The 57,671-nt window shown below is 61.2% G+C and carries 50 protein-coding genes, 2 tRNA genes and 1 other RNA gene (1 of these 53 running past the window's edge); 18 read left to right on the plus strand and 35 right to left on the minus strand.

Going from position 1 to position 57,671, the window contains the following annotated elements; translation table 11 throughout:
- Positions 1 to 824, plus strand: an 824-nt coding sequence (locus VF285_RS06130; RefSeq protein WP_346951741.1) for a hypothetical protein, incomplete at its 5' end; no start/stop codon positions are given.
- On the opposite strand, the gene modB is transcribed toward VF285_RS06130, so the two are convergent.
- Both modB and modA read right to left on the minus strand, forming a co-directional pair.
- On the minus strand, positions 798 to 1,481 hold the full coding sequence (gene modB / locus VF285_RS06135) for a molybdate ABC transporter permease subunit (protein ID WP_346951742.1): 684 nt from the start codon (positions 1,479 to 1,481) through the stop codon (positions 798 to 800). The two genes, VF285_RS06130 and modB, sit on opposite strands and share 27 nt — an antisense overlap.
- A gap of 53 nt (positions 1,482 to 1,534) precedes the next feature.
- Positions 1,535 to 2,284 (minus strand): molybdate ABC transporter substrate-binding protein, encoded by a 750-nt coding sequence (gene modA / locus VF285_RS06140; RefSeq protein WP_346951743.1) that lies wholly within the window; start codon positions 2,282 to 2,284, stop codon positions 1,535 to 1,537.
- A 283-nt stretch (positions 2,285 to 2,567) separates the two neighbouring features.
- Here modA and VF285_RS06145 point away from each other — a divergent pair, with 283 nt between their 5' ends.
- Positions 2,568 to 3,683, plus strand: a complete 1,116-nt coding sequence (locus VF285_RS06145) for a mandelate racemase/muconate lactonizing enzyme family protein (protein WP_346951744.1) — start codon at positions 2,568 to 2,570, stop codon at positions 3,681 to 3,683.
- 50 nt (positions 3,684 to 3,733) lie between these two features.
- Here VF285_RS06145 and VF285_RS06150 read toward each other — a convergent pair.
- Positions 3,734 to 3,810: transfer RNA gene (locus tag VF285_RS06150), tRNA-Arg, on the minus strand.
- Between the two features lie 83 nt (positions 3,811 to 3,893).
- Here VF285_RS06150 and VF285_RS06155 point away from each other — a divergent pair.
- From VF285_RS06155 to VF285_RS06165, 3 genes are all read left to right on the plus strand, one after another.
- The gene (locus VF285_RS06155; protein WP_346951745.1) at positions 3,894 to 5,060 is read left to right on the plus strand and encodes a phospholipase A; all 1,167 of its coding nucleotides are present in this window, start codon (positions 3,894 to 3,896) and stop codon (positions 5,058 to 5,060) included.
- A gap of 16 nt (positions 5,061 to 5,076) precedes the next feature.
- On the plus strand, positions 5,077 to 6,975 hold the full coding sequence (locus VF285_RS06160; RefSeq protein WP_346951746.1) for an LTA synthase family protein: 1,899 nt from the start codon (positions 5,077 to 5,079) through the stop codon (positions 6,973 to 6,975).
- A gap of 100 nt (positions 6,976 to 7,075) precedes the next feature.
- Positions 7,076 to 7,152, plus strand: a tRNA-Pro gene (locus tag VF285_RS06165).
- Between the two features lie 67 nt (positions 7,153 to 7,219).
- On the opposite strand, the gene VF285_RS06170 is transcribed toward VF285_RS06165, so the two are convergent.
- Complete coding sequence (locus VF285_RS06170; RefSeq protein ID WP_346951747.1) at positions 7,220 to 7,975, minus strand: IclR family transcriptional regulator; 756 nt, start codon at positions 7,973 to 7,975, stop codon at positions 7,220 to 7,222.
- Positions 7,976 to 8,222: 247 nt separating this feature from the next.
- Here VF285_RS06170 and sauS point away from each other — a divergent pair, with 247 nt between their 5' ends.
- From sauS to bfr, 6 genes are all read left to right on the plus strand, one after another.
- On the plus strand, positions 8,223 to 9,662 hold the full coding sequence (gene sauS / locus VF285_RS06175) for an acylating sulfoacetaldehyde dehydrogenase (RefSeq protein WP_346951748.1): 1,440 nt from the start codon (positions 8,223 to 8,225) through the stop codon (positions 9,660 to 9,662).
- A gap of 12 nt (positions 9,663 to 9,674) precedes the next feature.
- Positions 9,675 to 10,802, plus strand: coding sequence for a succinate--CoA ligase subunit beta (locus VF285_RS06180; protein WP_346951749.1), 1,128 nt, complete (start codon positions 9,675 to 9,677; stop codon positions 10,800 to 10,802).
- Positions 10,799 to 11,677, plus strand: coding sequence for a succinate--CoA ligase subunit alpha (locus VF285_RS06185; RefSeq protein WP_346951750.1), 879 nt, complete (start codon positions 10,799 to 10,801; stop codon positions 11,675 to 11,677). Before VF285_RS06180 ends, VF285_RS06185 begins: the two co-directional genes overlap by 4 nt.
- Positions 11,678 to 11,738: 61 nt before the next feature.
- A complete protein-coding gene (locus VF285_RS06190) occupies positions 11,739 to 13,061 on the plus strand; it encodes an MFS transporter (protein ID WP_346951751.1) in 1,323 nt (440 codons plus the stop codon).
- Between the two features lie 99 nt (positions 13,062 to 13,160).
- On the plus strand, positions 13,161 to 13,415 hold the full coding sequence (locus tag VF285_RS06195; RefSeq protein ID WP_346951752.1) for a (2Fe-2S)-binding protein: 255 nt from the start codon (positions 13,161 to 13,163) through the stop codon (positions 13,413 to 13,415).
- Positions 13,416 to 13,514: 99 nt separating this feature from the next.
- A complete protein-coding gene (bfr, locus tag VF285_RS06200) occupies positions 13,515 to 13,979 on the plus strand; it encodes a bacterioferritin (protein WP_346951753.1) in 465 nt (154 codons plus the stop codon).
- Positions 13,980 to 14,011: 32 nt separating this feature from the next.
- Here bfr and VF285_RS06205 read toward each other — a convergent pair whose 3' ends face one another.
- Positions 14,012 to 15,058 (minus strand): tellurite resistance/C4-dicarboxylate transporter family protein, encoded by a 1,047-nt coding sequence (locus tag VF285_RS06205; RefSeq protein WP_346951754.1) that lies wholly within the window; start codon positions 15,056 to 15,058, stop codon positions 14,012 to 14,014.
- A 105-nt stretch (positions 15,059 to 15,163) separates the two neighbouring features.
- Between VF285_RS06205 and VF285_RS06210 the strand changes: the two genes are divergently transcribed.
- Entirely contained in the window at positions 15,164 to 15,574 is a 411-nt protein-coding gene (locus VF285_RS06210) for a DoxX family protein (RefSeq protein ID WP_346951755.1), read from the plus strand.
- 3 nt (positions 15,575 to 15,577) lie between these two features.
- Here the strand turns inward: VF285_RS06210 and pstB are convergent, their stop codons facing one another.
- The 5 genes from pstB to VF285_RS06235 form a co-directional block, all read right to left on the minus strand.
- The gene (gene pstB, locus VF285_RS06215) at positions 15,578 to 16,360 is read right to left on the minus strand and encodes a phosphate ABC transporter ATP-binding protein PstB (RefSeq protein ID WP_346951756.1); all 783 of its coding nucleotides are present in this window, start codon (positions 16,358 to 16,360) and stop codon (positions 15,578 to 15,580) included.
- A gap of 18 nt (positions 16,361 to 16,378) precedes the next feature.
- On the minus strand, positions 16,379 to 17,239 hold the full coding sequence (gene pstA / locus VF285_RS06220) for a phosphate ABC transporter permease PstA (RefSeq protein ID WP_346951757.1): 861 nt from the start codon (positions 17,237 to 17,239) through the stop codon (positions 16,379 to 16,381).
- A 6-nt stretch (positions 17,240 to 17,245) separates the two neighbouring features.
- A complete protein-coding gene (gene pstC / locus VF285_RS06225; RefSeq protein WP_346951758.1) occupies positions 17,246 to 18,184 on the minus strand; it encodes a phosphate ABC transporter permease subunit PstC in 939 nt (312 codons plus the stop codon).
- A gap of 130 nt (positions 18,185 to 18,314) precedes the next feature.
- A complete protein-coding gene (gene pstS / locus VF285_RS06230) occupies positions 18,315 to 19,364 on the minus strand; it encodes a phosphate ABC transporter substrate-binding protein PstS (protein ID WP_346951759.1) in 1,050 nt (349 codons plus the stop codon).
- Between the two features lie 137 nt (positions 19,365 to 19,501).
- Positions 19,502 to 20,992 carry a Ppx/GppA phosphatase family protein gene (locus tag VF285_RS06235; protein WP_346951760.1) on the minus strand — a complete coding sequence of 497 codons (1,491 nt, stop codon included), beginning with the start codon at positions 20,990 to 20,992 and terminating at the stop codon, positions 19,502 to 19,504.
- Between the two features lie 69 nt (positions 20,993 to 21,061).
- Between VF285_RS06235 and ppk1 the strand changes: the two genes are divergently transcribed.
- Positions 21,062 to 23,131, plus strand: coding sequence for a polyphosphate kinase 1 (gene ppk1 / locus VF285_RS06240; RefSeq protein WP_346951761.1), 2,070 nt, complete (start codon positions 21,062 to 21,064; stop codon positions 23,129 to 23,131).
- A 210-nt stretch (positions 23,132 to 23,341) separates the two neighbouring features.
- Here ppk1 and VF285_RS06245 read toward each other — a convergent pair whose 3' ends face one another.
- The 5 genes from VF285_RS06245 to VF285_RS06265 form a co-directional block, all read right to left on the minus strand.
- The gene (locus tag VF285_RS06245) at positions 23,342 to 24,127 is read right to left on the minus strand and encodes a GNAT family N-acetyltransferase (RefSeq protein WP_346951762.1); all 786 of its coding nucleotides are present in this window, start codon (positions 24,125 to 24,127) and stop codon (positions 23,342 to 23,344) included.
- Positions 24,128 to 24,180: 53 nt separating this feature from the next.
- Positions 24,181 to 25,524 (minus strand): phosphoglucosamine mutase, encoded by a 1,344-nt coding sequence (glmM, locus tag VF285_RS06250; protein ID WP_346951763.1) that lies wholly within the window; start codon positions 25,522 to 25,524, stop codon positions 24,181 to 24,183.
- The gene (gene folP, locus VF285_RS06255) at positions 25,521 to 26,360 is read right to left on the minus strand and encodes a dihydropteroate synthase (protein WP_346951764.1); all 840 of its coding nucleotides are present in this window, start codon (positions 26,358 to 26,360) and stop codon (positions 25,521 to 25,523) included. Before folP ends, glmM begins: the two co-directional genes overlap by 4 nt.
- Before the next feature lie 13 nt (positions 26,361 to 26,373).
- On the minus strand, positions 26,374 to 28,281 hold the full coding sequence (gene ftsH, locus VF285_RS06260; RefSeq protein ID WP_346951765.1) for an ATP-dependent zinc metalloprotease FtsH: 1,908 nt from the start codon (positions 28,279 to 28,281) through the stop codon (positions 26,374 to 26,376).
- Positions 28,282 to 28,410: 129 nt separating this feature from the next.
- On the minus strand, positions 28,411 to 29,055 hold the full coding sequence (locus VF285_RS06265) for an RlmE family RNA methyltransferase (protein WP_346951766.1): 645 nt from the start codon (positions 29,053 to 29,055) through the stop codon (positions 28,411 to 28,413).
- A gap of 17 nt (positions 29,056 to 29,072) precedes the next feature.
- On the opposite strand from VF285_RS06265, the gene VF285_RS06270 reads away from it, so the two are divergent.
- Positions 29,073 to 29,681, plus strand: coding sequence for a YhbY family RNA-binding protein (locus VF285_RS06270; RefSeq protein ID WP_346951767.1), 609 nt, complete (start codon positions 29,073 to 29,075; stop codon positions 29,679 to 29,681).
- Here VF285_RS06270 and greA read toward each other — a convergent pair.
- From greA to carA, 5 genes are all read right to left on the minus strand, one after another.
- Entirely contained in the window at positions 29,668 to 30,144 is a 477-nt protein-coding gene (gene greA, locus VF285_RS06275) for a transcription elongation factor GreA (protein WP_346951768.1), read from the minus strand. The two genes, VF285_RS06270 and greA, sit on opposite strands and share 14 nt — an antisense overlap.
- 249 nt (positions 30,145 to 30,393) lie before the next feature.
- Positions 30,394 to 31,710 (minus strand): solute carrier family 23 protein, encoded by a 1,317-nt coding sequence (locus tag VF285_RS06280; RefSeq protein ID WP_346951769.1) that lies wholly within the window; start codon positions 31,708 to 31,710, stop codon positions 30,394 to 30,396.
- 147 nt (positions 31,711 to 31,857) lie between these two features.
- Complete coding sequence (locus VF285_RS06285) at positions 31,858 to 32,703, minus strand: SDR family oxidoreductase (RefSeq protein WP_346951770.1); 846 nt, start codon at positions 32,701 to 32,703, stop codon at positions 31,858 to 31,860.
- A 6-nt stretch (positions 32,704 to 32,709) separates the two neighbouring features.
- On the minus strand, positions 32,710 to 35,952 hold the full coding sequence (gene carB, locus VF285_RS06290) for a carbamoyl-phosphate synthase large subunit (protein ID WP_346951771.1): 3,243 nt from the start codon (positions 35,950 to 35,952) through the stop codon (positions 32,710 to 32,712).
- Positions 35,953 to 35,970: 18 nt separating this feature from the next.
- Entirely contained in the window at positions 35,971 to 37,140 is a 1,170-nt protein-coding gene (carA, locus tag VF285_RS06295; protein ID WP_414648081.1) for a glutamine-hydrolyzing carbamoyl-phosphate synthase small subunit, read from the minus strand.
- Between the two features lie 186 nt (positions 37,141 to 37,326).
- On the opposite strand from carA, the gene tal reads away from it, so the two are divergent.
- Complete coding sequence (gene tal / locus VF285_RS06300) at positions 37,327 to 38,271, plus strand: transaldolase (RefSeq protein ID WP_346951773.1); 945 nt, start codon at positions 37,327 to 37,329, stop codon at positions 38,269 to 38,271.
- 22 nt (positions 38,272 to 38,293) lie between these two features.
- Here the strand turns inward: tal and VF285_RS06305 are convergent, their stop codons facing one another.
- From VF285_RS06305 to ffs, 7 genes are all read right to left on the minus strand, one after another.
- Positions 38,294 to 39,079: an ABC transporter permease gene (locus tag VF285_RS06305; RefSeq protein ID WP_346951774.1), complete on the minus strand. Its 786-nt coding sequence runs from the start codon at positions 39,077 to 39,079 to the stop codon at positions 38,294 to 38,296.
- Positions 39,072 to 39,887, minus strand: a complete 816-nt coding sequence (locus tag VF285_RS06310) for an ABC transporter ATP-binding protein (RefSeq protein WP_346951775.1) — start codon at positions 39,885 to 39,887, stop codon at positions 39,072 to 39,074. Before VF285_RS06310 ends, VF285_RS06305 begins: the two co-directional genes overlap by 8 nt.
- The gene (locus tag VF285_RS06315; RefSeq protein WP_346951776.1) at positions 39,880 to 40,929 is read right to left on the minus strand and encodes an ABC transporter substrate-binding protein; all 1,050 of its coding nucleotides are present in this window, start codon (positions 40,927 to 40,929) and stop codon (positions 39,880 to 39,882) included. The genes VF285_RS06310 and VF285_RS06315 overlap by 8 nt, the downstream gene beginning before the upstream one ends.
- A gap of 81 nt (positions 40,930 to 41,010) precedes the next feature.
- Positions 41,011 to 41,625: a recombination mediator RecR gene (gene recR / locus VF285_RS06320; RefSeq protein WP_346951777.1), complete on the minus strand. Its 615-nt coding sequence runs from the start codon at positions 41,623 to 41,625 to the stop codon at positions 41,011 to 41,013.
- 5 nt (positions 41,626 to 41,630) lie between these two features.
- The gene (locus VF285_RS06325) at positions 41,631 to 41,957 is read right to left on the minus strand and encodes a YbaB/EbfC family nucleoid-associated protein (RefSeq protein ID WP_346951778.1); all 327 of its coding nucleotides are present in this window, start codon (positions 41,955 to 41,957) and stop codon (positions 41,631 to 41,633) included.
- 60 nt (positions 41,958 to 42,017) lie between these two features.
- Entirely contained in the window at positions 42,018 to 43,946 is a 1,929-nt protein-coding gene (gene dnaX / locus VF285_RS06330) for a DNA polymerase III subunit gamma/tau (RefSeq protein ID WP_346951779.1), read from the minus strand.
- A 37-nt stretch (positions 43,947 to 43,983) separates the two neighbouring features.
- Positions 43,984 to 44,081: signal recognition particle sRNA small type (gene ffs / locus VF285_RS06335), an RNA gene on the minus strand.
- 145 nt (positions 44,082 to 44,226) lie between these two features.
- Between ffs and VF285_RS06340 the strand changes: the two genes are divergently transcribed.
- On the plus strand, positions 44,227 to 45,759 hold the full coding sequence (locus tag VF285_RS06340; RefSeq protein ID WP_346951780.1) for an MDR family MFS transporter: 1,533 nt from the start codon (positions 44,227 to 44,229) through the stop codon (positions 45,757 to 45,759).
- Positions 45,760 to 45,829: 70 nt separating this feature from the next.
- Here VF285_RS06340 and VF285_RS06345 read toward each other — a convergent pair whose 3' ends face one another.
- The 3 genes from VF285_RS06345 to tkt all read right to left on the minus strand — a co-directional run bounded on the left by VF285_RS06345 (position 45,830) and on the right by tkt (position 50,190).
- Complete coding sequence (locus VF285_RS06345) at positions 45,830 to 47,014, minus strand: phosphoglycerate kinase (RefSeq protein ID WP_346951781.1); 1,185 nt, start codon at positions 47,012 to 47,014, stop codon at positions 45,830 to 45,832.
- A gap of 105 nt (positions 47,015 to 47,119) precedes the next feature.
- On the minus strand, positions 47,120 to 48,130 hold the full coding sequence (gene gap / locus VF285_RS06350; protein WP_346951782.1) for a type I glyceraldehyde-3-phosphate dehydrogenase: 1,011 nt from the start codon (positions 48,128 to 48,130) through the stop codon (positions 47,120 to 47,122).
- A gap of 14 nt (positions 48,131 to 48,144) precedes the next feature.
- Complete coding sequence (gene tkt, locus VF285_RS06355) at positions 48,145 to 50,190, minus strand: transketolase (RefSeq protein WP_346951783.1); 2,046 nt, start codon at positions 50,188 to 50,190, stop codon at positions 48,145 to 48,147.
- Positions 50,191 to 50,284: 94 nt separating this feature from the next.
- Here tkt and VF285_RS06360 point away from each other — a divergent pair, with 94 nt between their 5' ends.
- Complete coding sequence (locus VF285_RS06360) at positions 50,285 to 51,007, plus strand: 16S rRNA (uracil(1498)-N(3))-methyltransferase (RefSeq protein ID WP_346951784.1); 723 nt, start codon at positions 50,285 to 50,287, stop codon at positions 51,005 to 51,007.
- An 8-nt stretch (positions 51,008 to 51,015) separates the two neighbouring features.
- Here VF285_RS06360 and VF285_RS06365 read toward each other — a convergent pair whose 3' ends face one another.
- The 4 genes from VF285_RS06365 to VF285_RS06380 all read right to left on the minus strand — a co-directional run bounded on the left by VF285_RS06365 (position 51,016) and on the right by VF285_RS06380 (position 55,973).
- A complete protein-coding gene (locus VF285_RS06365) occupies positions 51,016 to 51,486 on the minus strand; it encodes a barstar family protein (protein ID WP_414648085.1) in 471 nt (156 codons plus the stop codon).
- Entirely contained in the window at positions 51,474 to 52,685 is a 1,212-nt protein-coding gene (locus VF285_RS06370; protein WP_346951786.1) for a patatin-like phospholipase family protein, read from the minus strand. The genes VF285_RS06365 and VF285_RS06370 overlap by 13 nt, the downstream gene beginning before the upstream one ends.
- Positions 52,660 to 54,954 (minus strand): NADP-dependent malic enzyme, encoded by a 2,295-nt coding sequence (locus VF285_RS06375; RefSeq protein ID WP_346951787.1) that lies wholly within the window; start codon positions 54,952 to 54,954, stop codon positions 52,660 to 52,662. Before VF285_RS06375 ends, VF285_RS06370 begins: the two co-directional genes overlap by 26 nt.
- A gap of 119 nt (positions 54,955 to 55,073) precedes the next feature.
- Positions 55,074 to 55,973, minus strand: a complete 900-nt coding sequence (locus VF285_RS06380) for a hypothetical protein (RefSeq protein ID WP_346951788.1) — start codon at positions 55,971 to 55,973, stop codon at positions 55,074 to 55,076.
- Positions 55,974 to 56,038: 65 nt separating this feature from the next.
- Between VF285_RS06380 and VF285_RS06385 the strand changes: the two genes are divergently transcribed.
- On the plus strand, positions 56,039 to 57,238 hold the full coding sequence (locus tag VF285_RS06385) for a pyridoxal phosphate-dependent aminotransferase (RefSeq protein WP_346951789.1): 1,200 nt from the start codon (positions 56,039 to 56,041) through the stop codon (positions 57,236 to 57,238).
- A 24-nt stretch (positions 57,239 to 57,262) separates the two neighbouring features.
- Here VF285_RS06385 and VF285_RS06390 read toward each other — a convergent pair whose 3' ends face one another.
- Positions 57,263 to 57,671: the end of a lytic transglycosylase domain-containing protein gene (locus VF285_RS06390; protein WP_346951790.1), read on the minus strand. The gene runs 467 nt beyond the window's last position; only the last 409 of its 876 coding nucleotides appear in the window; its start codon lies beyond the right edge, outside the window — the gene reads right to left on this strand; its stop codon occupies positions 57,263 to 57,265.

The following is a 57,671-nucleotide window of genomic DNA, read 5'->3' on the forward strand; positions in this document are numbered from 1 at the left end:
ACCTGGACCCGGCGGCCTGGATCTGCACGGGGATCAGGCGCCGGGCCATGCCTGAAACACCGGGCGCCCTGCGCTGGCTCCAGGGCAACCTGGACGACCCCGACAGATTGGCGAATACGCTGGCCCAGGTGCCGGGCATCACCCACGTTCTGTACGCACCGGCGCCGACCGCACGGTCACCCGAAGCCTACGCCAGTGCCTACCCGCAGGGCCTGCAGTCCCTGCTCGGTGCACTCTCTGCGCCCCAACAGCTGCAACGCCTGGTGCTGGTGGATTCCACGGCCGTCTGGCGGAGCTCCGCCGACTGGGTGGACGAACAAACCCCCACAGACCCCGAAGACTTTCGCGGGCAGCTGATGCTCGAGGCTGAAGCAATTTTGCGGTCACAACTGCCCAGTGCCCGCTTCCCACAGGCCAGCGGCATCGCCCTTCGGCTCTCAGGCCTGTATGGCCCGGAGCGCCTGCGGCTGATCGATGGCCTACGTACGAGACGAATCACAGCCCCCGACGGCCCAGGCCATTGGGCCAACCGCATCCACATCGATGACGCTGCAAAAGCCTGCGCCCACCTGCTCGAGGTCGATGCTCCTCTGGCCTGCTACATCGGAACGGACGACACCCCCCTGCCTACGGCAGATCTGTACGATGCTCTGGCATCAATGACCGGTGCTGCATTGCCGGCGCGGACCCTGCGTCCCGCCGACGGCAAGCGCCTGCGGAACCGTCGCCTGCGCGACAGCGGCTGGGTGCCTCAGTGGCCCGATACCCTGGTAGGCTACGCCCACAGCCTGAACGCATCAGAAGCTTCTGAACACCCGATGTGACTGCCCTCGTCGCAGCAGCCAAGCCACCAGACAAAGCACCGCCACACACACGGCGGACGTGACCCCCACCAGCACGTTGGCCATTGCATCATCGCCCGACTGCACGGCTTCGAAGATGGCAATAGAGAGCGTTTCGGTGCGCCCCGGGATGCTGCCCGCCACCATCAGCGTCGCACCGAACTCACCCAGTGCCCGGGCAAACGCAAGCAACACACCTGCCATGATGCCGCGTGCGGCCAGTGGAAGGCTGATAAGCAAAAAAACGGACAGCCTCCCGGCTCCCAACACGGCCGCTGCCTGCTCCAGCCGATGGTCCACTTCCAGGAAGGACGCTCGTGAAGCCTTCAGCACCATCGGAAACGCCACCACGGAAGCAGCCACCGCCGCCCCCTGCCAGGTAAAGACCAGCTCCACACCATGCGCCTGCAACCAACCGCCCAGCCATCCCCGGCGCCCGAACAGAACCAGCAGGTAATAGCCGATCACCGTAGGAGGCAGCACCATGGGCAGCGTCAGCAGCGAATCGGCTACGTCGCCCCAGCGCGAGCCACTACGAGACAAACCGTAGGCCAGCGCCACGCCGGCCACCGAAGCCAGGACAGTCGCCCAACCGGCCACCTTGAGTGACAGCAGCAGCGGGACCCAGATCGAGGACATCGTTCAAAGCACCCCGCTCATGGAGACCGGCGGGCACAAGGACTCGAATCGAGTCATGGCTGGCTGAACCCATACCGTTGCAGCACCTGCTGCCCGGCAGGCGACAGCACAAAATGCAGAAAATCGGCGGCTTCAGATGAGCGTCCAGGGCGCTGGACCAGCGCAATCGGGTACACCACTGGAACCGGCGTCGGAACCACCTGCACCACCTTCACCTTGTTTTTCATGATCGCAGCGTCCGTGGCAAAGACAAAGCCCGCATCCACCTCACCACGCTCGACGTAGCTGAGCACCTGACGCACGTTCTGCCCCAGAATCTCGCGCGGCTGCACGGCAGTCCATAACCCCGCCTTCTCGAGCGCCGATTTCGTATACCGCCCCACAGGCACCGTCGCCGGATTCCCCAGCGCAATGCGTTGCACGCCGGGTTTGCGAAGGTCCGCGAGCGACTGGATGTGGTGAGGATCTCGCGCAGGCACAATCAACACCACTTCGTTGCGTACGAAATTCACGCGCGAAGCAGGATCGATGGCGTGTGCCGCAGCCGCCTTGTCCATGGCCTTCTCATCAGCCGCCGCGAAGATGTCGGCGGGGGCCCCCTCGATGATCTGGCGCAAGACGACATCCGACGCGCCGAAGGTCGTCAACACGTGCGTGCCAGGGTGCGTCGCATCATATTGCGTGGCCAAGTCCTTGAAGGCGTTGGTCAGGCTGGCCGCCGCCGAAACCAGAACATCACCCGCCATAGCGGGCGTCGTCACACACAACAACACGCAGGCAAAAAGCGAACGAAACGAGGGCATTCTGAGGACTCCAGACTGAATGGACAGACTCAATGAACGGCAAACGCTGATGAATGAAAAAGGCGAATCCACAGGATGATAGCGTGCCAGCCACTCGTGCATATCTCCAAAGGGGACGGAGGGGGGATGGGTAAGGCACTTTTGACACTCCGTGGACAAGCGGCACGCCACATGCTGCATTGTCATTATGCAATTCCCTGCCCCCAATCGCCCAGGACACCGCGATAGGCCTTATGCTTTTCAGTTCGAAGCGCGAAGCGGCATTGCCCACCACGGAGCCACGATGAAAATACGCAGGATCGACGTCTATCACTTTGACCTCACCTACACGCATGGGGTCTACATCATGTCGGGGGGGCGCGAGATCACCGTTCTGCCATCGACTCTCGTGCGGGTGCTGAGCGACGATGGCCAGGAAGGCTGGGGCGAGGTCTGCCCGCTGGGCACGACCTACCTGCCGGGCCACGCAGGCGGCGCACGCGCGGCGCTCGAGCTGCTGGCACCCGCCCTGATCGGGGTGGATCCCACCAACCTGGCGGCCGTCAATGACAGGATGGATGCGACGCTGATGGGGCACGAATACGCCAAGAGCCCTATCGACGTTGCCTGCTGGGATCTGACGGGAAAGATCTGGGGCGCCAGCGTCGCCGAAATGCTGGGGGGCGTGCGCCAGGAACGCTTCCCGCTTTACTTTGCCGTACCACTGGGTTCACCGGAAGCCATGAGCGAATATGTACAGGCACGCCGGGCCGAAGGCATCCACCGGTTTCAACTCAAGCTTGGCAACGACCCGGTACTCAATGGCTTGCGCTCCAGGCAAGTGGTCGCAGAAACCGGCGCCGAAGACATTGTAGTGGGCGACGCCAACTGCGGATTGCGGCTCAATGACGCCATCATCGCCGCACGCGCCATGGAGGACCTGCCTCGGTTCTACCTGGAACAGCCGTGCCCCACCATGGAAGAGTGCATCGAGCTGCGTAAACACACGACGCTCCCCATGGTGTATGACGAAGTCGTCCACGACGTGCAGACCCTGCTTCGTGCCGTCCACGAAGGGGGTGCAGGGGCGTTCAACCTGAAGGTTTCAAAGGTCGGTGGCCTCACCAAGGCAAAATTGATGCGGGACCTGGGCCAGGAGCTTGGCCTTCAAATCACGGTGGAAGATACCTGGGGCGGAGACGTCGTGTCGGCAGCCTCAGCCCACATCGCGGCCTCGACCAAGGCGCAGTCGCTGCTCAGCGTCTCGTTCATGAACGACTGGGTCAACGAGCACGTGGCAGGCTACCAGCCCCGCAGCCAGAACGGATTCGGGCACGTGCCCACCACGCCCGGCCTGGGCATCGAGATCGATCGCGGTGCGCTGGGAAAACCGCTCTTCACGGCAGGAAATCAGGATTGATGGCATTGCCGCCCGAGCAACAATCTGAGGCCCATGCAAAACGGAAACCCTGGTCCGCCCTGCCCGGTTCGAACGGGCGACCTACGGCTTAGAAGGCCGTTGCTCTATCCAGCTGAGCTAAGGGCGGGCTGCGGCTTGAACGCCATGCAGAACCCGAATTCTACCCTGTGAATGCTAAAGTTTCGGGCAATACACACGGCGTTATCCGTCATGCCCGCTTCTCGCTCACACCCCCTGCTGTCTTACCTCGTCCTGTTTGCCTGCCTGCTCCTGCCTCTGGACGCAGCGCAAGCGGGCCTGCTCTATCACCTGACGCGAACCGAGGCGGCGCCGGGCGCCCCCGTGGCACTGGAGGGGCTGCTGTACAACGATACCGGGAATCCACTGACGACACCTGTTCCACCAAAGATCGACGGGCAATGGGAGGACGCGCAGGGCCACACCACCCCAGCGCACTTTCAGCTGCAGACGTCGCCAGACGCAGCCAGCCTGCCCGCCAACACGTTCACCCAAGTGGTCTGGACAGGCACGGCGCCCAGCCATCTGTCAGGGCTCGTCACCCTGCATCTGAGTGGCACCGAAAACACTTTGCTGGCACTGCGCGTTTCGGGGTCAGCGCCCCCTATTGCGACTGAAAGCCCGCAGCCCGTATCTGCGTTCGACACCTTCCGCAATGCAATCTCGCCCTACGATCCCACCTACTTTGCCGTGGGGCGAAACGGCGGCGCCACAGCCCGGTTCCAATTAAGCTTCAAATACCGCCTGTTCAGCCCCACGAACGCCCAACAACCTTCGTTCAACGACAACTGGTACCTGGGCTACACGCAAACGTCGCTCTGGGACCTGCACTCCGATTCCATCCCCTTCATCGACACCACGTACAACCCCAGCCTGTTCTGGATGCGCGAGTCCCTGCTGCAAAGCCACGACAAGCGTTGGTTTCTGGGCCTGAACACGGGAATCGAGCACAAGTCCAATGGCAAGGCGGGCGACGACTCCCGCTCGCTGAATGATCTGTACGTGCAACCTCAATTCAACTATCGGTCTGGAGAGGGCTCTACGCTGAGCTTCCTGCCCCGTTTCAAATATTATGTAGGAACGGACTCCAACATGCGCTACCCGGATTATCTGGGCCATGTCGATTGGAAGTTGCGCTGGGCACAGGACGACGGGCTGGTGCTCTCGGCGCTGTACCGCCAAGGTACAGGCAGCCGCAATGCTACCCAGCTTGAAGCCGCCTGGCCGCTCAAGCGCACCTTTCTGCACATGAACGGCTACGTGTACGCCCAGTACTTCCGAGGGTATGGCGAAACCCTGCTGGACTACAACCAGAAGTACGAACCGCAGTTTCGGATCGGCATCGCGCTGGTTCCTTGAGCCTTACACTCTCGACATGTTCACACAGCTCGAAATCTTCCTGGTCGCAATGCTGGCGATGCTGACCCTCAGCCGCCTCGCTTTGACTTTCTGGCTCTGGCCACGCGTGCGCGAGGCTGGCGGCCCCTGGATCATCTTGCGCTGGGGAGTGCGCATCGACTTGAATCAGATCGCCATGTGGGCGGGCGTCCCCGCACTGCTGGCCCCCTGGCTGGGGGATCAACCCTGGGCGATCTGGGTCACAGGACTATGGCTGCAATGCGTCTGGCTGATCTTCGTCCTGCTGGAAGCCTCAACCCCGCAATTCATCCAGGAGTACGACAATCGCCCCAACCGCTTGTACATTGAGTACCTCAAGTATCCCAAGGAAGTGTTCGGGATGCTCTGGAAGGGCTACAAGCCGGTGCTGCTGGCAGCTGCCATTCTGTTGGTTCTCGCGGCCTGGCTGGGGCATGCCGCGTTTGCCCATGCCGCACCCAACCTGCTCCCTACCTGGCCCTGGCGCATCCTGATCACCCTGATCACCGGCGCACTGATCGCGCTGGCAATCCGAGGCACCCTGGGCCACCGACCCATCAACCCCTCTTCTGTCGCCTGGTGCGGTGACAGCCTGCTTAACACGCTGCCGCTGAACTCGTTCTACAGTGTGCTGTTTGCGCTCTACGCAATCAAGAACGAACGCTCTGCAGCAGACGTCTACGGCGATCTGCCCGATGACACCCTGAAAGCCATCATCTGCGAGCAGGCCCGAATCGAGCAAGGACCCGCAGAGCTTCCTACCTTGCATCCCCAACCGGCAAGCCACCAGCCCGAGCAGCCTCTGAACCTCGTCCTGATCGTGCAGGAAAGCCTGGGCGCGCAATACGTAGGCAACCTGGGGGGCGCCGGCCTCACACCCTGTCTGGATGCGCTTGCGGAACAGGGCTGGAATTTCACCCGCGCCTACGCCACGGGGACGCGTTCCGTACGAGGTCTGGAAGCCGTCACGGCGGGCTTTCCCCCCACGCTTTCCGACGCCGCCCTGCGGCTCAACGGCGCGCAGAGCCACTTCTTCACGCTAGCGCAATTGCTGCGCCGCCACCATTACCGGTCACGCTTCATCTATGGCGGCGAAGCGCACTTTGACAACATGAAGAGCTTTTTCCTCGGAAACGGATTTGACGAGTTGCACGATCTGCCCAGCTTCGAATCACCGGCCTTCGTCGGCACCTGGGGAGCCAGCGACGAAGACATGTTCAACAAGCTGCACTCTTTGCTGTCGGAACCCGGTGAGACCCCCACGCTGCATCTGGCATTTTCCGTAACCAACCATACGCCCTGGGAATACCCTGCCGGGCGAATCCCGGTCGAAGGCGAGCCGGCGACGGTACAAAATACCGTGCGCTACGCGGACTGGGCCATCGGTCAATTCTTCGACCACGCTCGCAATAGCGATTACTGGAAAAACACGGTCTTCCTCATCGTGGCAGATCACGATGCGCGTGTGGGAGGGGCCCAGCGTATCCCGTTGCGGCACTTTCACATCCCCGCCCTGATCCTGGGCGCCGGTGTGGAGGCCCGCCGAGACGACCGCATCATCAGCCAGATCGACCTGCCCACCACGTTGTTGTCTCTAATCGGCATCTCGGATGCCCACCCCATGATCGGGCATGACCTCACACGCCCGGGCACGGGCGGTCGCGCCCCCATGCAATACGAGGACCACTACGGTTATCTGAAAGATGACACGTTGTTGGTCCTGGAACCGCACCGTGAGCCCCTGGCGTATCGGTACGCGGCGCCAGACACCTATACACCCACGGCGCCAGACCCTGAGCTTGCCCGCATCGCGCTTGCTCACGCACTGTGGCCCACCTGGGCGTATCGCCACCACGCCCATAGTCTGCCGGAGCTGCTGCATCACGCGTCGATCTGACCGCAGGTGCTGCGCCACTGCAGCGCGCAGTGCACGGCGCAACTCATGCTAGAATTTGCGGTTCCCGGTCACCATCTGGAGTGGCCTTGGAACCATTCGTCGGGGCGTAGCGCAGCCTGGTAGCGCATCTGCTTTGGGAGCAGAGGGTCGCATGTTCGAATCATGTCGCCCCGACCAATCTAATCGTGCAAGCGATTTGCGCGAGTCGGCCAGACAGGGCCCAATCGCTGCCAATAACCAGCCATCATAAAAAGGTCTTGGCCGATTCTTCTGCGGCGAGCTTGAGTTGCGGCAGAAACTGCTCCAGTTGCGCCGTCGACATCCGCTGCGTGGTTGTCTGAATGGCAACAGCGGCACACACTCGGTCCTTGCCCAGCATGACGGGAACGGCGATGGCAATCATGCCCGATTTGAATTCTTCATCATTGAAGCTGAACCGCTGCTTGCGAATGAGCTGAAGTTCCTCGCGCAGCTGCCTCCGGTCCGTGTAGGTCCGTTCGGTACAGCGGCGCAGCGGCAACTGCTCAAGCAACCGCTCACGCTGCACCTTGGCCAAGAAGCTGAGCAGCAGTTTTCCGCTGGCGGTGCAGTGGTACGGAACACGGGACCCCACGCCGAGCACATAGCGTAGCGACCAATTTGCCTCTACACGATCCAGATAAACGATGTCCTCGCCGCTGGACATCGTGAGGTTACAAGTCTCCTGCACCGCATCGGAGAGTTTCAGCAAAATGGCATGACGCGCCGCAGCAGGCCCAGACGTCATCAACAGGTTGACCGCCATGCGTCGCACCAACGCTGAACACTCGTAACGGTGTTGCACATCAGTCCGCGTGACCAGGCCAGCCCCCTCCAGCTGCTTCAGAATGCGATGCACTGTCTGCTTGGGAAGCTCAATCGTTTCCACCACTTCGGTCAAAGTCAGCGGATGATCGGCCCGGGCAAGAATATCGATCAGGCGAAACGCTCGTACTGCAGCCGCATTAGCCAGCGTTGACACAACCTACCTCCTCTTGTGCTTTCTTCTGATGTCGTCGAGCCGACGAATCTCCGCTACCCGCTCGAGGATCCTGTACAGCTCTTCGCGAGTTGTCCCATTTTCTGATAAATCCCACTTTACCATCGAGGAAATGCCAGAAACATCAGAAATCGGGACTCGCAACGGCCACTCCCGCCACTAGATTAATAACAAGCAGGGACTACCGCAAAACCGAAGCAAAAACGACAGAGACAAACAGGAGGTTTCCATGTCAGCTCAACCCGTGTCCTCAACACTTGCCGCCATCACGTCAGAGGAATCCGCTGAATACGTGGCGATGCTGGTGAGCCGTGCCCGCAAGGCGATGCTGGAATTCGCCCGTGCCGACCAGCAGCGTGTAGATGAAGCCGTAGCGGCACTTGCCTGGTCCCTGTACAAACCCGAAAACGCACAACGCCTCGCCCGCCGTGCGGTCGAGAGCACGGGCTTGGGGCGGGTCGATAGCAAGGTCATCAAAAACCAGCGAAAAACATTCGGTGCGTTGCGTGATCTGCTACGCGTCAAATCGGTAGGAATCGTTGAAGAGCTACCGGAAAAGGGGCTGGTCAAATACGCCAAGCCTGTAGGCGTCGTTGCCGCGGTCACTCCATCGACCAACCCGTCCGCCACTCCGGTCAACAAAGCCATGTTTGCCATCAAGGGGCGCAACGCCATCATTGTCGTGCCATCCCCCTCGGGCTATGAGGTCACCAACGAGACCGTTGCCCTGATGCGCGCAGAGCTGAAGAAAATCGGTCTGCCACCTGATCTCGTGCAGTCGCCCGACCGCGAACCGTCCAAAGCACTGACGGCCGAACTCATGCGCCAGGCAGATCTGGTCGTCGTCACTGGATCACAGAACAATGTACGTGCTGCCTATCGTAGCGGTACTCCGGCCATCGGCGTGGGCGCAGGCAACGTCCCCGTCATCATCGATGAATCTGCCGAGCTGGATGATGCGGCCGAGAAAATTCGCATTTCCAAAACCTTTGACAACGCCACATCGTGCTCGTCGGAGAATTCGCTGGTCATCGCCGACTCGATCTACGATCGCGCCTTGACCGCCCTGAAGAAGGCGGGAGGCTATCTCGTCGCTCCAGCGGCCAAATCCACGATCGAAGCCAGGCTTTGGCAAAACGGCAAGCTCAATCGACAGGTCATCGCACGCGATGCCGACATCGTCGCTGAAGAACTGGGTCTGGAGGCAGCCGCGCACACGGCCCAGTTCTTCATGGTCGAGGAAAAAGGGATCGGTCATGCCCACCCACTGTCAGGTGAAAAACTGTCCCTGGTGCTGACCATCTACCGCGCACGAGACTTCGACGATGCATGCCGCATCGTACGCGACATCCTGGATTACGAGGGCCGCGGCCATTCGTGCGGGATCCATACGCAAAATATGGCCCATGCGACCCAACTGGCCGAGACCACAGACGTGGTGCGGGTGCTGGTCAACCAGGCACACACCATGGGCAATGGGGGCAGTTTCGACAACGGACTGAACTTCACGTTGAGCATGGGCTGCGGTACCTGGGGCAAGAACAGCATCAGCGAGAACCTGAACTATCGCAACTTCCTGAATTTCACCTATCTCGTCAAAACCATCCCGCCCGACGAACCCTCGGAAGAAGAATTGTTCGGTGCTTATTGGCAACGCTACGGCAAGTGAACGGAGACTGACATGAATTTTCTGGAATATCGCGGCAAACAGATGCTCGCGGCTGCAGGCATCCCGATTCCGACAGGCATCCACTGCCTGACAGCCGAGGACGCCGCACAAGCTGCCGCCGAGCTGGGGCCCTGCGCCATCAAGGCACAAGTCCCCGCCGGCAAGCGAGGCAAAGCGGGCGGCGTGAAGTTGGTAGCCACGGCTGATGAAGCACGTGTCGCAGCAGAGTCGATTCTAAAACTGAAGATCGGTGGCTATCGCGTCGAGAGCCTGCTCGTGGAGCGCAAAGTCTCGGTCAAGCGCGAATTCTATGCCGCCGTGATGAACGACCTGACGGCACGCTGCCCTCTGCTGCTATTTTCGCTGTCAGGCGGCATGGACATCGAGGAGCTCGCAGCAAACTCGCCCGAAGCCATCGTGCACATTCCCGTCGACATCGAACAGCCGCTGACAAGCAAAGACGTGCTGGAGTCTCTGAAAGAATTGGCAGTGGAGCCCCCCCTGCGACACGCGATCGCTGACTTCCTCACCAAGCTATACGCCGTCTTCATGGAAAAGGACGCCGAACTTCTGGAGATCAACCCTTTGGGACTCCTCGAGGATGGCTCGCTGCTCGCCATGGACTGCAAGCTCACACTGGATGGCTCCTCTGCTTACCGGCAGCAGGACATGGCGGCACAGCACGCACCCGAACCGCGCACGGAGCTCGAACTCGCGGGAGAACAGATCGGCCTGAAATATATCGAATTGCCCGGCGAGGTCGGCGTGCTCGCCAACGGAGCGGGGTTGACGATGACCACCATGGACGTCATCAGTCATTTCGGTGGGCAACCATCCAACTTCCTGGAGATTGGCGGGGACGCCTACACCAAGGCGGAACCCGCGCTGAATCTGGTGCTATCCAATCCAAAGGTAAAGAGCCTGGTCATCAATTTCTGCGGCGCATTCGCCCGGACCGACGTCATGACCGAAGGCATCCTGCGCGCCTGGGAGACCCTGAAACCGAAGATTCCGGTCTTCTTCTCCGTCCACGGGACTGGGGAAGATGAGGCGGTGGCTCTGCTGCGCGCCCGCTTGGGCATCACTCCCTACAACCATATGGAAGACGCGGTATCCGCAGCCGTGGAGGCATCCAAATGATTCTCGAAAAACACCATCGCGTGCTCGTTCAGGGCATCACAGGCAAACAGGGTCGATTCTGGACCGAATGCATGCAGAACTACGGCACTCAGGTCGTAGGCGGCGTCAACCCCAAGCGTGCAGGAGAGCAATGCTGCGGCGTCCCTGTCTTCGCCACAGCCAAGGACGCGGTCAGCGAATTGGGCCAGATCGATTACTCGGTCATGTTCGTCCCGCCGTCAGGCGCACTGACGGCAGGCCTGGACGCCATCGAATCCGGCATCGGCCACATGGTCGTCCTGACCGAACATATCCCGGTGCACGACGTGATGCGCATCCATGCCGCCGCTCGCCGGCACGGGACTCACATCATCGGACCCAACACAGCTGGCATCGTGACGCCTGGCGTCGCATTCGCCGGCATCATGCCAGCCTTCAATCCACGGGTGTTTCAACCAGGCGACGTGGGAGTGGTGTCTCGCAGCGGCAGCCTGGGCACCCTCGTCTGCCTGGACATCGTCAACGCGGGCCAAGGACAGTCCGCATTCATCGGCATAGGTGGGGACCCGATGCTGGGCACCACCACGGCGGACGCCGTCCTCGCGCTGGATCGTGATCCACGTACTCGCACCATCGTCATCGTCGGGGAAATCGGCGGTTCCATGGAGGAAGAAGCCGCACAAGCCATGAGCCAGGTACAAAAACGCATGATCGCATTCATCACGGGGCGTGCTTCACCTCCCGGAAAAAAGATGGGCCACGCGGGGGCGATCGTGATGAAGAACCGCGGCAGCTATGACTCGAAGCGACGGGCACTGGAGGACGCCGGAGTCCTGGTCGTGGACACTCCGGGAGAGATTACAGCGGCACTTGAAACGGTGGCGCGGCCATCCTGAACGCCATCACCGTGACACGGTCAGCATAAGGCCGGCACACCCTTTCAAATTGGAGACAAACATGAGCGCAACACCCTTAAGCATCAGTGCTGGCCGTGCACCACGGCGCGGGTTCCTCAGCCGCCTGTCCATCCTGGACGGATTTCGCGGCCGCGTGCGTGGGCAGGTACTGCTACTGCTGTGTGCGATGTACTTCATCACCTACATAGACCGTGTCAACATTGCCACGACCGCCCCTTTCATTCAGAAGGACCTGGGGCTCGACAATACCGAACTGGGACTGGTGTTTTCGGCATTCGCCATCCCCTACGCGTTTTTCCAGATATTCGGTGGCTATATTGGTGATCGCTGGGGGCCGAAGCGTGTGCTGGCCCTCGTGGGCCTGATTTGGGCCGTGTCCACCATGGCTACTGGTTTTGCCACTGGGCTGGTTTCACTGTTCGCGGCGCGCCTGCTCCTCGGCTTTGGCGAAGGCGCCGCATTTCCAACCGCAACCAACGCCATGGCGAAGTGGGTCCCGGCAGAAGGAAGGGCCAGAGCACAGGGATACGTCCACGCAGCCTCGCGCATCGGAAACGCCATCACGCCCGCTCTGGTGGCCGTGTTGATCGCCTTGTACGACTGGCGGCTGAGCTTCTGGGTTTGCGGTTCCGTCAGCTTGATCTGGACCCTGGTCTGGATCGTCAAATACCATAACTCACCCGCGAAGCACCCTGGCATCACGCAAGAAGAATTGAGTGAACTCACACCGGACCAGCTTTCCGACCATCGAGTGCCCATCCCGTGGGGCCCACTCCTCAAGCGCATACTGCCGGTGACCTTCGTCGACTTCTGCTACGGCTGGTCGCTCTGGGTTTTCCTCTCGTGGATCCCATCGTTCTTCGCGGACCGTTTCGGCATGAACCTCAAGCACTTTGCATTCTTCACCACCATCGTGCTGATCGCAGGGGTGATCGGAGACGCCATGGGAGGAATCCTCTCCGACACGCTGGTCAAGCGCACCAGCCAGACCATCGCACGACGCACGAACCTCGTTGTCGGCCTGGTCGGTGCATTCGTGTTCGTCATGCCCGTGCTGTTTCTGAGCAACGTCTGGATGGTAGCCATCTCACTGGCGCTATCGTTCTTCTTTCTGGAACTCACCAATTCAGTACTCTGGGCTATCCCGATGGATGTCGACCCACAGCACGCAGGCTTGGGAGGCGGCATCATGAACACTGGCTTCGGCATCGCCGGCATCATCTCGCCGCTCCTCTTTGGCGTCATGCTCGACGCCTACGGCACCTGGACGATGCCCTTCGCCGTCTCAGCAGCGCTACCCTTCGTAGGTGCCGCCGTCTCACTGTTCATCAACCCACGGCCACTCGCCCAGCCGGCAGAGTAACCCGTCGCGACACGCAGGCACCGGGGGCCCGCGCCCCCAGCGCCTGCCCTCTTTTCGAAAAACTTGCACACTCGCAATATATAGATGATAATTATTCTCATGTATATTTGCATCTGCAACGCTGTCAACGAACAGCAAGTCCAGGAAGCCATTGCGCACGGCGCGCGCAATCTGCACGATCTGCGGGCAGAGCTGGGCGTAGGCAACTGCTGTGGGCGCTGCGCCAGATCCGCCCGCGACTATCTGGCGGCACGCACTGCGCAGGTCCAAACTCCCATCGCGGCCGCGCTGCCCGATCTTGGTGCCCTCAAGGTAGTCGAGCTCTCGCGCTCACCCGCGCAACGCGTGGCCTGAAGGCCGCCGGCCGCCACAAACACTTCGATGTAAGATGAATCCTTGGCCCCTTGGGGCACGCAGCGGCGCATGGTCTGGCCCGGTGATAGGAGATCTCTTATGCAAGGCGACAAGAAGGTCATTCAGTATCTGAACAAGCAGCTCAAGAACGAGCTTTCGGCCGTCAATCAGTACTTCCTGCATGCACGCATGATGCGCCACTGGGGTTACGAAAAAATGGCGCAGCACGAATACGATGAGTCCATCGGCGAAATGAAGCATGCGGATCTGCTCATCAACCGCATCCTGATGCTGGGCGGCCTGCCCAACCTGCAAGACCTGCACAAACTGCTGATCGGCGAATCCGTCCCAGAAATTCTCGCGTGCGACCTCAAGCTGGAGTCTGCCGCGCAGGATACGGTCAAAGAAGGCATGGCCCATTGCGAATCCGTGCGCGACTACGTGTCGCGCGACTTGCTGCGCGTGATTCTGGACGATACCGAAGAACACATCGACTGGCTGGAAACGCAGATCGACGTGCTGGATCAGGTAGGCCTGCAGAACTACCTTCAGTCGCAGGTCTAGCAATTCCCCCAGCCCCGCTCAGCGGGGCTTCATCAAGTCCGCAGGCGACGACCCAACAGGCGATACACCAGCCCGGCGCTGACCACCAACCAGATTGCCAGGCTCACGTAAATGCCGATATCGGGGATCAACACCAGATACTGCACGCCCGTCGCGTGCGACAGCGCATCCGTGCACACCGTATACATCCCGATCGGGAACACGATGTCCCAATCGTCCACCTCGTAGTTGACAGGCACGTGGCTCCACACATGGCGCCAGAGCTCAAGAATCACCAGGAGCGGTATCCACCACGTGGCCATCGCCCAATAGAACAGCGTGAAGCCCTTGATGAAGGGTAGCAAGTCATGCAGCGGCCCTTGCAGGGGCGCGTGCAGAATGATCAGGCTGCCCGCCAGCGCACTGATGGCCAGGGCGCCCATGTTGATCCAATAGGGCGGGGTGAACTCCCGTGCCACCAGAGGCAGCAGCACCATGCGATGAGTGATGAGCGTGATGATGATGAGATACCACGCACAGCCGACCAGATACAGGGACATGGCGGCAAACAGCAGCCATTCACGAGTTTCCAGGGTGCCATCCTGCGCAAGGATGGCCGTCAGAACAGCCAGCGACTGGGTCGACACCACCACCACCAGCCAACTGCCATTGATGGTGCGACGAAACGGGGCCTTGATGCGTCGAGTCATGGTGGAAAAAAAGAACAGGTAAATCAGCACCGCCCAGCACAGTACGCCCCATACTGCAATTGCGCGAGCCAAGCTGGGCAGATACACCACCACCAGGCACTGGATCGCCAGTACGCAGGTACCTGCCACCAGGGTGAGAAACCCGGCTCCCCTTCCAGGAGCAACGAAATCGGCCACCATTTCGCGGCGGTAGAAGATGAAGCGCAGAACGCTGATTCCCAACAGCCACAGGTAGGCTACGCAATTCAGCCAGAACAGGGTACGCCCCAACCCCGGCATCCCATGCTGGGTGAGGCCCACGGAGACAATTCCGGTGGCCATCACGAGCGCGAAGCTTCCGGGCTCTACTGCTCTGGCACGGGCCATGACGCGCGTTGCGGCAGAACTCATCCACCCCATCGATGTCCTCCGGAATGTTGACGTTTCCCTACAAGAACAGACATTGGCTTCCGTGTATAGTTCTGGCTCGATTCAGTCATCAACAAGGAACTCTTCATGTCTTCTTCCACCCTGGACGATCTGGGCAAGCTTGTCCTCCGCCTCGGCCTGGGCGCTTTGATCTTATTTCATGGCGTCTCCAAGCTCAACGGTGGAGTCGACTGGCTGACGGGCATGGTGGCTGCCCGGGGACTGCCCGGCTTTGTCGCCTACGGTGTCTACGTGGGTGAAGTTGTCGCCCCGCTGCTCATCATCCTGGGGCTCTACGCACGCCTGGGTGGCCTGATCATCATTGTGAACATGCTGTTCGCGCTGGGTCTGGTGCACATGAAGGATTTCTTCGCAATCGGCAGCAGCGGGGGTTGGGCGCTGGAACTACAGGGAATGTACCTGATGGCCGGACTAGTGGTCTTGCTGATGGGGGCGGGAAAATACAGCGTGGGCGGGAAGAGCGGGAAATTCAATTGAGAATCACCCGAACCGCCCCGTAATGTAGTCTTCGGTTTCTTTGCGGGTGGGCTTAACGAAGATCTGGTCCGTAGGGCCAAACTCCATGAGTTCGCCCAGATACATATAGGCCGTGTAATCTGAGCAACGGGCGGCCTGCTGCATGTTGTGGGTCACGATCACCACCGTGTAATCCGACTTCAGTTCGGCGATCAATTCCTCGATCTTGGCGGTTGAAATCGGGTCCAGTGCCGAGCAGGGCTCGTCGAGCAGCAGAACCTCGGGCTTGATCGCCACGCCGCGCGCAATGCACAGCCGCTGCTGCTGACCGCCTGACAAGCCATGACCACTCTGACCGAGCTTGTCCTTGACCTCATCCCACAGCGCCGCCTTGGTCAGGGCCCATTCGACCCGTTCATCCATTTCGCCCCTGCTCAGGCGCTCGAAAAGCCGCACACCAAAAGCGATGTTGTCGTAGATGCTCATGGGAAACGGCGTGGGTTTCTGGAACACCATACCCACCTTGGCGCGAATCAAGGAGATGTCCAGCCGCGAGTTGAGCAGGTCTTCGCCATCGAGTTCGATGGTGCCTTCGGCCCGCTGCCCCGGATAGAGCTCGAACATGCGGTTGAAGGTTCGCAGCAAAGTGGATTTTCCACAACCTGAAGGCCCAATGAAAGCCGTCACCTTGTTTTCGGCGATCTCCATGTTGATGTCACGCAGCGCATGGAACTTGCCATAAAAAAAATTGAGATGACGCACCGAGAGCTTGGTGCGTTCCGGGCTGATGGGAGCTGTCGAGTTCATGTGCAAGCGTTCTGTGAATTATTTGCGAAACAGGCTACGGGCCGCGATGTTGATCCCCAGCACCAGCAAGGTGATGAGCGCCGCGCCAGCCCAGGCCAACCGATTCCAGTCCTCAAACGGACTGGCCGCATACTGAAAGATCACCACCGGCAAATTGGCGATGGGAGCATTCATGTTCAGGGACATGAACTGATTGTTGAGTGAAGTAAACAACAATGGCGCCGTCTCGCCCGCAATCCGTGCCACAGCCAGCAAGATGCCGGTCATGATGCCCGAGCGCGCCGCCCGGTAGCAGATGAAGACGACCACCTTCCACTGCGGGCACCCCAGCGCAGCCGCAGCCTCGCGCAAGCTGTTGGGTACCAGACACAACATATTGTCCGTAGCCCGAACCACTACCGGAATCACCAGGATGGCCAGCGCAAACGCCCCCGCCCAGCCCGAGTAATGTCCCACCTGAGCGACATACACGGCATAGATGAACAGGCCAATCACAATGGACGGCGCGGACAGCAGCACGTCATTGAGAAAGCGCGTGGCCGGGGCCAGCCAGCCTCGGCGGCCATATTCGGATAAATAGGTGCCCGCCAGCACGCCGATGGGCGTCCCGATCAAGGTACCGACCGCCGAGATCAGCACACTGCCCACGATGGCATTGAGTAGCCCTCCGGTCGCGCCGGGCGGCGGTGTACTCTGCAGCAGCAGCGTCCACGACATGGCTCCTGCACCCTTGACCAGCAGGGTCAAGATGATCCAGGCCAGCCAGAACAGGCCAAAGCCCAGCGTCACGCCGGAAAGCGTGAGCATTATGCGGTTGAAGCGCCGACGCCGGCGATACAGGGGATTGGACTGACTGATGAGGGAATCGGATACGGGCATGGCAGTCTAGTGTTGGCCTTCCTTGCGGGAAAGCCGCAAGAGCATGAATTTCGAAAGAGCCAGTACCACCGTGGTGATCAGGAACAGGATCAGCCCCAGCTCGAGCAGCGCCGACTTCTGCAAACCGCCAGCCTCGTTGAATTCGTTGGCAAGCGCCGAGGCAATCGAGTTCGACGGCGAAAAGATCGAATCCGGCAGATTGAATGCGTTGCCGATCACGAAGGTGACCGCCATCGTCTCCCCCAGCGCACGCCCCAGCCCCAGCATGATCCCGCCAATGACGCCGTGCTTGGTGTAAGGCAGCATGACCTTCCAGACCACTTCCCAGGTGGTGCTGCCCAGCCCGTAGGCCGATTCCTTCAACATGGGCGGTACTTGCTCAAACACATCGCGCATCACCGCCGCGATGAACGGAATCACCATGATGGACAGAATGAGTCCGGCCGTAAACAGGCCAATCCCCATGGGAGGACCCGCAAACACGTGGTTCAACACCGGGACGTCTGCGAAAACATCGACCACGTACGGCTGTACATACGTCTGAAACAGCGGCACAAACACGAAGAGCCCCCACATGCCGTAGATGATGGAGGGAATGGCGGCCAGCATCTCGATCGCGGTCCCCAGGGGACGACGCAGCCACACGGGCGACAGCTCCGTGAGGAACACGGCAATCCCGAACGACACAGGAACCGCAATCAGCAAAGCCAGAAACGCACTGACGACCGTGCCCAGGATAGGCACCAGCGCTCCATAGTGCTGGTGAACCGGGTCCCAATCATTGGTCCAGAGAAACGCGAGCCCCCCTTGCGCAATCGATTCGCGACTGCCATACAGCAAAGACAGCAGGATCGCCACCAGCAAGACGAAGACGAAGAACGCAAAGAGACGGGTCAGGTGCCGAAAGCCCGTGTCCACCAACAGATTGCGTCGCTTGTTGATCATGAAAGAGGTGCCTGAGGAGGCAGGCGAAGAAAGCCTGCCAGAATTCAAAGACCGTCATTTTCCCACAGCCCAAGACGGTCGTGCTACTACAAGACAGCGGCGGGCATGAAAGCCCGCCACCGGCCGACCACTATTTGGTCCAGACGGGCTTGCCGTCCTGACCCAGGATATTTGCTGCCCAGATGCTGCGGATCTTGGCAGTGACCGAGTCGGGCAGCGGCACATAATCCAGCTCGCTGGCCATCTTCCCACCATCTTTCCAAGCCCAGTCGAAGAACTTCAGGACGGCGAGTGCCCGTTGCGCATCTGGCACCTTGCGCGGGATCAGAATGAAAGTGGCTGAGGTCACGGGCCAGGAATCCGCACCCGGCTCGTTGGTCAGGATGACACCCATACCTGGAACCGAATTCCAATCCGCATGGGAAGCAGCTGCCTCGAAGGCCTTCTGGGCAGGTTGCACAAAGCTGCCCGCCTGATTCTGCAACTGGGTCCAGGCCAACTTGTTCTGGTGGGCATACGCGTATTCGACGTAGCCAATTGAATTGGCCAGCTGGCGCACGTAAGCGGCCACGCCCTCGTTACCCTTGCCGCCCTGCCCCGTGGGCCACTTCACGGCCTTGCCTTCACCGACCTTGTCCTTCCAGGTCTCGGACACCTGCGCCAGGTAATGCGTCCAGCCGAAGGTCGTGCCCGAGCCATCTGAACGGTGCACCACCACGATGCCCTTGGCTGGCAGTTTAAGGTCAGGGTTCAACTGAACAATGGCTGGGTCGTTCCACATACGAATCTTGCCCAGGAAGATGTCAGCCAGCACAGGCCCGGTCAACTTCAGGGCTCCCGGCTGAACGCCCGGGATGTTGACCACGGGAACCGTACCACCGATGACGGCCGGGAACTGAACCAGCGCGTTCTTTTCAAGTTCTTCAGGCTTCATGGGATCATCAGAAGCGCCAAAATCCACGGTGCGCGCAATGATCTGTTGCTGGCCACCGCCTGACCCGATTGACTGGTAATTGATCCGATTGCCAGTCGCTTTTTCATACTGCGCAGCCCATTTGGCATAGATTGGATACGGAAACGAAGCACCCGCGCCGGTCAGATCAGCGGCCTGTGCCGCAAACCCCGTCGCCATCACCAGTGCAGCGCTCGCGATGCATTGTGCCCATTTACTTTTGAACATGTCACATCCTTTTGAGGATTTGATGAGTGACAGCCTCATCGCTGTCAGGATGCCATGTTAGAGATCCCACGTGACAGTTTGATGACATCGTCACGAAACTGCTTCTGTTGTCCGGTAACCGCTCAGTCGGCGGTGCTTCAGTGCGCCGCAATCTCCATCGTGAAGCCCGCCTTGGGCCAGATGCCGGCTTCAGCGCGCAACGAATATTCGCTCAGGGGATGAGCCTGCAGCCAGGCGGCAGGTACCTTCAGGCAGATGGCGTGTTCGCGCGCCTGCAGACGAACAGGCTGAGTGTCGGGAGCTTCACGCCCCCGCATGAGAAGGACCGCCAAACGTAGACAGCACAAGGCCAGCCAGTGGGCGCGATCAGGCGCATAAGTACGCACCTTGCCCAGTCGCCCTTGATGGCCCCGGGCCAGAAACCCCAGCTGTCTCTGGTCGTCGCGCGAAAACCCCGGCAGATCGGCATGCTCCAGAATGTAGGCACTGTGCTTGTGATAGTCGCTGCGCGCGATGGCTAGCCCGATCTCGTGCAGCGTGGCCGCCCAACGCAGCACGTGCCGCAGTTCTTTTGTTTCGGCGCTCTGTTCGAGACCGAGCTGGTCGAACAGATCCAGGGCGATCTCGCAAACATGACCCGCCTGCGAGGTGTCCACGCGGTATCGCTCGGCCATTTGCCGTATCGATTCGTCACGTTGGTCGTGATGAAAATCCCGGCCCAGGAGGTCATGCAGCACCCCAATGCGCAGCGCACCGTCGCCCGCGCCCATGTGGGAGATGCCCAGCTCCTGGAAAGCCGCCATCATGATGGCAAGCCCCCCGGCCAGCACCGGGGCACGCTCCTCCTTGAGGCCTGCCCAGTCAGACAGGCGTACTTCTCCGGATCGAACCAGCGCAGCACTCAGGCGTTCCATCCCCGTCAGCGTGATGTCATGCGCATCGAGCGCATTTTCAACCAGAATGGCCAGCAGCCCCTTCGCAGTTCCCGAAGAGCCATAAGCCTCGTCCCAGCCCGTACGCCGGTAGCGTTGTGCAATCGTTTCTATGGCCTCACGCGCCGCCAGCACGGCCTGCTGCAGCCTCGCTGCCGTAATGTGGCCACCCGGAAAAAAGCGGCGGGTCCAGGAGGTACAGCCCAGTTCCAGCGAAGCCAAGTGCAGAGGTTCATCCCCCTGACCAATGATGAATTCGGTCGATCCACCGCCAATGTCGATCACCAGACGGCGGTGATCCGACGGCGGCAGGGTCTGGATGACGCCCAGATAAATCAGCCGGGCCTCTTCCTGGCCTGAGATGATTTCAATCGGGAACCCGAGCGCGCGTTCCGCCAGCGGCAGGATTTCGGCAGCATTGTGCGCAATGCGAAAGGTATTGGTCGCCACAGCGCGGACATTGGCAGGGTCAAACCCCTGTAGCCGTTCACCAAAACGGCGCAGCGCTGCAAGCGCCTTTTCAATGGTGGCGGCGTTGACCTTCTGGTGCTCGTCCAGGCCATTGGCCATGGCGACGAGTTCGCGCAACCGGTCTTCGTCATAGATCTGGACTGCATCGCCGTGGCGCACGACGCGCCCGATGGAGAGCCGGAACGTATTGGAGCCCAGGTCGATGGAGGCCAACCGGTCGTCCATGAAGCTTTCCCGAGAATGTCACACTGTGCGATTATAGTGGCTGAGTTCGAGTCGGATTGTGGAGCGTGCATGCGAGAAGTCGTCGAAGCCCCGGTGTTGTTGAACCGTGAGCTGTCGGTTCTGAAGTTCAACGAGCGGGTGCTGTCCATGGCCGAGCGGCAAGACGTTCCGCTGCTCGAACGCCTGCGTTACCTGTGCATCGTGGGCTCGAACCTGGACGAATTTTTCGAAATCCGCATGGCGAGCCTGAAGGAGCAGCAACGCCAGACACCCGAGCTTCGCGGCACTGACGGCCTGACGCCGGGCGAGGCCTTCGAACGTGTGCAGCGCGCCGCACACGCCTTGGTCGACCGACAAAACCGGTTGCTGACCAGCGACGTCATGGCTCGGCTCATGGAACACGGCGTGGGGCTCGTGTATTCCACCGGCTGGACGGACCTCCAGCGCGAATGGGCCTACGGCATGTTCCGCCGCGACGTCATGCCGCTGCTGACCCCGATTGGCCTTGACCCCGCCCACCCATTTCCTCGGGTCTATAACAAGAGTCTGAACTTCATCGTCTCGCTCAGCGGCGAAGACGCCTTTGGCCGCGAAGGACACATCGCCATCGTGCAGGCCCCCCGGGCCCTGCCCCGCATGGTCAAGATGCCGCCTGAAATCTCCGGCATCCCAGACGGCTTCATGCTGCTCACCACGCTCATCAACGCGTTCGTGGGCGATCTGTTTCCGGGCATGGACGTACAGGGCTGCTACCAGTGGCGCGTCACCCGCAACAGCGATCTGTTTGTCGATGAAGAAGAAATCACCAACTTGCGCCAAGCCCTGCAGGGTGAGCTGTCGCAGCGCAACTTCGGAGCCTCGGTGCGCCTCGAAATCGCGCATGCCATGCCAGCCGATCTGGAACTCTTCCTGCAGCGCGAATTCGGCTTGTCCGCAGCCGACACCTACCGCGTCAACGGCCCCGTCAACCTGAGCCGGCTCATGCAGCTGTGCAATCGAGTCAATCGTCCCGATCTCGAATACCCGGTCTTTCGCCCACGCGTGCCGGCACCGTTTGACCGCAACATGGAAAAGCCCGGCGACTTGTTCGCCGCCCTGTCCGAACGCGACCACCTGCTGCACCACCCCTATCAGTCCTTCCAGCCGGTGCTGATGTTCCTGCGTAGCGCCGCGTTGGATTCCCAGGTGGTGGCCATCAAGCAGACCATTTATCGCACCGGAGAAGACTCGGAACTCATGGGCCTGCTGCTGTCCGCCGCACGTGCGGGCAAAGAGGTCACGGTGGTGGTCGAACTCATGGCGCGATTCGACGAACAGACCAATATCAACTGGGCAGCACGCCTCGAAGAAGTCGGGGCACACGTCAGCTACGGCGTGGTGGGTCATAAAACCCACGCCAAGATGGCACTGGTACTGCGGCGCGAAGACGGGCGGATTCGCCGCTACGGCCACTTGGGCACCGGCAACTATCACCCCCGCACGGCGCGGCTCTACACGGATTTTGGTCTGCTCACGGCGAACCAGCAGATCTGCGAAGACATGGACCAGGTGTTTTCTTTGCTGACCGGGCTGGGTGCACGCCGCGAACTGAAGCTCTTGCTGCAGTCGCCCTTCACCCTGCACGAAACCATCCTGAATCTCATCCGCTCCGAAACCGAATTCGCACGCGCGGGCAAGCGCGCCCGCATTCGTGCCAAGATGAATTCATTACTTGAACCCACAGTGATCCAGGCGCTCTACGAAGCCAGCCAGGCAGGCGTACGAATCGACCTCATCGTGCGCGGCGCCTGCGCACTGCAAGCGGGTGTACCAGGGCTGTCAGAACGCATCCGCGTACGCTCCATCATCGGCCGCTTTCTGGAGCACTCTCGCGTCTTCTATTTTTACCAGGACGGGGCGGAACCTCTGTATTTATCATCGGCCGACTGGATGGACCGCAATTTCTTGCGCCGCGTTGAACTCGCCTTCCCGGTACTGGACAAGACCCTGCGCCGGCGCGTCATCGACGAGGCCTTCACCTTCGCCTGGCGCGACAACCAGCTCGCCTGGGCCGCGCAACCGGACGGCCGCTACCAGCGCGTACGCAACCGCCGTGCCCCGGTGAATCTGCACCAGCACTTGATGGCCAGATTAGGGTGAGTCCGGACAAGAGGAAGCCCCGACGGAGTGAGTCTGTACACGAGGAAGCCCCGGCGGGCTTCCTCGTGCCTGACGAACCGGCCGGGCTTGCAAGCCCGGCAGTGGGTGCAGTTCACGCTCTAACCGGCTTGCAAACCCGCAGTGGGTGCAATTCACGCTCTAACCGACTTGCAAGCCCGCAGCGGTGCAGTTTCGCACTCCAGGCGGCGCTCAACCCATCCCGAAATGATGCCGATACCGGGCATCCAGCCACGCCAGATCGAGCAGGATAGGAAAATCTGCCGTATGAAAATCAGGGTCCCAGGCGGGGGCGCCGCAAATCATGCAACCCAGCTTCAGGTAGCCCTTGATCAGCGGCGGCAAGCGGGTTGCGGGAAAGCCATCGAGATGCTCTACAGGGTATGGGTGCAGCGGCCGCACCTGGGGGACTTCGGGGCGCGACGCCATCAAAGCGGCCGCTTTGCGCCAGACCTCTGCAACCGTCGCCCCGCCGTCGCGCAGGCTCACGCTGGCGCAGCCCACCATGTAGCGGTAGCCACCGCGCATCATGAACTGAGCAAGCCCGGACCAAAGCAGCATGATCGCCGTTCCGTGACGGTAACCAGCATCGATGCATGAACGCCCGACCTCGACCATCTGCGAACGGTACGCAGCAAGCGGAGACAGATCGAACTCGGCATCGGAGTAATAACGTCCCGCCGACACCGCTGCCTCGGGCGTCAGCACCCGATAGGTGCCCACGACGCGATTCAATGCCATATCGCGCACCACGAAGTGGACGCACCAGGGATCGAAGCGATCCACGTCGCGATCGCCTTCTGCCTCCGGAAAGCTTGCGCCCATGTCAGTCGAAAAAATCCGCAGACGCAGGCGCTGCAGCTCAGCCAGCTCTGCCTCTGTCCGCGCAAGGCTCAGAGTCAGGCCACCCGCAGCCAGCCCCGGCCAATCCAGATGGCGAGCAGATTCTGCAGACAGGACCAGACCCTGAGATGGCATCGGTTCTTCCTCAAGAGGGACCGGTACCCAGGCCCCCATTCTTCGTTCAGCGGTCAGGCAAGTTTGACCGCTACCAGCTGGCGCACCCCTTCTTCGGCAAGCGCCTGATCATCAGCCTCGACCATAAGACGCAACTTGGGTTCCGTACCGGAGGCCCGAATCAGGACACGGCCTCGGTCTCCGAGTTGAGCGCGCACCGCCTCGGCCGCTTTCTGCAGCCCTGAATGCGTCTGCCAATCGACGCCTGGAGCGAGAGGGACGTTGACCATTTTCTGTGCATACATCGTCAGGTCCGCCACGAGTTCAGCCAGAGACGACCCCGCATGGCGCATCGCGGCAAACACCTGCAACGCAGCGACGATCCCATCGCCTGTGGTGTGGCGATCCAGGCACAGCAGGTGGCCGGAGCTTTCTCCGCCGTAGAGCCAGCCGTGTTCCTGCAATTTTTCGAGCACGTAGCGGTCACCCACCTTGGCGCGTTCGAACGCGATGTCCAGTTCGCGCAAGCGGCGCTCCAACCCGAAATTGGTCATGAGCGTGCCCGCCACCCCCTTGATGGGATGTGTCTGGGCCCGATCACGCACGATGGCGTAGAGCAGCTCATCGCCGTTGTACAGGCGGCCGCTGGCATCGACCATCTGCAAGCGATCGGCATCGCCATCCAGGGCCACACCGTAGTCGGCGCCCAGCTGGGTGACGGCCGCCACCAATGCTTCGGGGTGGGTGGCTCCCACGTTTTCATTGATATTGAAGCCGTCGGGCTCGCAGCCGATCACCGAGACATCAGCACCCAGCTCGCGAAAAACATGCGGGGCAATATGATAGGCCGCGCCGTTGGCCGCGTCGACGACCAGTTTGAGCCCCTGCAAGTTCAGCTCGTTGGGGTAAGTGCTCTTGCAGAATTCGATGTAGCGGCCTGGGGCATCATTGATGCGACGTGCGCGGCCCAACCCGGCCGAATCTGCGCAACCCAGCGGTTCATCCACCAAGGTCTCGATGGCCTCTTCGGTAGCATCGGGCAGCTTGATCCCCGCCGAAGAGAAGAACTTGATACCGTTGTCGTAGTACGGGTTATGCGAGGCACTGATGACCACGCCAGCGGCCAACCGCCAGGCCCGGGTCAGGTAAGCAACAGCCGGTGTGGGGATGGGGCCCGCCAGCATGACATCCACCCCTGCCGCCGAAAATCCGGCCTCGAGCGCAGATTCGAGCATGTAGCCGGAAATCCGCGTGTCTTTGCCAATCACCACCGTGGGTCGGCTGCTCCCGCCCGGCGTATTCCGTGCCAGTACACGGCCTGCGGCGTAGCCCAGCCGTAGCGCAAACTCCGCATTGATGCGTTCACCACCCACGACACCCCGAACCCCGTCGGTGCCAAAGTATTTGCGTGCACTCATGCACGAGCTCCTTGTTCAATTCGTGCCCATACTTTCAGGGCTGATACCGTGTCGGCCACGTCATGGACCCGCACGATGTGCACACCCCGGGCAACGGCTGCCAGAGCAACTGCAATGCTGCCGCCAAGGCGTTGCGACGCAGGGCGTCCTGTGACGGCACCTATCATGGACTTTCGGGACATCCCCACCAGACTGGCATAAAGGGTACCCACCACAGACGGCAGTTCTCGCAATAAAGTGTAATTATGATCAACAGACTTGCCGAACCCAAAGCCTGGGTCCAGCACAATGCGCTGGGCCACGACACCAGCTGCCTGCAGTCGGCGAGCGCCCCCGAACAGGTACTGCCGAACCTCGGCCACGACATCCTGATAGACGGGATTCGCTTGCATGGTGCGCGGCTCGCCCTGCATGTGCATCAGGCACAACGCGCAATCGGACGCCGCCACTGCCTCGACGGCCTCGGCTGAGCCAAACCCCCGGATGTCGTTGATCATGTCGGCGCCCACCTGCAGCACAACCCGCATGACTTCGGGCTTGCAGGTATCCACCGACACAGGGACGCCGCACCCGCGCAAGCCCTCCAGCACCGGCAAGAGACGGCGCAGCTCTTCGTCAGCCGACACGGCCTGGGCACCGGGACGCGTGGACTCGCCACCAAGATCGAGAATATCAGCCCCTTCGGCAACCAGACGCTGCGCGTGGTCGAGCGCCGCCCGGGTCGAAAAATGCTGATTGCCGTCAGAAAAGGAATCCGGGGTGATATTCACAATACCCATCACCAGCGGGCGCTCCAGGGACAGCCTAAAGCGCCCACACTGTAGATGATCAGGCACGAATCACCCGCGATCAGACCGGAGTGGCGGCCGGGCCTTGGTCTTTACTGGCAACCGGCTGCCCCGCCGAAGGCGGAGAATTATGGGTGTCATTGTCAGACGACGATGCAGGTTTGGGCGCGCGCGGTGGGTTGCCAGCCATGATGTCGTTGATCTGGTCGGCATCGATGGTTTCCCATTCGAGCAGCGCACTGGCCATGGCGTGCATCTTGTCCTGATTGGATTCGATCAGGGTGCGCGCCACCTGGTACTGTTCATCGATAATGCGGCGGATTTCAGTATCGACCTTTTGCATGGTGGCTTCGGACACATGCGTGGTCTTGGTCACACTACGACCCAGAAAGACCTCGCCTTCGTTTTCGGCGTAGACCACGGGCCCCAGAGAGTCAGTCATGCCGTAACGAGTCACGATGTCGCGCGCAATGGCAGTGGCTCGTTCGAAGTCGTTGGAAGCGCCGGTCGTCATCTGATGCATGAAGACTTCTTCGGCGATGCGGCCACCAAACAGAACGGCGATGGTATCCAGCAACCGTTCTTTATCCATGCTGTAGCGGTCGCCTTCAGGCAGCTGCATGGTAACGCCCAGTGCGCGCCCCCGCGGGATGATGGTGACTTTATGAACAGGGTCGGTCTTGGGCAGAAGCTTGGCTACCAGCGCGTGGCCCGACTCGTGATAAGCCGTGTTGCGGCGCTCTTCTTCAGGCATGATCATGGAGTGGCGCTCAGCCCCCATGATGATTTTGTCTTTGGCCTTTTCGAGGTCGGCCATGCCCACGGTGCGGCCATTGCGCCGCGCTGCAAACAGTGCAGCCTCGTTGATGAGGTTGGCCAGATCGGCCCCCGAGAACCCGGGGGTGCCACGCGCCAGGACGCTTGCGTCAACATCTTGCCCAATGGGCACCTTGCGCATGTGGACCTTGAGAATCTGTTCACGGCCCCGGATGTCGGGCAGCGAAACCACTACCTGGCGATCGAAACGGCCCGGGCGCAGCAGCGCCGGGTCGAGCACGTCGGGGCGGTTGGTCGCAGCGACCACCAGCACACCTTGGCCAGTTTCAAAGCCGTCCATTTCGACCAGCAACTGGTTCAAGGTCTGTTCGCGCTCGTCGTTGCCGCCGCCCAAGCCCGCGCCCCGCTGACGCCCCACGGCGTCGATTTCATCGATGAAGATGATGCACGGCGACTGCTTCTTGGCGTTTTCGAACATGTCGCGCACACGGGCAGCACCCACACCCACGAACATTTCAACGAAGTCGGACCCCGAAATACTGAAGAAAGGAACTTTGGCCTCGCCTGCAATGGCCTTGGCCAGCAGCGTTTTGCCGGTACCCGGGGGCCCCACCATGAGGACGCCTCGAGGAATGCGCCCACCCAGCCGCTGAAACTTGGTGGGATCTTTCAGGAAGTCCACCAGTTCCTGGACGTCTTCTTTGGCTTCGTCGCAGCCTGCAACGTCTGCGAACGTGATGTTGTTGTTGTTTTCATCGAGCATGCGAGCACGCGACTTGCCAAAGCTGAATGCGCCGCCCTTGCCACCGCCTTGCATCTGTCGCATGAAGAAGATCCAGACGCCAATGAGCAGCAGCATCGGGAACCACGAGATGAACAGACTGGTGAGGAAAGAAGGTTCTTCGCGGGCCTTGCCGGAGACCTGAACGCCATCTTTGACGAGCTGGGGAACCATCCAGAGATCGCCCGGCGAGGTAAGACTGTAGGAACGTCCGGACTCTGGCGTGACGTAGATGGTGTCACCTTGGATATCGACCTTATTGATGCGACCCGACTTCGCATCTTCCATGAATTGCGTATAGGTGATCGAGTCGCTGCTGGTCACGGGGCGTCCGTCAAACTGCTTGAACACCGTGAAAAGCACGAGCGCAATCACCAGCCAGACCGCGATCTTGGAAAACGAGTTGTTCAACGCCAATCTCCTGGGTTTATGTCACTGCCAGCCCGTAAACCCAATTACAACAAGCTGACACATTCGTCAATGCTTCATTCTACCCGAATCAGCGCAGCCACCGCACCAAGGCCACAAGCGCCACAAGGATCAGGACCGTGCCGCCTTGAGCCCGCGCGCCACCAGAAAGGTTTCGGCTGATTCGTCGCGCGAGGCCTTGGGCTTGCGCTCGACCACGCGGACGAAATGCTGCTTGAAGGTCTGCACGATCTGCGAAAACCCGCTGCCATGAAAGGCCTTGACGACCAGCGCGCCGTCCGGTTTGAGGTGCGCGCAAGCGAATTCAAGGGCCAGTTCACAGACATGCGCGATTCGAGCAGAATCCGCTGAAGCCACACCAGACAAATTGGGGGCCATGTCTGAAATTACAAGGTCCACGATCTGCCCCTGCAGTGCATCGTGCAACTGCTTCAAAACGGCGTCTTCACGAAAATCGCCCAGGATGAAATCCACGCCGGCGATGGGTTCCATGGGCAGCATGTCGAGCGCCACCACACGACCTTCAATCACACCGCCAGCCCCAACGAGCCGTTCGCGGGCTACCTGCGACCAGCTTCCAGGGGTCGCCCCCAGATCGACGACGACGTCGCCACGCTGCAACAGCTTTTCGGTTTCCAGAATCTCGATCAACTTGAAGGCAGCCCGTGCCCGATACCCCTTCTGTTGCGCCATTTTGACGTAGGGATCATTAATGTGCCGCTGCACCCAGGCTTTAGAGAATTTTTTCTTGGCCATTCCCGTACAATTCCAGTATGTCGAACATCGAACTGACCTCGCAGCAGCGCCGCGAACTGCGTGCTGCCGCCCACCCTCTGCACCCTGTCGTCCTCATCGGCGATCGTGGCCTGACCGCTTCAGTGCTGGAAGAAATCGACCGCAGCCTGACAGCCCACGAGCTGGTCAAGGTGCGCGTCGCAGGAGCCGAGCGTGACGCGCGCGAAGCCATGCTGGCGACCATCTGCGAAGCGCTGTCGTGCGCTGCAGTGCACCATCTCGGCAAAACGCTGATTATCTATCGGGCGCGCCCCGATACGCAACCGGCATCCGAAGGCCTGAACGCGACGCAAACCAATCGTCGCAAATCAGATCCCTACGTGCCCAAGAAGCTGGCAGCGCATAGCCACGATGCCAAACCCGCAGCCAAGCACAAGGCGACACGAGGCCCCAAGGTTGAGCCCAGCCACGCCGGCAGGGCCCTGCCTGAAGGGCGTGCGCCGCGTAAACCCCGCGCGTCGGTTTCGGCCCGCGCTGACAGCCGCACCAGGGGCGCAAGCGCAGCTGCGCACGGAATCCAACGGCGCAGTACCGGCGGCAGCGCGCTCACGCTGCGCGCAGGCCGCCGCCGTACTAGTCGTAGCTGACTGAACGTACCTCGTATTCGCGCACCCCGGCCGGGGCGCGCACTTCGACGACGTCGCCTTCGCTTTTGCCGATCAGGGCACGCGCGACAGGACTGGACACCGAAATACGATTGGCCTTGATGTCGGCTTCGAGATCACCCACGATCTGATAGCTCAGGCACTCGCCTGATTCCAGGTCTTCGATTTGCACGGTTGCGCCAAACACGGCCTGGCCCTCGAGCTGCAAATCAGCCGGGTTGATGATCTGGGCATTGGACAAAGTGCCCTCAAGTTCTTGAATACGCCCTTCGACGAAGCCCTGGCGCTCACGCGCGGCATCGTATTCGGCGTTCTCAGACAGGTCACCGTGCGAACGCGCCTCGGCGATGGCATTGATGACCTGGGGGCGCTCCACCGTCTTCAGACGTTGAAGTTCGGCTTGCAAACGCTCTGCCCCGCGAGCTGTCAAAGGGATCGCAGACATAAATCCAACCCAAAAGTAAAAGACGCCCCATGCGCAGGGCGCCTGACTACAAAAAGAAAGAAAAAGCGGTGATATGCACCGCATGACTCGAGCCCTGGCAGGTGTCGCCACCATTGCAGGTTTGCCCTGCACCGCCAGGATGACCTGCTGGCCCGCCCGTAAAAAAACCCCGGCCATGACCGGGGTCGATGAGGCTATTGTGGGCGATCTGGTGGGGAAAAGCAAGCAGCAGAAATTCGTGCCTGCTTTTTACGCCTTTTTTCGGCCGCGCAGCAAGGCGTGCAGCAGAATCGCACCAAACGTCGCTGTGCCAATGCCATCGAGCTTCAAATCGCCCAGCGCCAGCGAGAAATTGCCGGCCCCCAGGATCAGCGCGACGGCAGCCACGATCAGGTTGCGGTTGTCGCTGAAATCCACCTGATTCACTACCCAGATGCGAGCGCCCGCAATCGCAATCAGCCCGAACACCACCACAGACATCCCCCCCAGCACGGGGGCGGGAATCGCCTGAATCACGGCACCGAATTTCGGAGAGAACCCCAACAGCAGCGCCACCAGCGCCGCCACGACAAAGACCAGCGTCGAATAGATGCGTGTGGCAGTCATGACGCCGATATTCTCGGCGTACGTCGTCACACCCGTCCCCCCGAAGGACCCGGAGATCATCGTTGCCACCCCGTCGCCCATAAAGGCACGCCCCAGGTAGCGATCCAGGTTCTGGCCCGTCATGGCGCTCACTGCCTTGATGTGTCCCAGGTTTTCAGCGACAAGGATGATGGCCACAGGGGCAATGATGCTGATGGCATGCGATTCGAACACCGGACGCGTGATGTGGGGCAGCCCCAACCAGGGCGCGGCCACGATGGCCGAGAAGTCGATAGGCTTGCCCCAGCCCAGGCCATTGGTCAAAATCACATAGATCACGCAGGCTGCAAACAGGCCCACCAGGATGAGCAGGCGTTGGATCAGGCCTCGCGTATAGACGGCCACGACGCCCACGGAAAGTATGGTTAGCAATGCCATGCCGGACTCAAACAGCGACCCGCCCATCGCTCCTTTGGCGGCCAATGGCGCCAAGTTCAGCCCAATGACGGCAACCACGGCCCCCGTCACCACGGGCGGCATCCAATGGTCGATCCAGTCGGCCGCACCACCCTGCCATTTGTTCACGAGCACCGTCAATACGCCAATCCCGGTGTAGATCAGGCCACAGACAATGATGGCCCCCAGGGCCACGCCGATGTTCAGATTGGGCCCGCTTCCCGAATACCCGCTCACGGCCACCACACCGCCAATAAAGGCGAAGCTGGAGCCCAGGTAGCTAGGCACGCGACCGCCAACGAACAGAAAAAAGATCAGCGTTCCTACCCCCGACATGAGGATCGCCATGTTGGGGTCGAAGCCCATGATGAGCGGCGCCAGGATGGTCGAGCCGAACATGGCCACGACGTGCTGTGCGCCCATGGCCACCGTCTGAGGCAACGGCATGGTTTCATCAGGTTGCACGACGGCGTCTTCCGTCGTGCCGGAGACCAGCCGCCAGCGGGGGAAATAGGATGAGTTCATCGGAGGGCGGCCCAGGGCCGTTCAGAGGGAGTTGTAAAAGGGGTTTTGAAAAGTTTCGCGACAGTTTACGGCGATTGGCTGCCCAGGGACCAGCCCCTTTTCAGCTCTTTCCCACCGGCCGCTGGCTACCAGGTCAGGACACCTGCATCATGACGAAGAGTGCCGAGGCTTGCGCTCGCGCCGCGCCATGACGGCGTCGAACAGCGGACCCGGAGCAATCTGCAACAGACGCGCCACCCAGGCCATGGGCCAGGGAATCACACGGTAACGGCGTCCCGCCGCAATGGCGCGCGCGGCACGTGCAACGAAGTGATCAGCCGACATGAGGAACGGCATGGGATACGGGTTGTTCGCCGTCATGGGGGTGGCGATGAAGCCGGGCGCAAGCGTCACCACCCGCACCCCCGACCCTCGCAACTCCACGCGCAGGCCTTCGCAATACAGGCGCACAGCCGCCTTCGAGGCGCAGTAGGCGCTTGCTCCCGGCAGCCCACGCACACCCGCGACGCTGGCAATACCGACCAGCGTTCCCTCCCCACGGGCTTGCATGGACGCAAGAAACGGCGCGAAGGTCGCCTGCGTGCCCACCACATTGATGTCGAAGACAGCCTGAAAGGGCTCGCGGTCTTCCGCCTCGGAAGTCAACGTGCCGACGCTGATCCCGGCACTCGCGATCACGATGTCGGTAGGACCGCCCTGCAGAAAATCCAGGGCGGCCGCCTGCAAGGCCAGGTGATCCCGGACATCAAGGGGATAAGTCCGGTGACCCTGGCCCGGCAGATGTTCACGCAAGCTCTGCAACACTGCGCCGCGGCGCCCCACCAGACCCAGTGTGGCACCGCGTGCGGCATAGTAACGCGCGAAGGCCTCGCCGATGCCACTGGTCGCACCGGTAATGAAAATCCTGCTTCCGGTTGATGCGGAAGCAGGATCGGTGGCCGGCCCGGAAAACGAGCCAGACGATGCGGCGGACGAAGACGAGGCGCCCGTCATGAGGCATCAGGCCGCGTGGGCCGCCGCGTGCATGGCTTGCAACGAATAGACCTTCAGGCCGCCACCATGACGCAGATACTGCATGCCCTCAACCGCGGCGCTGGCACCGGCAATGGTCGTATAAAAGGCCACCCGGTTGGCCAGGGCCTGCGTACGGATGGTACGCGAATCGGCAATGGCGTTGCGGCGCTCTTCGACCGTGTTGATGACCAGCACGATCTCGCCGTTCTTCACCATGTCCACAATGTTGGGGCGACCTTCAGTGACCTTGTTCACCACGGCCACGGCCAGACCGGCCGCCTCGATCACGCTGGCCGTGCCACGCGTGGCCACCAGCTTGAAGCCCATGCCGATCAGCCCCCGGGCGACTTCCACCGCGCGGGGCTTGTCCTGGTCGCGCACGCTGATGAAGACCAAGCCGGATTCAGGCAGATTCACTCCGGCGGCAATCTGGGATTTGACGAAGGCTTCGCCAAAAGACTCGCCTACCCCCATGACCTCGCCGGTGGATTTCATCTCGGGTCCGAGGATGGTGTCTACTCCCGGAAACTTCACGAACGGGAACACCGCCTCTTTGACGCAATAGTGCACGGGCGATGGCACATGCGTGATGCCCTGCTTCGCCAAGGTGTCGCCGGCCATGACGCGTGCGGCAATCTTGGCCAATTGCCTGCCCGTGGCCTTGGACACGTACGGCACCGTGCGCGATGCGCGTGGATTGACTTCAAGGACGTACACATCGCCATCTTGCACGGCAAACTGCACGTTCATCAGCCCCTTTACGTTCAGCGCCTTGGCCATGAGCGTCGTCTGGCGTTTGATCTCGTCCACGATGGCGGGCGAGAGCGAATACGGCGGCAGGCTGCAGGCCGAGTCGCCCGAGTGCACGCCCGCTTGCTCGATGTGTTCCATGACCCCGCCGATGATCACCTGCTCGCCATCGGCCAGGCAGTCCACGTCGATTTCGGTGGCGTGGTTCAAGAAGCGATCAAGCAACACCGGAGAATCATTGCTGACTTTGACAGCCTCGCGCATGTAGCGCTCGAGGTCCTGCGGTTCATGCACGATTTCCATCGCGCGGCCCCCCAGCACGTAGCTGGGCCGCACCACCAACGGATAGCCGATTTCGCCCGCCAGCGCGAGCGCCTCGCTCTCGGTGCGAGCCGTACGATTGCTGGGCTGGCGCAGCCCCAGCTTGTTCAGCAGCTTTTGGAAACGCTCGCGGTCTTCTGCCACGTCGATGGAATCGGGGCTGGTACCAATAATGGGCACGCCATTGGCTTCGAGGTCACGTGCAAGCTTGAGCGGCGTTTGCCCGCCAAATTGCACGATGACGCCCACCGGATTTTCTTTGTGGACGATCTCGAGCACGTCTTCGAGCGTGAGCGGCTCGAAATACAGCCGGTCGGACGTATCATAGTCAGTGGAGACGGTCTCGGGGTTGCAGTTGACCATGATGGTTTCGAAGCCATCATCACGCAGTGCAAAGGCCGCATGCACGCAGCAATAGTCGAACTCGATGCCCTGGCCGATACGGTTCGGCCCGCCCCCCAGCACGATGATTTTCTTGCGGTCGGTGGGCGCAGACTCGTCTTCGTCCTCGTAGGTCGAATACATGTAGGCCGTGGTCGTCGCGAATTCGGCAGCGCAGGTATCCACCCGCTTGTAGACAGGACGCACATTCATCTGGTGACGCAACTTGCGCACCTCGGATTCGGTCGTGTCCAGCAGGAAAGCCAGGCGGCGATCCGAGAAACCACGGCGCTTGAGGCCACGCATGGTTTCTTCATCGAGTTCGGACAGTGTGTGTTGCTCCAGCGCGAGTTCGGTGTCCACGATCTCTTTGATCTGGGCCAGGAACCAGGGATCAATGCGCGTAAGGTGATGCACTTCTTCGAGGCTGAACCCCTGGGCGAAGGCATCGCCCACATACCAGATACGTTCGGGACCAGGCTCACCCAACTCAACCTGCAGCCGCTCGCGATCAGTGGTTTTCTGGTTCAGGCCATCCACGCCCACTTCCAGACCCCGCAAGGCCTTCTGGAAGGCTTCCTGGAAACAACGGCCAATGGCCATGACTTCACCCACGGACTTCATCTGGGTGGTCAGGCGGGCATCCGCCTGCGGGAATTTTTCGAACGTGAAGCGCGGCACCTTGACGATGACGTAATCCAGCGTGGGCTCGAACGAGGCCGGGGTGGCCCCGCCGGTGATCTCATTGCGCAGCTCATCCAGCGTATAGCCAACGGCCAGGCGCGCCGCCACCTTGGCAATGGGGAAGCCCGTGGCCTTGGAGGCCAGCGCGGAGGACCGCGAGACGCGCGGATTCATTTCGATGACGATCATGCGGCCGTTGTCGGGGTTGACGGCAAACTGCACGTTGGACCCGCCGGTTTCGACGCCGATTTCGCGCAGAATCGCGATCGAGGCATCCCGCATGATTTGATATTCTTTGTCGGTCAGCGTCTGAGCCGGCGCCACGGTGATCGAATCACCGGTATGCACGCCCATAGGGTCCAGATTCTCGATGGCGCACACGATGATGCAGTTGTCGGCGCGATCACGCACGACTTCCATCTCGTATTCTTTCCAGCCCAGCATGGATTCTTCGATCAGCAGCTCGTGCGTGGGGGATAGATCCAACCCCCGTCGGCAGATGAATTCGAACTCTTCGGGGTTGTAGGCAATGCCGCCCCCGGTGCCGCCCAGGGTGAAACTGGGCCGAATGACGACCGGGAACCCCGAACCGCCGGTGTAGACAGCGATTTCTTTCTGAACTGCCCAGGCCTCGTCCAGCGTGTGGGAGATGCCCGACTTGGCCGAATCCAGCCCGATGGATGTCATGGCTTCTTTGAACTTCAGGCGGTCTTCGGCCTTGTCGATGGCAGCTGCATTGGCACCGATCAATTCGACGTTGTATTTTTTGAGAACGCCATGGCGATCCAGGTCGAGCGCGGTATTGAGCGCTGTCTGCCCACCCATGGTCGGAAGCACGGCGTCAGGCCGTTCGATTTCGATGATCTTTTCAAGAGCCTGCCAGGTGATGGGCTCGATGTAGGTGACGTCCGCCGTTTCGGGGTCGGTCATGATGGTGGCGGGATTGCTGTTCACCAGGATGACGCGGTATCCGTCATTCTTCAATGCCTTGCAGGCTTGCGCACCGGAATAATCGAATTCACAGGCCTGGCCGATGACGATGGGGCCTGCACCAATGATGAGAATGCTTTTGATGTCTGAACGCTTGGGCATGAGTGAGTTCTATGTCTTTTACTTGGACGACTGGGCCTGGTACTGCGCCATCAGATCGATGAATTTGTCGAAGAGCACCAGGATGTCGTGCGGACCGGGGCTGGCTTCAGGGTGGCCCTGAAAACAAAACACGGGGCGATCCGTGAGTTCGAAGCCCTGCAGCGTGCCGTCGAACAGTGATACATGAGTCACCCGCACGTTGGCTGGCAAACTGCCGGCATCGACCGCAAAACCGTGATTCTGACTGGTGATGAACACATGCCCGCTGGCAAGGTCCTGCACTGGGTGGTTTGCGCCATGATGGCCGGTCTTCATCTTCACGGTGCGGCCGCCCAGCGTCAGCCCCAGAATCTGCTGCCCGAGGCAGATGCCGAACAAGGGAATGCCGCGTTCGAGCACGGCACGGCACGTGTCAATGGCGTAGCCGCAAGCCGCCGGGTCACCCGGGCCATTCGACAAAAAGATGCCATCCGGGTTCTTGGCGAGGATCTCATCCACGGGCATGGTGGCCGGCACCAACGTGACGTGACAGCCGCGGTCAGCCAACAGGCGCAGGATGTTGGACTTGATGCCGTAGTCGTAGGCCACCACGTGAAAGCGTGACTGATCGGGTTGCGAAAAGCCGCCACCCAGATTCCAGGTGCCTTGTGTCCAATGGCTGGCCTTGTCGGTGGTGACCTTCAAGGCAAGATCCTGACCATCCATCCCGCTGTACCCCTGGGCAAGCTCGACGGCACGCTCGACGTCTTCGCCCACCAGGATACAGGCCCCCTGCGCGCCCCGCTCACGCAGGATGCGAGTGAGCTTTCGGGTATCGATCCCCGAAATGGCCACAACGCCTTGGGCCTTCAAGTAGTCGGGCAGTGACTGCGTGGCCCGAAAATTGGACAGAGTCGCAGGGCAGTCTCGCACAACCAGGCCAGCAGCCTGCACGTGGGTGGATTCCACGTCTTCGGCATTGATGCCCGTATTGCCAATATGCGGATAAGTCAGCGTGACGATCTGGCCGTTGTAGCTGGGATCGGTCAGGATTTCCTGGTAACCCGTCATGGCCGTGTTGAACACGACTTCGGCCACGCTGGTGCCTTCGGCACCAATTGAAATGCCCCTGAATACTGTACCGTCAGCCAAGGCAAGAATTGCTGGAACGTGGCCGTACGGCCCCTCTGGAAAGATTGACGGCAGCAAAATGGTCCCCGGTTACGAAATCGATATTTAAACCTTCTAATTATACAGCCCGAGGTTCACTGCCCAGGATGCGCCCACGACCACCAAGAGTCAGGGTTACTCCCAGGGCTGATGCCTTGCAGGAAATCACTGTGGGGAAATGGTCTACAGTAGGACCTTTCTCGACACCAACGTCTTTCACACGCCATGAGCAATCAACTGGAAGCCCTGCGCACCTTGACCACCGTGGTCGCCGACACCGGCGACTTCGAGGCCATGCAGGCCTACCATCCTACCGATGCCACCACCAATCCCTCGCTGATTCTGAAAGCGGTCCAGAAAGACAGCTATCGCCCGTTGCTGGATGAGATCCGCAGCACCCACGCAAAGGCGTCGCTCACCGAACAGGTCGACCGATTGCTGGTGGCATTCGGCGCGCAAATCCTGCAGATCGTCCCAGGCAGGGTTTCGACCGAAGTCGACGCGCGACTGTCTTTTGACACGCAAGCAAGCATCGAACGTGCCCGGCAGATCATTGCGCTTTACGAAGCCCAAGGCATCAGCCGTGAACGCGTCCTCATCAAGCTGGCCTCCACCTGGGAAGGCATTCAGGCCGCGCGTGTCCTGCAGACTGAGGGCATCTTCTGCAACATGACGCTGCTGTTTTCGCTCACGCAAGCAATCGCCTGCGCGCAGGCCCGTGTCACGCTGGTGTCTCCCTTCGTGGGCCGCATCTACGACTGGTACAAAAAGGCGGCAGGAGCCGACTGGGACGAAGCCGCCAAGGCAGGCGCCAACGACCCAGGAGTGCAGTCGGTGAGCCGCATCTACCAGTATTTCAAGGCCTACGACATCCCCACCCAGATCATGGGGGCCAGCTTTCGCAATATCGGACAGATCCGCGCCCTCGCGGGCTGCGATCTGCTCACCATCAGCCCGGCACTATTGGGCGAGCTCGCAGCGTCAAAGGCACTCCTTCCCGCCGCACTGACCGTGGACGCAGCCAAACGGCAGGCACCTGAATGGCTGGCCAGCAACGAGGTCTCGTTTCGCACGCAGCTGAACCTGGACGCGATGGCAACTGAAAAACTGTCTGAGGGCATCCGGATCTTTACAGCTGACGCCCTGAAGCTGGACGCCCTGCTTGCATAAGGCATAAGGCGCCCGGCAGCGGTCAGCTTTTGTCCGCCGTCCCTGGGCCGGGCTGCCACACGAGAAAGTGGCGCTCGGCCACCGAGACCACACCATCGAGCAATAGCGCAAAGATCGTCAGGACCACAATGCCGGCAAAGACGGTGTTGACATCCAGCGTGCCTTCCGCCTGCAATATCAGATACCCCACGCCAGCGGCCGACCCCAGATATTCGCCTACCACCGCGCCCACGAACGCCAGGCCGACCGAAGTATGCAAGCTGGAAAACACCCAACTCGTGGCCGAGGGCACGTAGACCGAGCGCAGCAACTGGCCCTGTGTGGCGCCCAACATGCGGGCGTTGTCCAGCAAGGTGGGACTGACCTCGCGCACACCGCGATACACGTTGAAGAACACGATAAAGAACACCAGCGTGACGGCCAACGCCACCTTGGACCAGATCCCCAAGCCGAACCACATGCCGAAGATGGGGGCCAGAATGACACGCGGCATGGAGTTCGCAGCGGTCACATAAGGTTCGAGCAAGGCACTGGCACTGCGCGACAGACCCAACCACAGACCGAACCCCAACCCACCGACTGTGCCGATGACGAAAGCCAGCACGGTTTCCGACAAGGTGATCCACAGATGGCGGTACACGGTGCCGTCCGTCACGAACCAGGCCCAGATCACCTTGGCGACCTCGATGGGTTGCCCAAAGAAAAAAGCCACGTTGCGGTTCAATGACGCCCACCACCAGATGAAGAGAATCAAGGCCAGCAGAAACACCTGCAGGAACCGCAACACAGGTCTGGAGAGCTCAGGCATTGCTCTGCCCTCCTTTCTGGCGGGCATAGCCCTTGAGCACCTCGTCGCGCAAGACCGCCCAGATCGCCTGGTGCAGCGCCACGAACCGGGGATGCATGCGGATTTCCGCCACGTCGCGCGGACGCGGGATGTCAATGTGAAATTCGCCAATGGGATGAGTGTTGGGCCCGGCTGACAACACCACGACACGATCACTCATGGCAATGGCTTCATCGAGGTCGTGCGTGATGAAAAGCACAGCCTTGCGGCGCGCCATCCACAGATCGAGCACCTCGTTTTCCATCAACTGGCGCGTCTGGATGTCCAAGGCAGAAAACGGCTCATCCATGAGGATGATGTCCGGGTCCCGGATCAAGGTCTGCGCCAGCATCGCACGCTTGCGCATGCCACCGGACATCTGGTGCGGATACCGGTTTTCAAAACCGCCCAACCCCACCCGGCGCAACCAGTCTCGTCCCTGCTCTGCCGCCCGCGCAGCCGCCACCCCCGCGAATTCAAGCCCGGCAGTGACGTTGGCAAGGGCACTGCGCCAGGGCATCAAGGCGTCGCCCTGGAACATATAGCCGGCACGTGCGTTGACGCCATGGAGCGGTTCACCGAACACGCTGACCGAGCCCGCACTGGGTTTGAGCAGGCCAGCGGCCATGTTCAGCAAGGTCGATTTGCCACACCCCGTGGGGCCGACGACAGAAACGAATTCGCCTGGCGCCACCGTGATCGTGGCATCGCGCATGGCGGTATACGACCCGCCATCGGGCGACGCGAACGTGCAGGTGACGCTATTGAGCAGCAGTGCAGCCTCAGGCATGGGGATACGTCTGATTGGCCTTCATTGCAAACTGGTTGGTCCAGATGCGCGAGAGATCGATTTTGGTACGGTCAAAATGCGGCACGTAGGCGGCCAGCGCATTCAGGGCCGTCTGCGGGCCGTCTTCGGGGACCATGCCGTCCGGGGACAAGGCCTCATGGTTACCCTTGAGGGCAAGCTCGTACAGCGCCGTGTCGCCCAACAGGTAGGATGTTGGTACCAGTTTGGCGATATCTGACGCCGGCACAGACTGAATCCATTTGTCGGCACGCACGATGGCATTGGTCAGCGCCTGCGTCGTGTTCGGGTTGGCATCGATGAACGACTGCGAGGCATACAAGCAGCCTGCCGGCATATCGCCGCCAAAGATTTCACGAGAGTCTTTCAGGGTACGGGTATCCGCAATGATCTGGATGGCATCGTCCTTGACCAGCGTGCTGATGACCGGGTCCAGATTGGAAATCGCGTCGACCTGCCCGGAACGGATGGCCGTCACGGCTCCCGCACCTGCGCCCACGCCGACGTACGACACATCAGTGGGCTTGACCCCATGCTTATCCAGGAAGAAGCTCACCATCATGTTGGTGGACGAGCCAGGCGCCGTCACCCCGACCTTCTTGCCCTTCAGATCGGCGGGCGTCTTGTAACCTGGCACCGTCTTCTTGGACACCCCCAGCACGATCATCGGCGCTCGTCCCTGCAGAACGAAGCAGCGATAGAACTGCCCCTTGGACTGCAGGCTGATGGTGTGTTCGAATGCCCCCGAAACCACATCGGCACTGCCACCCACCACGGCCTGCAAGGCCTTGGAACCGCCTGCAAAATCGGCAATGGTGACGTTCAGCCCCTCGTCCTTGAAATAGCCCTTGAGGTGAGCCACGGATAAAGGCAGGTAGTAGATCAAGGCCTGACCGCCTACCGCAATGGTGAGCGAGGGCTTTTCCAGTTTGCCGACCCCTTGGGCCCTGACGAGCCCAGGCAACGCCCCCATGACGCCGGCGGCCCCGACGGTCTTGAGCAATTCACGACGGGAAATGACCATGGTGCTTGTCTCCTGCAAATTTTATTTGAGAAAAAGATGATAACCGCCGGCCCGCTGCCGCGCCAGACGCTGTCATTGCAATCACCCTTGAGTGGGTCGGCGCTCCATGAGCGCCCAGGCAATGGTGCCCGCATCCACGTACTCGAGTTCACTGCCACTCGGCACCCCACGTGCGAGACGCGTCACGGTCAGGCCGCGCGCGCGCAGCATATCGGCCAGATAGTACGCAGTGGTCTCGCCTTCGGCGGTGAAGTTGGTCGCCAGAATGACCTCGCGCACTACCCCATCGGTGGCCCGCTCCAGCAACTGTGCAAAGTGCACCTGATCGGGGCCCACCCCTTCGAGCGGGGCCAGACGTCCCTGCAGCACGTAATACAGGCCACGATAGCCGTGGCTCGCCTCGACCATGTTCTGATCGGCCGGAGTCTCGACGACACACAGCAGTGTCGTATCGCGGTCTGCATTGCTACACGTGGCACACACGGCATCCTGCGTAAAAGAATTGCAGCGTTCGCAGTGGCGCAGCCCCGTGACGGCCTCGGTGAGCGCCGCACCCAGCTTCAGGGCCCCTTGTGGATCACGCTGCAGCAAGTGATAAGCCATGCGCCGGGCCGATCGGACCCCCACACCCGGCAGGCAGCGCAAGGCTTCCACCAGTGTCAGCAGCGGTTCGGGTTCAGGCAGGCCACTTGCCATGATGATCAGAACGGCAGTTTCATGCCCGCAGGCAGCGCCATGCCGGCCGTCACGGCCGACATTTTTTCTTGCGCAGCAGCTTCGGCCTTGCGCTGGGCGTCGTTGAAAGCCGCCGCCACCAGGTCTTCAATCATGTCGCGATCGTCGTCATAAAGCGAAGGATCAATGACGACGCGCTTGACGTCGTACTTGCCCGTCATCGTCACCTTGACCAGGCCGCCGCCGGCCGCTCCTTCGACCACGAGGTCAGCCAGGGACTCCTGAGCCTTCTTCATGTTTTCCTGCATTTGCTGAGCCTGGCGCATCAAGCCGGCAATCTGACCTTTCATCATGGTGAAATCCTGACTGAGTGAATTCTGAATCCGGCCGAGTCGACCGATCGAAAAAAGCGACTATACCGCAGGCGGCTGCACCGACCCAGGAACCACCCGAGCGGCAAATTGCTCGGTCAACGAGCGAACCACCGCATCGTCCTGCACGGCCTGCTCGGCTGCCGCCTGACGCCGGCCCCGTTCAGCCTGATCCACTGCATAGGCGGTGTCGTCACCCGTAGTGCCATAGACCACGTCCAGCCGCAGTGCACGCCCGAAATGCTCGGACAACACTGTGCGCAGCCTGTCCTGGCTGCTGCTTTCAACCAGACTGTGGATGGCGACCCGCAGGCGCACGGCATGTGCATCGCCCGACAACCACTCGCTGTTCACCGCAAGCGCGCGAGCGGCGCCCCCCAGGGGCAGGTTTGCCGCCAGCGCCGGCCATTCAGAGGCCGTCATGCGAGCCGGATCAGGAGTCTCAGCAGCAGGGGCTGCTGGCGCGGCCTCCAGCCCGGCCAGGGCATGACCCAGGTCGTCGGAATCGACTTCGGCCATGGAAGCGGTGTCGAAGTCATCCGCCACGTCAGGCACGCTGTCTGTCCAATCGCCTGCAGGCTCGTTCGAAGGTGGTTCTAATGACAGGGTCGCACGTGCCTGAACCGGGTCAGCGGAGAGAAGGGGAGCGTCGACCACTGCTTTCGGGTCAGGGGCAACTTCGGTTTCGGTTTCGGTTTCGGTTTCGGTTTCGGCAGCAGAGTCTCGACCCACTTGCAGCTGAGGGAGCTCGGGTATCGCGATCGCCGGTTCCGCAATCACAGATCGAGAGTGAGCTCCGGCCTCTGCACCCGACGCTGCAGGGGTGGCAGCGGCTTGTTCGGCCGCAAGCTCGGGCAGCACAGGCTGCATGAGCACGGGAGGGACACGATCCGCAGGCAGCAAGCCCAGCATACGCAGGCAAGCCATGACGAAGCCCGCGTATTCGTCGGGCGCCAGGCTGAGTTCGTGCCGGCTGTGCACCGCCACCGTGTAAAACAATTGGACTTCGTCGGGGGCCAGCGCCTGGGCCAGCGACTGCACCTCGGCGGCCAGCGGGTCATCGGCCTGGGCATGTCCCAGACGCTGCGCAATGGCGACCCGGGACAGCAGCACAGCCAAATCAGCCAACGCGGACTGGAACGACAGGCCTCGGGTGGCCAGGTCATCGGCCACCGCCACAACGGCAGGCGCATCTGCCACGGCCAACGCACGCAGCAAGGCCACCAGGTGATGCTGGTCCAAGGTGCCCAGCATTTCTCCGACAGCCGCCGTCGTGAGATCGCCCGCGGCATAGGAAATGGCCTGATCCGTGAGCGACAGGGCGTCGCGCATGGAGCCCGCCGCCGACTGCGCGATCAGCCTCAGCGCCTGTGGCTCGGCCGTAATGGATTCTTCCGACAGGACGTGCTGCAGGTGCTCGACGATGGCGGGCACCGTCATCTGCTTCAGGTTGAACTGCAGACAGCGCGACAACACCGTGACCGGAATTTTTTGGGGGTCGGTGGTGGCGAGAATGAATTTCACGTGCTCGGGTGGCTCTTCCAGCGTTTTCAACATGGCGTTGAACGCATGCCCCGTGAGCATGTGCACTTCGTCGATCATGTAGACCTTGTAGCGGCCCACCGACGGCGCGTAGACCGCCTGTTCGAGCAGCTGGGTCATCTCGTCCACGCCGCGATTCGAGGCAGCATCGAGCTCGATGTAATCCACGTACCGTCCGGCATCGATCTCGGTGCACGCCTGGCAATGGCCGCATGGCGTGGCAGTGACGCCATCGGCACAATTGAGCGACTTGGCCAGAATGCGCGACAAGGTGGTCTTGCCCACCCCCCGAGTGCCCGTGAAAAGCCATGCGTGGTGCAGCCGCCCCGAGGATAGGGCATGGGTTAGCGCCCGGACCACGTGATCCTGACCAATCAAGGTATCGAAGGAACGGGGGCGCCATTTGCGCGCCAAAACGAGATAGCTCATGACAAGGCCGCCCATATGCGACATAAGGGGGAAATGAAGTGGCGAGCCTGACTTCGGCACTGGTTCTGCACGGCTATGGCTGCTTCGTTCCCGACCTGACCAGGTTCACCGCCGAACCATGCGAAGGGGCCCGCCTTGCGCATTCTAACAGGGAATCGACCCTGGCCTGGTACCGCCATACCGCCCCCGGCTCGGCAGCAGGCGCTAACATGGGTGCGCACGAAGAGCAGGCCCCACTCGATCGCCCTCTTCTTCGCGTGACTGAAATCTGGATACAGCAGTGCAAGACAACTCCCTCGCTATTACGACTACCGCCGCGACACCGCCCGCCCACCGAGGCTGGATACTGGCTGCACTCATGATGTCCATGTCGCTGGCGGCCATGGACATCACCATCGTGGCCACCGCCGTCCCGCAGATCGTGGGCGACCTGGGCGGATTCGACCTGTTCAGCTGGCTTTTTTCCATTTATCTGCTGGCCCAGACCGTTACCATCCCCATTTACGGCAAGCTGGCCGACCTCTATGGTCGCAAGCCTGTCCTGATGGTGGGCACCGTCGTCTTCCTGGTGGGCTCGGCTGCCTGCGCCACGGCGTGGAGCATGCTCGCGCTCATCGTGTTTCGGGGCCTGCAGGGGCTGGGGGCGGGCACCATCATGGCCACAGTGAACACCCTGGCCGCCGATCTGTACTCAGTGCGCGAACGTGCCCGCATCCAGGGTTGGCTCTCGGGTGTCTGGGGCATTGCAGCCATCGTGGGCCCTACGCTGGGAGGCGCCTTCGCGCAATACGCAACTTGGCACTGGGTGTTCCTGGTCAACCTGCCCATCGGCCTGATCGCGCTGGTGCTGCTCGGTCGTTTCCTGCACGAGAAAGCGCCTGAACGCCACCACGCCATCGATTTCGCCGGCGCGATACTCATGATGCTGGCAGGTTCAGCGGTGGTATTTGGCCTTCTGCAAGGCGGCAACGCCTGGGCCTGGTACTCGTCCCCCAGTCTTGCCACCTTCGGGATTGCGGGCCTGCTGATTGCGGCCACCATCCTGCGCGAACGCACGGCTGCCGAACCCATCATGCCTGGATGGGTCTGGAGCCGGCCCGTGCTGCTGGGGTCCAACCTCGGGACACTGGGCATGGGATTGGTCATGATGGCGCCCAGCACCTACCTGCCCGTTTTTGCGCAATCCGTCATGGGGCTAGGCGCCATTGCCGCCGGCCTGGTACTGGCCACGAGCAGCATCGGCTGGGTGGCTGCTTCTGCCTGGTCGGGTAGCCTCTACCTGAAACATGGGTTCAGAGACACGGCGCTTTTCGGGGCCGTCCTGATGGCCGCGGGAGGCCTGGGCTTCGTGATGCTGCCTGCCGCACCATCGACGTGGCTGGTCCTGCTGGACCAGTTGTTGATCGGAGCAGGCTTCGGCATGCTGTCAACCCCTCTGCTGGTGGGAGTTCAGTCCATCGTGCCGTGGAACCAGCGCGGCGTGGTGACCAGTGCCAACATGTGGTCGCGGTACCTGGGCCAGAGCCTGGGCGCCGCCATTGCGGGAGCCATCTTCAACGCCGCCATGATCAAAGAGCTGGAGCGGGCCCCCGGCACTCTGCAAGGCGCTCTGCCCAACGTCAACGACGTCGTGACAGTGCTGCAGAGCCGGACGGCCGGCGCAGAACTGCACCAATTTCTACAGGCTGCCTTCGACCTGTCCACCCACCAGGTGTATGTGGGCATGACAGGCGTCGCCGTGATCGCATTGCTGCTGGTGCTCTGGATCGTTCCCAGGCACCCCCAGGTCGAGGCTGGGGTAGAACCCGGCTGACACGCCGACATGGGTCTGCACCTGAGGCCCTCCCATGAGTGGACCCAGGCGGCAGAGTGCCGCCGGACCGTCAGGCGCGGGCTTCGAGCGCCGCCACCGCGGGTAGCGCCTTGCCTTCGAGAAACTCCAGGAATGCGCCGCCGCCAGTGGAGATATACCCGACCTGATTGGCAATACCGAACCTGGAGATCGCCGCCAGCGTGTCACCACCCCCGGCAATGGAGAAGCCATCAGACTCGGCAATAGCCCGCGCAATTGCCTCAGTCCCATGAGAAAACGCTTCAAACTCGAACACACCCACCGGACCGTTCCAGACGATGGTGCCCGCCTTGCGCAACTGCGCAGCAAGCAGTGCCGCCGTCTGCGGCCCCACGTCCAGGATCAGATCGTCGGGAGCAACGTCCTGTACGCGCTTCACCGTCGCAGGGGCCTCGGCTGAAAAGGTTTGAGCTACGACCACATCGACAGGAATGGGGACCTCCACACCTCGTGCCTTCATGGCCTGCAGCACTGCCTTTGCCTGATCGACCTTATCGGGTTCGGCCAGGGACTTGCCAATGGGGAGGCCTGCCGCCAGCATGAAAGTGTTGGCAATGCCTCCTCCCACGATGAGCTGATCCACTTTTTCGGCCAGGGATTGAAGGATGGACAACTTGGTGGACACCTTGGAGCCCCCCACAATAGCGACCATCGGGCGGCGAGGTGCCTGAAGGGCGCGCCCCAAGGCGTGCAGCTCGGCTTCCAGTAACGGGCCCGCACAGGCCACCGGTGCAAATTGCGCCATGCCGGCCGTCGTGGCTTCAGCCCGATGTGCCGTTCCGAAGGCATCATTGACATACACATCACACAAAGCGGCCATCCGACGCGCAAGCGCCGGGTCATTTTTCTTTTCACCAACGTTGCAGCGGCAATTTTCGAGCAGAACGACCTCGCCCGGCGCAAGCGACACGCCGTCCACCCACTCGGTCACCAGACGCACCGGTTGGCCCAACAGTTCCGACAGACGCTGTGCCACCGGAGCCAGGGTATCCTCCGGTCTCACGGCGCCTTCTGTGGGTCGACCCAGATGAGAAGTCACCATGACGCTTGCACCGGCACCCAGCGCCAGACGAATGGCCGGCACCGAGGCGCGCACGCGGGTATCTTCCGTGATGCGGCCCGCTTCCAGCGGCACGTTCAGATCCGATCGAATGAAAACACGCTTGCCCTTCAAGGAGCCCGACCGCGCAAGCCCCGACAGCGTCAAAACAGACATTGAATTCCCCATAGACATCGGGCGTCCTGCCAAGAAAGTCTCGCTCGGCGGGCCCTGGATACGACGAGGGCGGGTCACCCCGCCCTGCGTCTGATTGACACGCGTTTACTTGGCCGACATGAACGCCACGGTGGTGTCGAGCATGCGGTTGGAGAAACCCCACTCGTTGTCATACCACGAAGCCACCTTGACCAACGACCCCTGCACCTTGGTCAGCTCTGCATCCACCGTGCTGGAGAGCGGGCTATGGTTGAAGTCACTCGACACCAGCGGCTCAGTCGTGTAAGCCAGGATGCCCTTGAGCGAGCCGTTGGCTGCCTCTTTGAGGATGCCGTTGACCTCTTCCACCGACGTGTCCCGCTTGGCCGTAAAAGTCAGGTCCACGATGGAAACGTTCAGCGTAGGCACCCGGATGGCGAAACCGTCGAGCTTGCCGTCGAGTTCAGGCAGCACCAGCCCCACCGCGGATGCAGCACCCGTCTTGGTCGGGATCATGTTGTGCGTGGCCGAACGGGCGCGGCGCAAATCCTTGTGATAGACGTCCGTCAGCACCTGATCGTTGGTGTACGAGTGCACTGTCGTCATGAGGCCATGCACGATGCCCAACTTGTGGTGCAAGGGATAGACCAGCGGCGCCAGACAATTGGTGGTGCACGACGCGTTGGAGATCACCGTGTCGGAAGCCTTGAGAATCTGATGATTCACGCCATAGACGATGGTGGCGTCGACGTCCTTGCCCCCCGGCGCAGAAATGATGACCTTCTTGGCGCCGCCCTTCAGGTGGGCCGAGGCCTTTTCCTTGGTGGCAAACAGGCCCGTGCATTCCAGCACTACGTCGACCTTGAGTTCGCCCCACGGCAATTTGGCTGGATCACGCTCGGCCAGCACGCGGATGCGGTCGCCGTTGACGACGAGATAATCGCCTTGCACCTCGACGGTACCTGGGAAACGCCCGTGCGCCGTATCGTGACGCGTCAGGTGGGCGTTGGTCTCGGGGTTGCCAAGATCGTTGATCGCCACGATCTGAATGTCGTGCTTCTTGCCATCTTCGTAGTGGGCACGAAGCACGTTGCGGCCGATACGGCCATAGCCGTTGATTGCGACGCGAATAGTCATGAACGTTCTCCTGTTTACAAAAGCTGCTCGACCGTAGCGGCCACATGCTCGGCCGTCAGGTTGAAATGGGTGAAGAGTGCGCTGGCCGGAGCCGACTCGCCAAAGGTATCGATTCCTACTACAGCGCCCGTCGTGCCCACGTATTTGTACCAAGTGGTCGTGCCGCCTGCTTCGACCGCCACGCGCGGCAGCCCTGCAGGCAGGACCGACGTCCGCCAGGTATTGTCTTGAGCATCGAAAAGTTCGGTACAAGGCATGGACACCACGCGGGTGGCAACCCCCCGAGCCGCCAGCTGATCCTGCGCACGCAGGGCCAGTTCGACCTCGGAACCCGTCGCCAGAATGACGGCGCGAGCCCCCACCATGTCGCGCAGGACATAGCCGCCCCGGGCAATGGCCTCGGTCGTGGCGGCGTCGCGCGCCACAAAGGGAAGATTCTGACGCGACAGCAGCAACGCAGAAGGTCCCCCCGCATGCACGTCCATCCCAATGCTGGTCGGACGCGACAGGGCCTCGCACCAGGCGACTGCGGTCTCGGTCGTATCGCACGGACGCCACACATGAAGGTTGGGAATCAGACGCAAACTGCCGGCGTGTTCAACCGGCTGGTGCGTCGGGCCGTCTTCGCCCAGGCCAATGGAATCGTGTGTGAAGACATGCACCACGCGTTGACGCATGAGAGCTGCCATGCGCAGCGCATTGCGCGAATAATCCGAGAAGGTCAGGAAGGTTCCGCCAAAAGGCAGAAAGCCGCCATGGAGCGCAATGCCATTCAGGACGGCGGCCATGCCGAATTCACGCACCCCAAAATTGATATGGCGCCCCGCCTGCAGATGCGCTTCGCCGCGACGCACAGGCGCGACGCCTGGCCAATCGGTGAAATTCGACCCGGTCAGGTCGGCCGACCCGCCCAAAAGCTCCGGCAGAATCTCTGCAAACGCAGCAATGGCTTGCTGCGAGGCTTTGCGAGTCGCAATGGATTCGGCCTTATCCTGGGTAGACTGAACAAACGCCTGCGCACGCTGCGGAAAATCGGCAGGAAGTTCACCCGCCATGCGCCGCTTGAGTTCCGCTGCAAGCGAGGGGTATGCAAGCGCATAACGGTCGAAGCGACCCTGCCACTCGGCTTGCAGCTGTGCCCCTCGTGCCCGACCATCCCAGTAGGCATACACGTCATCGGGCACCTCAAAAGGAGGAAGCGTCCAGCCCAACGCCTTGCGGGTGGCTGCCACTTCATCAGCCCCCAGAGGCGAACCGTGCACTTTCTCGGAACCCGCCTTGTTGGGCGCGCCATGACCGATCTCGGTGCGGCAGCAGATAAGCGTGGGGCCACGCCCCGCGTTCACATTTTCCTGAGCCTGAACCATGGCGGCCTCAAGGGCGGCCATGTCGTGACCGTCGACCCCGCGCAGCACGTTCCAGCCATAGGCCTCGAAGCGCGCTGGTGTATCGTCGGCAAACCAGTTGTTCACGTGGCCGTCGATCGAAATCCCGTTATCGTCATAGAACACGACCAGTCGGGACAAGCCCAGCGTGCCGGCCAATGAGCATGCCTCATGAGAAATGCCTTCCATCAGGCAACCATCACCGACAAACGCATACGTGACGTGGTCGACAATGGTGTGCCCGGGGCGGTTGAACTCCTGCGCAAGCAAGGCTTCGGCCAGCGCCATGCCTACTGCATTGGCGAGCCCCTGGCCCAGCGGCCCGGTGGTAGTCTCTACCCCAGGAGTGACACCGACTTCGGGGTGGCCTGGCGTGCGCGAATGCAGTTGCCGGAACCGCCGCAGCTCTGACATGGGAAGATCGTACCCCGTAAGGTGCAGCAAGGCGTAGATCAGCATGGAACCATGCCCGTTGGACAACACGAAACGGTCGCGGTTCATCCAGGCAGGATCGGCCGGGTTGTGGCGCAGATGACGGGTCCAGAGCACATGCGCGATGTCGGCCATGCCCATGGGCGCACCCGGATGCCCGGACTTGGCTTGTTGCACGGCATCCATGGCAAGCACACGAATCACGTTGGCCATGGAAGGATCTGGGGCAGGCAAGACACTCATAGCAGTCTCAATGGATGACGCCCGTGGCACACACCAGAGCACCACCCTAAAATACAGGGGTGACAAAGCCTCGGATTTTACCATCCCCGCCCCTATGCCTGCTCCCCGCTTCTTCTGCCCCACTCCTCTGCAAGCACGGCAACAGATCGCGTTGCCAGCCACGACAGCCCATCACGCCTTGCGCGCACTGCGGCTGGTCGACGGCGACGTCGTCACGTTGTTCAACGGCGAAGGGGGCGAATATCCTGCCACACTGAAAATCTCCGGACGCGAGGTGCTGGCCACTCTCGGTGATTTCGAAAACATCGACTCCGAGCTCAAGGGAAAAATCCGCCTCGTCCAAGGCATCGCCTCGGGTGACAAGATGGACTGGGTGGTTGAAAAAGCCGTAGAGCTGGGCGTGAGTGACCTCTACCCCATCGCGGCCGAGCGCAGTGTCTTGAAACTGATCGGTACACGCCTGGAAAAGCGCCTGCAGCACTGGCGCGCCATCGTCACAGCGGCCAGCGAACAAAGTGGACGCAACCGCCTGTTGCAGGTACACGAACCCGCCTCGCTGAGTCGTTGCCTGGGCACCCTGACGGGTCTGACCCTAGTCTGCCACCCCGAGGGGAAACAAACCTTTGCAACTGCCTTGGCGCGTGCCGATCGGGAACTGAATTTGGTCGTGGGGCCCGAAGGAGGCTGGTCCCCCGGCGAACTCGACCACGCGCGAGGCCACGGACTGGAAGGCATCCAGTTCGGGCCTCGGATTTTGCGCACAGAAACGGCGGGTATCGCATTGGTCGCTGCTGCCACCGCCGTTTTGGGCTGGTAGCCGCAGCGTCAGACCTCTGCGCGCCCCGAATACGGGGTGGGGTCCACGCCAGGCTCGGGTGCGGGGTGCGCGCCGGCGTGCTGAATCGCGTAGGCAAACTGGCGCTCGTTGTTCTGGCCAAATTCGACCACGTCGTTGCAGACGGCCGCAATGGCCTCGGCATCGGCTGCCAGCGCCGGGTCGCCGGAATGCAGGTGACGGAACCACAGAAACAGACCGACTTTCTGGTCGCTCAGGGTGTCGCAAAGGCCGTCGTACAGCGCATCCAGATTGCCTCCAAAGAACTCGGGATAATCGATGGCCTTGACGACAGCCCTCAGCACGGCCGAGCGGTTGCGTGCCCGGTCGCAATCGACGACGAACGCGGACAGGCCCTCCTGGGTGGCAGCCGCCATGGCATCTTGTTCGGAGACTGCCTGGGCATCGACCACGCCCTGGGTGAGCATTTTTTTGATCTGGGCCGAACTCATGCGGACCACTCCTTGAAAAAAGCGATGACTTCTTCAGCCTGGCTCATGCTGTCTGCCCTGCCCAACGCGATCAGCTCCTGGGTATAGCCTGCTTCAAACAGCAGGTACGACGCAAGCGCTCCCCCTCCGGCCTCGACTTTTCGTGGTGAAACGCCCAGCACGCGGAACAAGGTACGCACGGCACGCGGCAGTTCATCCAGGTGCTCCAGCGCGATATCGTCAAGCGAACGGCTGGGCGCGATCATCAAGGTGTGGATGGGTCGCAGTGACTCGCTTTTTAATCCATTTGTCGGGATTCGCGCAAGCAGCTCATTGATACGCTCCATGCGCTCCAGATCGACGGACACGCCATCGAGAAAAATGTTGGACAGCGTATGTCCGGCAATTTGCGCCAGATTGGGGTATGCAGGATGCAATTCACTCACATCCGGATGGATCTCACCGCTGAAATTGGTGCTGACCACAAACACCCGCTCAGCTCCCAGATGAATCACGGGGCTGATGGGCGCCAGCTGGCGCATCGAACCGTCGCCGCACCACAAGGTCTGCTTACCCGTCTGAATCGCCCGCGCCGGGAAAACAAAGGGGATCGCGCTGGACGCCATCAGGTGATCGACCCCGATGTCGCCGGCCACGGCACGTCGCAAGGTGCGGGTCCAGGGAAGAATCCGGCGATGCGCCTGATAAAACGTGAGGTGTTCACCCGTGGTGTAGGCAGTCGCCGTGATGGCCAGAGCATCCAGATGACCTCGAGCCAGATTCGAACGCAAATGAGAAAAATTCAGGACGTGCGAGAGCAGCCCCACCAGCGGCTCATTGTTGAGCATGGAATGCGGCGCATAGCGCGCCAGCTGCGGCCGAATCCAGCCCAGGCCGAACATGCCCAGCCACTGCAAACCGGACGACAACAGATGCGCGGCATCCGTGTAATAGATGTCGGACGTATGCAGTGAACTCCATAGCCGACACAGATGATCGGCCGCCCGATGTATCCGATGGGCTCGGCAAGCGAGCGCAGTGGCATTGATGGCGCCCGCAGAAGTCCCGCTGATGATGGCAAACGGATTGCGAAAACCCGCTCGCCGTTCAGGGTCAAGGATATCAAGAACGCCGGACAGCACCCCTGACTGGTAAGCAGCGCGCGCGCCGCCCCCAGTCAGGACCAGGCCAACGGCTGGCTTCTCAGGCGTGTCGCGGTTTGTTGGCATCGACCACGGTGAGCGCGGCCATGTTGACAATACGGCGCACGGTCGAGCTCGACGTCAAGATGTGAACCGGGGCGTTCGCACCCAGCAGGAATGGCCCCACGGCCACGTTGCCACCGGCCGCCGTCTTGAGCAGGTTGTAGGCAATATTGCCGGAATCCACACTGGGGCAAATGAGCAAGTTGGCTTCGCCGTGCAGCGTGGTCGAAGGCAGGATGCGCTCGCGCAGTGCCGGGTCCAGCGCACAATCGCCATGCATCTCGCCGTCGACCTCGAGGTCGGGGTCTCGCTCACGAACAAGCGCCAGCGCCGCACGCATTTTTTCGCCCGAAGACGAACTGCCCGTGCCAAAGTTCGAGCGCGACAGCAAAGCCACCTTGGGTTCGATGTTCAGGCGCCGCATTTCAGCCGCAGCCATCAGAGTGATCTCCGCTACCTGCGCCGCATCCGGATTGTCGTTGACGTGCGTGTCGGCCAGCGCAATGGTGCGCTCGTCAAGCAGCAGGATGTTCATGGCTGCATAGGTCTGTACGCCGTCCTGGCGCCCCAGCACCTCGTCGATGAAGCGCAGGTGGTTGCCATAAGAACCTACCGTGCCGCAGATCATGCCGTCGGCATCGCCCAGCCGCACCATCATGGCACCGATCAAGGTCAAGCGGCGACGCGTCTCGACACGCGCCATCTCCTTGGTGATGCCGCGCCGGCACATGAGCTCCCAATACGTGGTCCAGTACTTGTGGAAACGCTCGTCGTGTTCCGGATTGGTGACCTCGACGTCTTTGTCCAGACGGATGCGCAGGCCGTATTTTTCAATGCGCGCCTCCAGCACAGCTGGGCGGCCAATCAGGATGGGGTGTGCCAGGCCTTCATCGACGACGATCTGTACGGCGCGCAGCACACGCTCGTCCTCGCCTTCGGCAAACACGATGCGCGCTTTGCCACCCTCGCGGACCATGGCCCGGGCAGCAGAAAACAAGGGCTTCATGAAGGCGCCAGAGTGGTAGACGAACTGCTCCAGCTGGCTGGAGTAGCTCTTCATGTCGGCGATGGGGCGCGTCGCAACCCCGTCATCCATGGCGGCCTGCGCCACGGCGGGCGAAATGCGCACGATCAGTCGCGGATCGAAAGGCTTGGGGATGAAATAGTTGGACCCGAACGAGACGTCATACAGCCCATAGGCCGCAGCCACGATGTCGTTCTGCTCTTCGCGCGCCAGCTTGCACATGGCAAGCGCTGCCGCTTTTTCCATCCCGCGTGTGATGGTGGTGGCTCCCACGTCGAGTGCGCCCCGAAAAATGTACGGGAAACACAACACGTTGTTGACCTGATTCGGAAAATCCGAGCGCCCCGTGGCAATCACGGCATCCGGCCGGACACCCAGGGCGTCAGAAGGGAGGATTTCGGGATTGGGATTGGCCAGCGCCAGAATGAGCGGGCGATCGGCCATTTTCTTGACCATGGAAGGCTTGAGAACACCACCCGCAGACAGCCCAAGGAAGACATCGGCATCGGCAATGATGTCGTCGAGCGTGCGTGCGTCTGTTTTCTTTGCAAACTTGGCTTTCTTTTCGTCCATCAGGACGGTACGGCCTTCGTAGACCACGCCTTCGATGTCGGAGACCCAGACGTGCTCGAGAGGCAGCCCCATGTCCATCATGAGATCAAGGCAGCCCAACGCCGCAGCACCTGCGCCCGACACGACGACCTTTACCTTGGACACGTCCTTGCCGACGACTTCGAGCCCATTGATGAAGGCTGCAGTGACGCAAATGGCAGTCCCGTGCTGATCATCGTGAAACACGGGGATCTTCATGCGTTCGCGCAACTTGCGCTCGACGTAGAAGCATTCTGGCGCCTTGATGTCCTCGAGGTTGATGCCGCCGAACGTCGGTTCCAGCCCGGCAATGATCTCGACCAGTTTTTCGGGATCGCGCTCGTTGATTTCGATGTCGAAGACATCCAGCCCCGAAAACTTCTTGAACAGGACTGCCTTGCCTTCCATCACCGGTTTGGCTGCGAGCGGCCCAATAGCCCCCAAGCCCAAAACGGCCGTGCCATTGGTGATGACGCCGACCAGATTCCCGCGCCCGGTAAAACGTACGGCATTGTGCTCATCAGCCACGATCTCTTCACAAGCCGCCGCCACCCCGGGCGAGTAGGCCAACGCCAGATCGTGCTGATTGGAGAGCTGTTTGGTTGGAGTGACTGAAATTTTTCCGGGGCGGCCATGTTCGTGATATTCGAGAGCCGCCGCACGCAACGATTCGTCCATGTGTTGTTGCCTTGTGGATGTGAAGGAGTATGACAAGAGTCATTCTAGCCGCTTGTACGCGCCGGTGATACGCACACGCAGCACGCCACCCATTCAGGCACCGAGTGAGGTCAAAACGATCAGAACCGCTGGGCCTGCGACGGGAACAAACCCTCGGGGTCGAAAAGCCCCTTGATCACCTGATCTGTCGACGCGTCCGTGTTCAGCGATGCCTCTCGAGTACCAAAGCGGTCGGGATAGTCGCGATCGACGGGCTGACCCAGTCGCTCGTCGAACACCAGCCACTCGACCCACCCCAGCTCGCCGCCATGGCCCAACAGCAGATGCGACAGATTGAGGGTACGACCGGCAATGGGCTTGAGCGCATCCAGGCGATAGCGAGCATTCCACAGCGCATCGGGAGCCACCGCGCCCGCCTGCCCGCTCAGTTCGAAGAGCCTAGGCACCATCTGCTGCAAGCGGGGGTTATCCAGCGGTTTGCGGCTGTCGACCCCAAAGGCACCCAGGTTGGCCTGAGTGCCGTCCGCCAACAGGACCAGCGCATGGACCAGGCCGCTGGCGGCCGTATCACCGGCATCCCAGTCGCAAAGGCTGCGATCCGCCAGCCAGGCGGCCACCGTCAAATGGGGAGGCTGGTCGCGAAACTGCGGCAACCCCGCCTGCTCCAGGTCGCCAATGAAGCAGCCAGGCTGCACGAACCAGCGGGGATCATCCGGCCCCAGCCGTTCGTAGCGTTCCATGCCATTGCCCGGTTCTACCCATAGCACCGGGGTATCGGCCAGTGCCGAAGCGTGCGGGATGCCGTCCAACGCAAAATGAATGCCGTATTCCAGACACAAAGACCGGGCATGATAGACATCTTGCATTTGCTGCGGCACCAACCGCGCGCTATTGACGGGGGTCGAAAAGTCATAGACATGCCCTTCGGCCACCCGCTGCAGGCGTGACAGGAAGGTCTCCCAAGGGGATCGTTCCGTGCGGTGTCCAGTCAAAAACGCACGGCGTGACGACGACTGCATGGCGGTGACTCCTGAGGGTGAAAGGCTACAATCAGAGTTTCGAATCGAATCCCCGAGATTGATCCATGCTCCAAGCGGCCGAGAGAACAGAACGCACGGTGCCATTCTACGCTGTAGAAGTCCTGAAACAGGCTCAGGCATTGGCTGCGCAAGGGCACGACGTCATCAGCCTGGGCATCGGCGAACCCGATTTCACCGCCCCGACGCGCGTGCTGGAGACACTCCGGCGCGCAGCGGATGCCGGGCTCAGCGGCTATACGGCGCCTGCGGGCATCCCGGCCCTCCGGGAAGCCATCGCGCATTATTACCAGACCCAGTTTGGGGCCACGATAGACCCTGCCCGCATCCTGATCACGGCAGGCGCCTCGGGAGCCTTGATGTTGGCCGCACTTGTATTGGTCAACCCCGGCGACGAAATCCTCATGCCGGACCCGTCCTACCCGGCAAACCGCAATTTCGTGACGGCCGCGGGGGGCACCACGCGCCTGGTGCCCACCACAGCCGAAAACCGGTTCCAGCTGCAGGCCGATGACATCGCAACGTACTGGGGGCCCCACACACGTGGAGTCCTGATCGCCTCGCCCAGCAACCCCACCGGTACCTCGATGCCCCGCGAAGCCTTGCGCGCACTGATCGCCGCCGTGCGAACCCGGGGTGGTTACGTGATCATGGACGAGATCTATCTGGGGCTGTACTACGACGAGGCCCCGCAAAGCGCGCTGACGCTGGATGACGACCTGCTGGTCATCAACAGCTTCTCAAAATATTTTCACATGACCGGCTGGCGCCTCGGATGGCTGATCGCTCCCGCCAATCTGATGCCTGCCGTCGAACGACTCGCGGCCAGCCTGGTCATTTGCGCACCCGCACTTGCGCAGCATGCCGCCCTGAGCTGCTTCGAGCCGGAAGTCATGCATATCTACGAACAGCGCCGCCTCTCCTTCAAAGAACGACGCGATTATCTGCTGCCCGCGTTTGCTCACATGGGGCTGCAGGTTCCTGCAGCGCCCGACGGCGCGTTCTACATCTTTGCCGACATCCGGAACTTCGGCGTCGACGGCGCCACATTCTGTCGGCGTCTGCTCAACGAAGCTCACGTGGCGGCCGTCCCAGGCCTGGATTTCGGCGAAGCCCATGCACGCCACACAGTGCGCTTCTCATACGCGACAGGCTTGGACCGCCTCAAGGAAGCAACGAGCCGCATGGAAGGCTTTCTGGATCACCTGCGATCGGAAGCCGGTTCGATGGCACCAGATCCCGCTTGAACCTCGCTCCGCTTCATTCCAGTCTCACCGACCGGGGGGAAGCCCCGAGGCCAGGGCAATGCGCCTGCGCTCGGCCAACACACGCGCCCCATAGCCACCGTCTCCGGCTCCGGTAGCACCCACATAACAGGCCAGCCCACCCTCAAGCGATCCACGCCGCTTGATGCAGTCTGACAAAATCTGGGCTCCGACGCGAATGTTCATGACCGGATTGAAGACGGCTGTGCGACCACCACTCCGCTTGAGCTTGTCGCGGTGCACATTGGTCATGATCTGCATGAGTCCTTGTGCGCCCACCGCACTTTCCACGAACGGGTTGTAGCGCGATTCGATCGCGATAACGGCCAGCAGCAGTTGCGGGTCCACGCGCTCGTCTCGTCCTACGGAAAACGCCGTGCGTATCAGCGCGCCGGCCACACTGGGCGCAATCCGG

The sequence above is a fragment of the Castellaniella sp. genome (genome assembly GCF_036379515.1).
Classification (GTDB): domain Bacteria; phylum Pseudomonadota; class Gammaproteobacteria; order Burkholderiales; family Burkholderiaceae_B; genus Castellaniella.

Bases quoted from the DNA above. Each gene is read 5' to 3' on its own strand.
- VF285_RS06285 (WP_346951770.1), bottom strand. From the start codon at position 32,703: ATGACGGGCGCCTCGTCTTCGTCCGCCGCATCGTCTGGCTCGTTTTCC.
- gap (WP_346951782.1), bottom strand. From the start codon at position 48,130: ATGACTATTCGCGTCGCAATCAACGGCTATGGCCGTATCGGCCGCAAC.
- VF285_RS06185 (WP_346951750.1), top strand. From the start codon at position 10,799: ATGATTCTCGAAAAACACCATCGCGTGCTCGTTCAGGGCATCACAGGC.
- VF285_RS06205 (WP_346951754.1), bottom strand. From the start codon at position 15,058: ATGAGTTCTGCCGCAACGCGCGTCATGGCCCGTGCCAGAGCAGTAGAG.
- recR (WP_346951777.1), bottom strand. From the start codon at position 41,625: ATGGCAAGTGGCCTGCCTGAACCCGAACCGCTGCTGACACTGGTGGAA.
- VF285_RS06375 (WP_346951787.1), bottom strand. From the start codon at position 54,954: ATGGACGAATCGTTGCGTGCGGCGGCTCTCGAATATCACGAACATGGC.
- VF285_RS06235 (WP_346951760.1), bottom strand. From the start codon at position 20,992: ATGGACGACCGGTTGGCCTCCATCGACCTGGGCTCCAATACGTTCCGG.
- VF285_RS06210 (WP_346951755.1), top strand. From the start codon at position 15,164: ATGTCTTCTTCCACCCTGGACGATCTGGGCAAGCTTGTCCTCCGCCTC.
- VF285_RS06245 (WP_346951762.1), bottom strand. From the start codon at position 24,127: ATGCCATCTCAGGGTCTGGTCCTGTCTGCAGAATCTGCTCGCCATCTG.
- greA (WP_346951768.1), bottom strand. From the start codon at position 30,144: ATGTCTGCGATCCCTTTGACAGCTCGCGGGGCAGAGCGTTTGCAAGCC.
- pstC (WP_346951758.1), bottom strand. From the start codon at position 18,184: ATGATCAACAAGCGACGCAATCTGTTGGTGGACACGGGCTTTCGGCAC.
- sauS (WP_346951748.1), top strand. From the start codon at position 8,223: ATGTCAGCTCAACCCGTGTCCTCAACACTTGCCGCCATCACGTCAGAG.
- pstS (WP_346951759.1), bottom strand. From the start codon at position 19,364: ATGTTCAAAAGTAAATGGGCACAATGCATCGCGAGCGCTGCACTGGTG.
- VF285_RS06380 (WP_346951788.1), bottom strand. From the start codon at position 55,973: ATGCAGTCGTCGTCACGCCGTGCGTTTTTGACTGGACACCGCACGGAA.
- pstB (WP_346951756.1), bottom strand. From the start codon at position 16,360: ATGAACTCGACAGCTCCCATCAGCCCGGAACGCACCAAGCTCTCGGTG.
- VF285_RS06265 (WP_346951766.1), bottom strand. From the start codon at position 29,055: ATGGCCAAGAAAAAATTCTCTAAAGCCTGGGTGCAGCGGCACATTAAT.
- VF285_RS06280 (WP_346951769.1), bottom strand. From the start codon at position 31,710: ATGAACTCATCCTATTTCCCCCGCTGGCGGCTGGTCTCCGGCACGACG.
- VF285_RS06345 (WP_346951781.1), bottom strand. From the start codon at position 47,014: ATGTCTGTTTTGACGCTGTCGGGGCTTGCGCGGTCGGGCTCCTTGAAG.
- VF285_RS06195 (WP_346951752.1), top strand. From the start codon at position 13,161: ATGTATATTTGCATCTGCAACGCTGTCAACGAACAGCAAGTCCAGGAA.
- tal (WP_346951773.1), top strand. From the start codon at position 37,327: ATGAGCAATCAACTGGAAGCCCTGCGCACCTTGACCACCGTGGTCGCC.
- bfr (WP_346951753.1), top strand. From the start codon at position 13,515: ATGCAAGGCGACAAGAAGGTCATTCAGTATCTGAACAAGCAGCTCAAG.
- VF285_RS06315 (WP_346951776.1), bottom strand. From the start codon at position 40,929: ATGGTCATTTCCCGTCGTGAATTGCTCAAGACCGTCGGGGCCGCCGGC.
- modB (WP_346951742.1), bottom strand. From the start codon at position 1,481: ATGTCCTCGATCTGGGTCCCGCTGCTGCTGTCACTCAAGGTGGCCGGT.
- ppk1 (WP_346951761.1), top strand. From the start codon at position 21,062: ATGCGAGAAGTCGTCGAAGCCCCGGTGTTGTTGAACCGTGAGCTGTCG.
- VF285_RS06160 (WP_346951746.1), top strand. From the start codon at position 5,077: ATGTTCACACAGCTCGAAATCTTCCTGGTCGCAATGCTGGCGATGCTG.
- VF285_RS06360 (WP_346951784.1), top strand. From the start codon at position 50,285: ATGCCTGCTCCCCGCTTCTTCTGCCCCACTCCTCTGCAAGCACGGCAA.
- VF285_RS06305 (WP_346951774.1), bottom strand. From the start codon at position 39,079: ATGCCTGAGCTCTCCAGACCTGTGTTGCGGTTCCTGCAGGTGTTTCTG.
- carB (WP_346951771.1), bottom strand. From the start codon at position 35,952: ATGCCCAAGCGTTCAGACATCAAAAGCATTCTCATCATTGGTGCAGGC.
- tkt (WP_346951783.1), bottom strand. From the start codon at position 50,190: ATGAGTGTCTTGCCTGCCCCAGATCCTTCCATGGCCAACGTGATTCGT.
- VF285_RS06270 (WP_346951767.1), top strand. From the start codon at position 29,073: ATGTCGAACATCGAACTGACCTCGCAGCAGCGCCGCGAACTGCGTGCT.
- VF285_RS06385 (WP_346951789.1), top strand. From the start codon at position 56,039: ATGCTCCAAGCGGCCGAGAGAACAGAACGCACGGTGCCATTCTACGCT.
- VF285_RS06310 (WP_346951775.1), bottom strand. From the start codon at position 39,887: ATGCCTGAGGCTGCACTGCTGCTCAATAGCGTCACCTGCACGTTCGCG.
- glmM (WP_346951763.1), bottom strand. From the start codon at position 25,524: ATGAGTGCACGCAAATACTTTGGCACCGACGGGGTTCGGGGTGTCGTG.
- VF285_RS06190 (WP_346951751.1), top strand. From the start codon at position 11,739: ATGAGCGCAACACCCTTAAGCATCAGTGCTGGCCGTGCACCACGGCGC.
- modA (WP_346951743.1), bottom strand. From the start codon at position 2,284: ATGCCCTCGTTTCGTTCGCTTTTTGCCTGCGTGTTGTTGTGTGTGACG.
- VF285_RS06155 (WP_346951745.1), top strand. From the start codon at position 3,894: ATGCCCGCTTCTCGCTCACACCCCCTGCTGTCTTACCTCGTCCTGTTT.
- VF285_RS06325 (WP_346951778.1), bottom strand. From the start codon at position 41,957: ATGATGAAAGGTCAGATTGCCGGCTTGATGCGCCAGGCTCAGCAAATG.
- dnaX (WP_346951779.1), bottom strand. From the start codon at position 43,946: ATGAGCTATCTCGTTTTGGCGCGCAAATGGCGCCCCCGTTCCTTCGAT.
- VF285_RS06145 (WP_346951744.1), top strand. From the start codon at position 2,568: ATGAAAATACGCAGGATCGACGTCTATCACTTTGACCTCACCTACACG.
- VF285_RS06370 (WP_346951786.1), bottom strand. From the start codon at position 52,685: ATGCCAACAAACCGCGACACGCCTGAGAAGCCAGCCGTTGGCCTGGTC.
- VF285_RS06180 (WP_346951749.1), top strand. From the start codon at position 9,675: ATGAATTTTCTGGAATATCGCGGCAAACAGATGCTCGCGGCTGCAGGC.
- pstA (WP_346951757.1), bottom strand. From the start codon at position 17,239: ATGCCCGTATCCGATTCCCTCATCAGTCAGTCCAATCCCCTGTATCGC.